The 57,671-nt window shown below is 37.9% G+C and carries 53 protein-coding genes and 1 other annotated feature (2 of these 54 only partly in view); of the genes, 3 read left to right on the forward strand and 50 right to left on the reverse strand.

Features of this window, described 5'->3' with window-relative positions:
- Positions 1–567, reverse strand: the 5' portion of a protein-coding gene (gene sdaAA, locus ACFOUV_RS05075; RefSeq protein ID WP_379495764.1) for an L-serine ammonia-lyase, iron-sulfur-dependent, subunit alpha. The gene continues 309 nt to the left of window position 1, outside the view; the window shows 567 of its 876 coding nt (coding positions 1–567); it begins with the start codon at positions 565–567; the stop codon falls past the left edge of the window.
- 20 nt (positions 568–587) lie between these two features.
- Entirely contained in the window at positions 588–1,250 is a 663-nt protein-coding gene (sdaAB, locus tag ACFOUV_RS05080) for an L-serine ammonia-lyase, iron-sulfur-dependent subunit beta (protein ID WP_379495666.1), read from the reverse strand.
- Positions 1,251–1,450: 200 nt separating this feature from the next.
- Here sdaAB and ACFOUV_RS05085 point away from each other — a divergent pair, with 200 nt between their 5' ends.
- Positions 1,451–2,722, forward strand: a complete 1,272-nt coding sequence (locus tag ACFOUV_RS05085; RefSeq protein ID WP_379495667.1) for an NCS2 family permease — start codon at positions 1,451–1,453, stop codon at positions 2,720–2,722.
- Positions 2,723–2,864: 142 nt separating this feature from the next.
- Here ACFOUV_RS05085 and ACFOUV_RS05090 read toward each other — a convergent pair whose 3' ends face one another.
- Complete coding sequence (locus tag ACFOUV_RS05090; RefSeq protein ID WP_379495668.1) at positions 2,865–4,526, reverse strand: DAK2 domain-containing protein; 1,662 nt, start codon at positions 4,524–4,526, stop codon at positions 2,865–2,867.
- Between the two features lie 28 nt (positions 4,527–4,554).
- Complete coding sequence (locus ACFOUV_RS05095; protein WP_379495669.1) at positions 4,555–4,917, reverse strand: Asp23/Gls24 family envelope stress response protein; 363 nt, start codon at positions 4,915–4,917, stop codon at positions 4,555–4,557.
- A 378-nt stretch (positions 4,918–5,295) separates the two neighbouring features.
- On the opposite strand from ACFOUV_RS05095, the gene rpmB reads away from it, so the two are divergent.
- A complete protein-coding gene (gene rpmB, locus ACFOUV_RS05100) occupies positions 5,296–5,484 on the forward strand; it encodes a 50S ribosomal protein L28 (RefSeq protein ID WP_010649390.1) in 189 nt (62 codons plus the stop codon).
- 709 nt (positions 5,485–6,193) lie between these two features.
- Here rpmB and spoVM read toward each other — a convergent pair.
- The 14 genes from spoVM to ACFOUV_RS05170 form a co-directional block, all read right to left on the reverse strand.
- Entirely contained in the window at positions 6,194–6,277 is an 84-nt protein-coding gene (gene spoVM / locus ACFOUV_RS05105; protein WP_010649391.1) for a stage V sporulation protein SpoVM, read from the reverse strand.
- Between the two features lie 38 nt (positions 6,278–6,315).
- Complete coding sequence (locus tag ACFOUV_RS05110; protein WP_379495670.1) at positions 6,316–6,966, reverse strand: thiamine diphosphokinase; 651 nt, start codon at positions 6,964–6,966, stop codon at positions 6,316–6,318.
- Between the two features lie 5 nt (positions 6,967–6,971).
- Positions 6,972–7,628 carry a ribulose-phosphate 3-epimerase gene (gene rpe, locus ACFOUV_RS05115; protein ID WP_379495671.1) on the reverse strand — a complete coding sequence of 219 codons (657 nt, stop codon included), beginning with the start codon at positions 7,626–7,628 and terminating at the stop codon, positions 6,972–6,974.
- A gap of 3 nt (positions 7,629–7,631) precedes the next feature.
- A complete protein-coding gene (rsgA, locus tag ACFOUV_RS05120) occupies positions 7,632–8,513 on the reverse strand; it encodes a ribosome small subunit-dependent GTPase A (RefSeq protein ID WP_379495672.1) in 882 nt (293 codons plus the stop codon).
- A 1-nt stretch (position 8,514) separates the two neighbouring features.
- Positions 8,515–10,593 carry a Stk1 family PASTA domain-containing Ser/Thr kinase gene (gene pknB, locus ACFOUV_RS05125; RefSeq protein WP_379495673.1) on the reverse strand — a complete coding sequence of 693 codons (2,079 nt, stop codon included), beginning with the start codon at positions 10,591–10,593 and terminating at the stop codon, positions 8,515–8,517.
- A complete protein-coding gene (locus tag ACFOUV_RS05130) occupies positions 10,590–11,348 on the reverse strand; it encodes a Stp1/IreP family PP2C-type Ser/Thr phosphatase (protein WP_379495674.1) in 759 nt (252 codons plus the stop codon). The genes pknB and ACFOUV_RS05130 overlap by 4 nt, the downstream gene beginning before the upstream one ends.
- A gap of 95 nt (positions 11,349–11,443) precedes the next feature.
- Positions 11,444–12,790: a 16S rRNA (cytosine(967)-C(5))-methyltransferase RsmB gene (rsmB, locus tag ACFOUV_RS05135; RefSeq protein ID WP_379495675.1), complete on the reverse strand. Its 1,347-nt coding sequence runs from the start codon at positions 12,788–12,790 to the stop codon at positions 11,444–11,446.
- 1 nt (position 12,791) lies between these two features.
- On the reverse strand, positions 12,792–13,736 hold the full coding sequence (gene fmt / locus ACFOUV_RS05140; protein WP_379495676.1) for a methionyl-tRNA formyltransferase: 945 nt from the start codon (positions 13,734–13,736) through the stop codon (positions 12,792–12,794).
- Between the two features lie 37 nt (positions 13,737–13,773).
- Positions 13,774–16,182: a primosomal protein N' gene (gene priA / locus ACFOUV_RS05145; protein WP_379495677.1), complete on the reverse strand. Its 2,409-nt coding sequence runs from the start codon at positions 16,180–16,182 to the stop codon at positions 13,774–13,776.
- Complete coding sequence (coaBC, locus tag ACFOUV_RS05150) at positions 16,179–17,387, reverse strand: bifunctional phosphopantothenoylcysteine decarboxylase/phosphopantothenate--cysteine ligase CoaBC (RefSeq protein WP_379495678.1); 1,209 nt, start codon at positions 17,385–17,387, stop codon at positions 16,179–16,181. The genes priA and coaBC overlap by 4 nt, the downstream gene beginning before the upstream one ends.
- 172 nt (positions 17,388–17,559) lie before the next feature.
- Positions 17,560–17,754 carry a DNA-directed RNA polymerase subunit omega gene (rpoZ, locus tag ACFOUV_RS05155; RefSeq protein WP_379495679.1) on the reverse strand — a complete coding sequence of 65 codons (195 nt, stop codon included), beginning with the start codon at positions 17,752–17,754 and terminating at the stop codon, positions 17,560–17,562.
- Positions 17,754–18,371, reverse strand: coding sequence for a guanylate kinase (gene gmk, locus ACFOUV_RS05160; RefSeq protein WP_379495680.1), 618 nt, complete (start codon positions 18,369–18,371; stop codon positions 17,754–17,756). Before gmk ends, rpoZ begins: the two co-directional genes overlap by 1 nt.
- A 32-nt stretch (positions 18,372–18,403) precedes the next feature.
- Complete coding sequence (remA, locus tag ACFOUV_RS05165; RefSeq protein ID WP_249869837.1) at positions 18,404–18,664, reverse strand: extracellular matrix/biofilm regulator RemA; 261 nt, start codon at positions 18,662–18,664, stop codon at positions 18,404–18,406.
- A 430-nt stretch (positions 18,665–19,094) separates the two neighbouring features.
- Complete coding sequence (locus tag ACFOUV_RS05170; RefSeq protein ID WP_379495681.1) at positions 19,095–21,749, reverse strand: cation-translocating P-type ATPase; 2,655 nt, start codon at positions 21,747–21,749, stop codon at positions 19,095–19,097.
- A 96-nt stretch (positions 21,750–21,845) separates the two neighbouring features.
- Here ACFOUV_RS05170 and ACFOUV_RS05175 point away from each other — a divergent pair, with 96 nt between their 5' ends.
- Positions 21,846–23,561 carry an Rqc2 family fibronectin-binding protein gene (locus ACFOUV_RS05175; protein WP_379495682.1) on the forward strand — a complete coding sequence of 572 codons (1,716 nt, stop codon included), beginning with the start codon at positions 21,846–21,848 and terminating at the stop codon, positions 23,559–23,561.
- 241 nt (positions 23,562–23,802) lie between these two features.
- Here the strand turns inward: ACFOUV_RS05175 and ACFOUV_RS05180 are convergent, their stop codons facing one another.
- The 32 genes from ACFOUV_RS05180 to ACFOUV_RS05335 form a co-directional block, all read right to left on the reverse strand.
- Positions 23,803–24,225: an organic hydroperoxide resistance protein gene (locus tag ACFOUV_RS05180; protein ID WP_379495683.1), complete on the reverse strand. Its 423-nt coding sequence runs from the start codon at positions 24,223–24,225 to the stop codon at positions 23,803–23,805.
- Between the two features lie 103 nt (positions 24,226–24,328).
- Positions 24,329–25,195 (reverse strand): LysR family transcriptional regulator, encoded by an 867-nt coding sequence (locus ACFOUV_RS05185; RefSeq protein ID WP_379495684.1) that lies wholly within the window; start codon positions 25,193–25,195, stop codon positions 24,329–24,331.
- Between the two features lie 883 nt (positions 25,196–26,078).
- Complete coding sequence (gene pyrE / locus ACFOUV_RS05190; RefSeq protein WP_379495685.1) at positions 26,079–26,693, reverse strand: orotate phosphoribosyltransferase; 615 nt, start codon at positions 26,691–26,693, stop codon at positions 26,079–26,081.
- The gene (gene pyrF, locus ACFOUV_RS05195) at positions 26,677–27,390 is read right to left on the reverse strand and encodes an orotidine-5'-phosphate decarboxylase (protein ID WP_379495686.1); all 714 of its coding nucleotides are present in this window, start codon (positions 27,388–27,390) and stop codon (positions 26,677–26,679) included. Before pyrF ends, pyrE begins: the two co-directional genes overlap by 17 nt.
- Positions 27,387–28,304: a dihydroorotate dehydrogenase gene (locus ACFOUV_RS05200; RefSeq protein WP_379495687.1), complete on the reverse strand. Its 918-nt coding sequence runs from the start codon at positions 28,302–28,304 to the stop codon at positions 27,387–27,389. Before ACFOUV_RS05200 ends, pyrF begins: the two co-directional genes overlap by 4 nt.
- A complete protein-coding gene (locus tag ACFOUV_RS05205) occupies positions 28,301–29,056 on the reverse strand; it encodes a dihydroorotate dehydrogenase electron transfer subunit (protein ID WP_379495688.1) in 756 nt (251 codons plus the stop codon). Before ACFOUV_RS05205 ends, ACFOUV_RS05200 begins: the two co-directional genes overlap by 4 nt.
- The gene (gene carB, locus ACFOUV_RS05210) at positions 29,053–32,256 is read right to left on the reverse strand and encodes a carbamoyl-phosphate synthase large subunit (RefSeq protein ID WP_379495689.1); all 3,204 of its coding nucleotides are present in this window, start codon (positions 32,254–32,256) and stop codon (positions 29,053–29,055) included. The genes ACFOUV_RS05205 and carB overlap by 4 nt, the downstream gene beginning before the upstream one ends.
- Complete coding sequence (locus tag ACFOUV_RS05215; RefSeq protein WP_379495690.1) at positions 32,249–33,349, reverse strand: carbamoyl phosphate synthase small subunit; 1,101 nt, start codon at positions 33,347–33,349, stop codon at positions 32,249–32,251. The genes carB and ACFOUV_RS05215 overlap by 8 nt, the downstream gene beginning before the upstream one ends.
- Positions 33,342–34,625 (reverse strand): dihydroorotase, encoded by a 1,284-nt coding sequence (locus ACFOUV_RS05220; RefSeq protein ID WP_379495691.1) that lies wholly within the window; start codon positions 34,623–34,625, stop codon positions 33,342–33,344. The genes ACFOUV_RS05215 and ACFOUV_RS05220 overlap by 8 nt, the downstream gene beginning before the upstream one ends.
- Positions 34,579–35,508 carry an aspartate carbamoyltransferase catalytic subunit gene (locus ACFOUV_RS05225; protein ID WP_379495692.1) on the reverse strand — a complete coding sequence of 310 codons (930 nt, stop codon included), beginning with the start codon at positions 35,506–35,508 and terminating at the stop codon, positions 34,579–34,581. Before ACFOUV_RS05225 ends, ACFOUV_RS05220 begins: the two co-directional genes overlap by 47 nt.
- A 147-nt stretch (positions 35,509–35,655) precedes the next feature.
- Positions 35,656–36,198 carry a bifunctional pyr operon transcriptional regulator/uracil phosphoribosyltransferase PyrR gene (gene pyrR, locus ACFOUV_RS05230; RefSeq protein WP_379495693.1) on the reverse strand — a complete coding sequence of 181 codons (543 nt, stop codon included), beginning with the start codon at positions 36,196–36,198 and terminating at the stop codon, positions 35,656–35,658.
- A 253-nt stretch (positions 36,199–36,451) separates the two neighbouring features.
- Positions 36,452–37,363, reverse strand: a complete 912-nt coding sequence (locus ACFOUV_RS05235) for an RluA family pseudouridine synthase (protein ID WP_379495694.1) — start codon at positions 37,361–37,363, stop codon at positions 36,452–36,454.
- Complete coding sequence (gene lspA / locus ACFOUV_RS05240; protein ID WP_379495695.1) at positions 37,360–37,836, reverse strand: signal peptidase II; 477 nt, start codon at positions 37,834–37,836, stop codon at positions 37,360–37,362. The genes ACFOUV_RS05235 and lspA overlap by 4 nt, the downstream gene beginning before the upstream one ends.
- 182 nt (positions 37,837–38,018) lie before the next feature.
- Entirely contained in the window at positions 38,019–40,775 is a 2,757-nt protein-coding gene (gene ileS / locus ACFOUV_RS05245; protein ID WP_379495696.1) for an isoleucine--tRNA ligase, read from the reverse strand.
- A gap of 150 nt (positions 40,776–40,925) precedes the next feature.
- Positions 40,926–41,142: a binding site (T-box leader), on the reverse strand.
- Between the two features lie 62 nt (positions 41,143–41,204).
- Complete coding sequence (locus tag ACFOUV_RS05250; RefSeq protein ID WP_379495697.1) at positions 41,205–41,708, reverse strand: DivIVA domain-containing protein; 504 nt, start codon at positions 41,706–41,708, stop codon at positions 41,205–41,207.
- Between the two features lie 95 nt (positions 41,709–41,803).
- A complete protein-coding gene (locus ACFOUV_RS05255; RefSeq protein WP_379495698.1) occupies positions 41,804–42,580 on the reverse strand; it encodes a YlmH family RNA-binding protein in 777 nt (258 codons plus the stop codon).
- Positions 42,581–42,597: 17 nt separating this feature from the next.
- Positions 42,598–42,864, reverse strand: a complete 267-nt coding sequence (locus ACFOUV_RS05260; protein ID WP_379495699.1) for a YggT family protein — start codon at positions 42,862–42,864, stop codon at positions 42,598–42,600.
- Between the two features lie 6 nt (positions 42,865–42,870).
- On the reverse strand, positions 42,871–43,302 hold the full coding sequence (locus ACFOUV_RS05265) for a cell division protein SepF (RefSeq protein WP_379495700.1): 432 nt from the start codon (positions 43,300–43,302) through the stop codon (positions 42,871–42,873).
- Positions 43,303–43,328: 26 nt separating this feature from the next.
- Positions 43,329–44,000: a YggS family pyridoxal phosphate-dependent enzyme gene (locus ACFOUV_RS05270; protein WP_379495701.1), complete on the reverse strand. Its 672-nt coding sequence runs from the start codon at positions 43,998–44,000 to the stop codon at positions 43,329–43,331.
- Positions 44,001–44,027: 27 nt separating this feature from the next.
- Positions 44,028–44,837, reverse strand: coding sequence for a peptidoglycan editing factor PgeF (gene pgeF / locus ACFOUV_RS05275; protein ID WP_379495702.1), 810 nt, complete (start codon positions 44,835–44,837; stop codon positions 44,028–44,030).
- Positions 44,838–44,910: 73 nt separating this feature from the next.
- Positions 44,911–45,174: a YlmC/YmxH family sporulation protein gene (locus ACFOUV_RS05280; RefSeq protein ID WP_379495703.1), complete on the reverse strand. Its 264-nt coding sequence runs from the start codon at positions 45,172–45,174 to the stop codon at positions 44,911–44,913.
- A gap of 165 nt (positions 45,175–45,339) precedes the next feature.
- Positions 45,340–46,122, reverse strand: a complete 783-nt coding sequence (gene sigG / locus ACFOUV_RS05285; protein ID WP_379495704.1) for an RNA polymerase sporulation sigma factor SigG — start codon at positions 46,120–46,122, stop codon at positions 45,340–45,342.
- Between the two features lie 122 nt (positions 46,123–46,244).
- Positions 46,245–46,949, reverse strand: coding sequence for an RNA polymerase sporulation sigma factor SigE (sigE, locus tag ACFOUV_RS05290; RefSeq protein ID WP_379495765.1), 705 nt, complete (start codon positions 46,947–46,949; stop codon positions 46,245–46,247).
- Between the two features lie 29 nt (positions 46,950–46,978).
- The gene (spoIIGA, locus tag ACFOUV_RS05295; RefSeq protein WP_379495705.1) at positions 46,979–47,899 is read right to left on the reverse strand and encodes a sigma-E processing peptidase SpoIIGA; all 921 of its coding nucleotides are present in this window, start codon (positions 47,897–47,899) and stop codon (positions 46,979–46,981) included.
- Between the two features lie 390 nt (positions 47,900–48,289).
- Positions 48,290–49,825 (reverse strand): BCCT family transporter, encoded by a 1,536-nt coding sequence (locus tag ACFOUV_RS05300; protein WP_379495706.1) that lies wholly within the window; start codon positions 49,823–49,825, stop codon positions 48,290–48,292.
- Between the two features lie 305 nt (positions 49,826–50,130).
- Entirely contained in the window at positions 50,131–51,309 is a 1,179-nt protein-coding gene (gene ftsZ, locus ACFOUV_RS05305; protein WP_379495707.1) for a cell division protein FtsZ, read from the reverse strand.
- A 72-nt stretch (positions 51,310–51,381) separates the two neighbouring features.
- Complete coding sequence (gene ftsA, locus ACFOUV_RS05310; RefSeq protein ID WP_379495708.1) at positions 51,382–52,662, reverse strand: cell division protein FtsA; 1,281 nt, start codon at positions 52,660–52,662, stop codon at positions 51,382–51,384.
- A 238-nt stretch (positions 52,663–52,900) separates the two neighbouring features.
- Positions 52,901–53,713 carry a cell division protein FtsQ/DivIB gene (locus ACFOUV_RS05315; protein WP_379495709.1) on the reverse strand — a complete coding sequence of 271 codons (813 nt, stop codon included), beginning with the start codon at positions 53,711–53,713 and terminating at the stop codon, positions 52,901–52,903.
- 188 nt (positions 53,714–53,901) lie between these two features.
- Positions 53,902–55,002, reverse strand: a complete 1,101-nt coding sequence (gene spoVE, locus ACFOUV_RS05320; protein ID WP_379495766.1) for a stage V sporulation protein E — start codon at positions 55,000–55,002, stop codon at positions 53,902–53,904.
- A 136-nt stretch (positions 55,003–55,138) separates the two neighbouring features.
- A complete protein-coding gene (gene murD, locus ACFOUV_RS05325; RefSeq protein ID WP_379495710.1) occupies positions 55,139–56,488 on the reverse strand; it encodes a UDP-N-acetylmuramoyl-L-alanine--D-glutamate ligase in 1,350 nt (449 codons plus the stop codon).
- Positions 56,488–57,471, reverse strand: a complete 984-nt coding sequence (gene mraY, locus ACFOUV_RS05330) for a phospho-N-acetylmuramoyl-pentapeptide-transferase (protein WP_379495711.1) — start codon at positions 57,469–57,471, stop codon at positions 56,488–56,490. The genes murD and mraY overlap by 1 nt, the downstream gene beginning before the upstream one ends.
- Positions 57,472–57,525: 54 nt before the next feature.
- On the reverse strand, positions 57,526–57,671 hold the end of the coding sequence (locus ACFOUV_RS05335; protein ID WP_379495712.1) for a UDP-N-acetylmuramoyl-tripeptide--D-alanyl-D-alanine ligase. The gene runs 1,222 nt beyond the window's last position; only the last 146 of its 1,368 coding nucleotides appear in the window; its start codon lies off the right edge, out of view; its stop codon occupies positions 57,526–57,528.

Consider the following 57,671-nt stretch of genomic DNA (forward strand, 5'->3'; position numbering starts at 1 on the left):
TGGTGTACCACCAGCCATCTCTACAATCGCTGCTGCAGCCATTGCGCCGGCAGATCCAATTTCAGCCTGACATCCACCTGCCGCCCCTGAAATAAATGCGTTATTTGCTACGACAAATCCAAACGCTCCTGCAGTAAATAAATAGCGGATCATTTGTTCACGAGTTGGATGAAGTTGTTCTTTTACAGCAAATAACGTTCCTGGAACACAGCCGGCACTTCCTGCAGTCGGAGTGGCACAGATAATGCCCATTGCTGCATTTACTTCATTCGTTCCCATTGCTTTACTCACTGCATCCATCATCAGGTGGCCAGATAATGGGGTTTTTTCTTTCATATATTTTTGAATACGTACAGCATCACCGCCAGTTAGTCCAGTTACCGACTGGACACCTTGCATCGCATCATCGATTGCCCTTTCCATAACTTGCAGATTCTTTTCCATTTCTTCATAAACTTCTTCACGTGTTTTTTCTTTAACATCCATTTCCTGACGAATCATTACTTCAGAAATTAATATATTTTCGTTCTCAGCTATTTCAACCAATTCGGCGACTGTTCGAAACATCATAAAACTCCTCTCCTTAATCAGCTGACAATTTTAGAAATCTGGATGATATGGTCAGCTCCCTCCAGCTCTTTTAAAATGGGATCCTCGACATTTTGATCGACTTCAATGACCATCAATGCTTCTTTACCAACATCTTTACGGTTTACTTCCATATGTCCAATGTTAACTTCATACTTGGCGAGAATCCTTGTTACAGACGCAATCGCACCGAACCGATCGTTATGCATGATTAGAATCGCGGGATGATTACCTGATAAACGAAGTTCGAAGCCATTAAGTTCCGTAATTTCAACTTTCCCTCCACCTATCGATATTCCTATAAGTTCGAGCTGGTCAGAATCATTCCCAATGATTAAACGAGCAGTATTGGGATGATCTACGGCAGCACTATCTTCAATAAATTCAATTTCAAGACCTTTCTCCTTAGCAATATCCAGTGCCTTACTCATTTGTGGATCATCTGTTTCAAAACCCAATAATCCACCTGCCAAAGCAAAATCTGTTCCATGTCCCCTATATGTTTTAGCAAAGGATTCATATAAATGAATTTTTGCCCATTTCGGTTGCTTTCCAAATAAGTTACGGGCAGCTTTACCTATACGTGCAGCTCCTGCCGTATGTGAGCTTGATGGGCCGACCATAACTGGACCGATAATATCAAATACTGAATTATATTTCACATGTATGCACCACCTATTTTATTTGTATAAATCTAGCTCTATTGTAAAGTATAACAAAAAAGACTATAATAATCATTTGTGGATTATAGAATTAGTGTATGTCTTGAGAATCTGTCCTATTTTATTAATTTGATAGATATAGGCTGCACTATTTTCGTTAATCGGGTGGGAGAGGGACGTAAGACATATGAGGAATTTTTATGAAACAATCATGTACTAAACAAACAGCACCTTTAAGAGATGAAATCATTGCTGGAATCATTGGCTATTTTACGACTGTGTATATCGTAATTGTCAATGGATCCATTTTAAGTGAAGCTGGGATTACCCTGGAAACTGGAATGATTGCTACTATTATAGCCAGTTTTGTTGGCACAATGGTAATGGGTATTTTTGGAAAGCTACCATTGATCCTAATTCCAGGAATGGGGATCAATGCATTATTTGCATATTCGATCATTGGGAATAATGGTTTTACATTTCAAGAAGGCTTGGCTGTCGTTCTTGTCGCAGGACTTATTTTCCTAATTACTGCATTCAGTAAGATTGGTGTAATATTGAAAGATGCCATTCCAAATTCACTTAAACACGGGATCACCGTGGGACTCGGTTTTTTCTTGATTCTAATAGGACTTGAAAAAAGCGGCCTTATTATAAGCGGTGAAAGTACAATAATTGAAATTGGTGACTTCACATCAACAACAGTGATCGTAAGTCTTATAACTCTATTCATCGCCATCTTTTTATTTGTAAAGAATATACCGGCAAACTTCTTACTTACAATGGTCGTCGGAACAATACTTGCAGCTCTCTTTGGTTTACCAAACACAGAAGTTAGTACTGTCAGCGTCAATATGAGCGAGCTTTTATTTATGCCCTCGTTTACGGCAGCTGGACATTTTTCTTTCTGGCTTGCTGTATTTCCATTAGCCTTGATTCTCATTTTTGAAAATATGGGGATTCTCAGCGGGCAGCTCGAAATGCTTCATCGAGAAAAAAGCTATAGCAGAGCATTTCGAATTACAGCATTCTCGGCAACAGCCTCCGCATTTTTCGGCACTTCACCAACTGTTTCGGGAGCTGAAAATGCAGCCGTAATTGCTTCAGGTGGTAAAACAGGCAAAGCAGCAATCACAGCAGGACTTTTATTCCTGGCTACCATTTTTATTATTCCATGGATCTCCATGGTTCCTAATTCTGCGATCAGTCCGATATTAATCATCGTTGGATTTTTAATGGCTCAAAACATCCGCCATTTGCCTTTAGACAACCTTTCAGAGAGTATTCCAGCAATGTTGATTGTCGTTATGATTCCATTCACATACAGCATCGGTGATGGGATGGCTTTTGGTTTTATTGCATACCCAATTGTTAAAGCTGCTTTAGGTAAACAGCAAGAACTAAGTAAGCCATTAATTGCCATATCAATATTATTTTCATTAAGTTTTATAATGAAAATCGTTGGACTTTAAAAGCATCGCCTCCTGTTCGGTTTGAACTGGAGGCGATTTTTCTCATATCTTTTCATTCGCCAAAACTTTTCGCGAGTACCATGCCTTCCTATCTGCCAAAAAAGGACTATACATTTATTTGTATAGTCCTTTAATACTTTATTTATTCCACGGAGAAAATATAGGAATATATAGGTTGATTACCGTTATGAACTTCAATTTCAACATCTTCATATGTTTCTTCAATGTAAGCCACAAGTTCCTTTACTTCTATATCATCTACATCCTCACCATATAAGATAGTTAGGATTTCATCATCATCCGAAATTATTTCCTTCAGTAATAATTTCGCTGCTTCTGATTTTTCTTTGTGTGTTGCAACGATTTTCCCTTCATCAATTCCCATGAAATTACCGTTTTCAATAGTAATACCCTCAATTTGGGTATCTCTGACAGCATATGTGATTTGGCCGGTTTTCACCTGTTTGCGGGCTTCATCCATTGCATCCCTGTTTTCATTAATATTCGAATCCGGGTGAAATGCAAGCATTGCACTAATCCCTTGTGGAATAGTTTTAGTAGGTACTACTTTCACATTCTCTTTTGCCAGATCAGCAGCCTGATCGGCAGCCATACGTATATTTTTGTTATTTGGCAAAATAAGTATGTTTTTAGCGTTCGCTTTTTTAATGGCATCGGTAATGTCCTGCGTACTTGGATTCATCGTTTGTCCACCTTCAATTACGACAGATGCTCCAAGACTTTCAAACAATGCTTTAAGTCCGCTTCCTATTGCCACTGTAACAATCGCATATTCACTCTTTTCTTTAGGAATGGATTTTTTTTCCTGATCTCCTACAAGAGCCGTATGTTGTTCACGCATATTTTCTATCTTCATATTGATTAGACTACCAAACCGCTGCCCTAATGTCATACATGTTCCAGGAGTCTCTGAATGCACATGGACTTTTATAATATCTTCATCCGAAACAACCAATAGAGAATCACCCAATTCACTAAGTTCATTACGGAATTCCTCTTCACTGAATGGATTTTCTGCCAGCTTTTCATCTTCAAATTTCACCATGAATTCTGTGCAGTATCCAAATACGATATCTGAAGTGTCCATAAAGTCCTGTGTCACTTTATGATGTTCTGCATTAACCATTTCTTCCATTTTAACTTCTGTAGTATCCTCTGGAAGTTCTTCACCTTTTAAGGCAGCTAAAAATCCTTCATAAATTGTCACAAGGCCTTGTCCACCTGAATCCACTACACCGACTTCTTTTAAAACCGGCAGTAAATCAGGAGTTCTTTGAAGGGAAGCTTTAGCTTCAGCCAGTACTTTTTCCATAAATACAATAATATCTGTTTCTTTTTCAGACTCACTAACAGCTTTCTTTCCAGCATCTTTTGCTACTGTTAAGATTGTACCTTCTACAGGCTTCATTACAGCTTTGTATGCGGTAGCAACACCCGCATCAAAAGCCCCGGCAAGATCTGGTACGGTTAGTTCTTCTTTTTTACCCATTCCTCTTGCAAAACCACGAAATATTTGAGACAAAATTACACCTGAGTTCCCTCTGGCTCCCATTAATAAACCCTTTGCAAAAGCATTTGCTACTTCAGAAACGTTGTTCGTGGTCAGTTTTCTGACTTCATTCGCTCCTGATGTCATTGATAAATTCATATTTGTACCGGTATCACCATCTGGTACCGGAAATACATTTAATGCATCAATTTTATTGGCATTGTTCGTTAAATGGTGTGCTCCAGAGAGTACCATTTGTGTTAAAGTAACGCCATCTAACTTTTCAACCGTCACTATGCTTCCTCCTCCAAACTGTAACAATTTAATCTTTTGCTACACGCACTCCTTGAATATATATATTTACTGAGTCAATTGCTAAACCTAATGATTGACTTAATGTATATTTCACTTGTGATTGCACATTGTTAGCTACTTCAGATATTTTTGTACCATAGCTTACGATAATATACATATCAATATGAAGTTTCTCCTCTTCCTGGCGAACTACAATCCCACGCGAGTAATTCTCTTTTCTCAGGATTTCGGCAATACCGTCTCTTATTTGGCTTTTAGATGCCATTCCTACAATACCATAACATTCTACTGCTGTCCCACCTGCAATGGTAGCAATAACTTCATTTGTAATTGTTACCTGACCATCATTTGTATTAAGTTCAATGGACATAAGAATCCTCCTTAAAAGTACATGTCAAAAAAATAGCTACGTATAGAGCTATCATTCCTTTTTCTGCTAAAACACCAAAACATAATATAAGAAAATTATACTATAGCCTGTATGTATTTAAAAGCAACTACTAATATAATATGATAAAATTATTATGCAAAAAAATCCTCTTTTAACAATGGATGATTTCACATTATCTGTCAAGTGTTTTATCTTTATCCTCTATTCAAAGAAAAAACGCCTGTATATCAGTACATAGACCTCAATGAACAAGTAGTTAAAATGTATTATTGATAAAAGATTGATTGCATTATCAGCTTACTTATGATAAATTGTATAAGTATTAAATGACACATGATAGAGTAAGGAGGGATTAACATGGCTAGAAAATGTGTTGTAACTGGACGTCAAACTCGCAGTGGAAACCAACGCTCTCACGCTATGAATTCCAACAAGCGTAATTGGAAAGCTAATGTGCAAAAAGTACGTATTATGGTAGACGGAAAACCTAAAAAAGTTTACGTTTCTGCACGTGCCCTGAAATCAGGTAAAGTAGAGCGCGTATAACATACGATAACTACATTAGTTGATAAAACAAAAAACACCCGATGTGCATGCATTAGGTGTTTTTTTTATGCCTTTTTTCAGGCTCTTTGATTAATCTTTGTTAATTTATAACCATCGCACCCCGAGATAAAATACGAACTAACTTATATCTTTATTGGATCCTAACCACAAAGCGACGTAATTTCTGGGTAGTATTCTAAGATGTATGCTATTGCTGTCGTCCGGGATTACTCTGGGCGGATGCTTTCCGCGGGCACGGCCTCAGCCTCCTCGAGAAACCCACTCTGCGGGTCTTCGGACACGTGCTTTTCCTGCAGGAGTCACCGCCCAGAGCAATCCCGGACTGGTGGAGCTGTGTGATGAGATTTTTATAACAATCACTAATGCAGTTAATCGTTTGTAAACTTCTAACCAGCTCTGGGAAATATACGAAGACTCCTGCGGGAGGAAAGGCATAGGTGAGACTCTGAAATGCGTTAGCATGAAGAGGCTCACCAGCCGCCTGCGGAAAGCGAAGTATATTTCCCAGAAGCGGTCGCCGAAGTTTCTACATACTGATAGAAGTCAACTGCGCAGTTTATAGATTTTGTGGCAAAAAGCAAATTTTTTTTGGTTGGACGAGTAAACACAGTCCCAATCTTCTAGCAAAAGGGCTTTATTAAAAAAAGAAAGCTTTTATCAAACAAATTGACAAAAGCTGGTTCATCCGTTATTTTTCTTTCTTGAACATCCCAATAACAATCTTGACAAATCCACCAACAAACCTTGGAAGTTTAATCGTATAAAATTTCATAAGCAGGGACCCCTCCTGTTCTACAATCCAAACTGCTGCTAAATTGTATCACAACTCTTTACTAGTAATAGTATGCCTTTTTCAAACGAAAAAGTACCACTTTTTGAAAGAAGCTTGTTCGAGATACAGCGAGTCGATCCCCAGGAGATAGTTGTATTTGTTAGCGGATAGTAAAATCCAGAAAGATTAATACCTTCCACAACTTTTGTATAAGGAACAAAAGAAATATACGGATACGTAACATCCTGGCTGACCGTATACTTCCCCGGAAAGGTCATTTCAAGACAGTTTGACTTATCCACGATATAACCGTTGATCCCTTTATTTTCAATTTGATAAAGCAACTGGATGTTTATTAGCTCATGATCGAGTCTCCCACCCGTTACTCCAAATAGATGTATATGACCGGGATTCAGTTCGAAACTTTTCTTTAAAGCAATTTCAATATCTGTTTCGTCTTTTTCCGATGGGTACTGTTCCATGTACTTTGTATGTTGCTTTATAAAGGCCTTCTCACTGGCATTAATTGAGTCAAAATCACCAACCGCGTATTCCACAGGGATATCATGTTCAGCCAGAACATATGCCCCACGATCAGCTCCTATCCAAATATCTATTTTATCCTTGTAAAGGTACAGATCTGGAAGCAAGTCTACTGGACCATTCCCCACAATTCCTACTGCTACCATACATATTACCCTTTTGCCGCTTGCAGAATATCTTTTATTGCCTGATGACGATTTGATTGATTAAAAACAGCACTACCAGCAACAAGTACATCTGCTCCTGCATCTGTACAAAGTTTTGCAGTTTCCGTATTGACTCCTCCATCGACTTCAATTTCAAATGTCAGATTTAATTCTTTTCTCCATGTAAAAATCTGTTCAATCTTCTTCAATGTTTCATGGATAAATGACTGCCCACCGAATCCAGGATTGACGGTCATAATTAAAACAAGATCTACCTCAGACAAGATTGGCTTGATCATTTCAACTGGTGTTGCAGGATTTATAACTACTCCTGCTTTCGTTCCGTTTGCCTTAATTAACTGAATCGTACGATGTAAATGCGGAGATGCTTCTTGATGGACTGTAATTATAGATGCTCCAGCTTTAGCAAAATCAGCAATATACGTGTCCGGATTTTCGATCATCAAATGCACATCTAAAGGTAGCGATGTTACTGGTTTTATTGCTTCTACAATCAAAGGTCCAATCGTAATGTTTGGTACAAAATGTCCATCCATTACATCTACATGAATATAATCCGCACCTCCATTTTCTACATCCTTTATCTCTTCTCCCAATTTCGAGAAATCTGCTGATAATATTGATGGTGCTATTTTTGTCATAACTTAATACCTCGGCTTTCTTGTTTGTATTTCTTCCAGGAAGCTCAAATAATGCTCGTACCGGAATTTTGGAATTTCTTCATTGTCTACTGCTGTCTTAACGGCGCATTTCGGTTCTTTATGGTGCATACAGCCACGGAATTTACAATTTTCTCTTATAGCTCTCATCTCAGGAAAACAATTTGTTAGCTCTTCCGCTTCGATTTCATTAAATTCAAGAATACTAAAACCCGGTGTGTCTGCGACAAGCCCGTGATTAACCTGCATAAGCTCCACATGTCTTGTCGTATGCTTTCCTCTACCAAGACTCTTGGATATTTCAGCTGTCTTAAGCAGTAGGGATGGCTTTAACACATTTAGAAGCGTAGACTTCCCTACGCCGGATTGGCCAGCAAATACGGATACTTTATCCGCAAAATAATGCTCCAGTACCGGAACGTTATCCGGTTGCTTTGATGATAACATTTCTACGGAATAGCCAATTTTCTCGTATATTTCTTTATAAGAATTCATGTTCATTCGCTCTTTATCAGATATTAAATCAATTTTAGTAATAAAAATCAAAGGGTTAATATTTTTTGATTCAATCAACACAAGAAAACGATCTAGCAATAACGTGCTGAAATCAGGGGAAACAGCAGAGCTTACGATAATGGCTTGATTGATATTTGCTATAGGCGGCCGGACAAGTTCATTTGACCTTTTCTCTATTTCCATGATATATCCTTCTCCGGGATTACTTTCCTCAAATTGAACAAAATCCCCCACAAGAGGGGTTATTTTTCTGTTGCGAAAAACACCCCGACCTTTACATGAGTAGATTTTATCCCCTGATTGTACGTAATAAAATCCGCTTAAAGCTTTTACAATTCTGCCTTCTGCCATTTTAGTCACCCTCTTGCCCTTCATAAGTTACTGTTTTACTTCTAATGACTTCATCATCTCTTTTTATTATATACTCCGCTTCGCCACCTGGAGGAATGGTTAAAGTAAAAGTAAACTCTTCGTCCTCTGTAATTGCTTTCTCATCATAGACATTTGTTATTTCATTATCCAAATCACCAATATAAATACTGACAATCTGTTCGACTGGTTCCTCTTGTACCCCTTCCTCTTCCTGCCCCTCTTCTTCAGTGCCTTCGTCAGGTAAGGGATCAGGACTATAAGGTACCAAATACGTTATGGTATGCGAACGAGGAGGTAATGCTTCTGGTCCTGAAGATATATAAACATTTACCGTAGAACGTTCTTCCAGTTCAGTACCAGAACTTGGTTCCTGCCTAATAACTGCACCTTCAGGAACGGTTTCTGAAGTCGCTTCAACTTTATTCATTACTAAGTTATTGCTTTCCAAATAAGATCTTGCATCCTGTTCGCTCATATCCGCAAGATTGTTTAAACTGACTAATTCAGGCCCCATACTGATTTCAAAGATTACCCTCTCTTCACTTGGCACTACTTCACTACCTGGTGCTGGTTGAATTTGAGTTATAACTTCTCCAACTGGACGGTCTGAATGTTCTTTATAGGTTTTTATATCTGTAAAGCCTGCTTCTTCAAGAAGTCTTTCAACTTGTCCTATATCGCGTCCGACATAATCACTGAATTCTACTTTTTCTTTACCTTGACTAACGGATAGCGTTATGGTTGAATCTTCTTTTGCAGTTCTTCCTGCTCTTGGGTCAGATCTTACAACAAGACCTTCCTCTAATTCCTCGGAAAAAACATCTTCCTGCTCGACAACTAAATTAAGTGATTCCAGAAGCTCCCTTGCTTCTTCACTTTCCATCTCTGTAACATCTGGTATGTTAACATCTTTCGGTTGCATGTAGTAATATGCAGCTACTCCTCCAGCAAGCAGTAAAAATAGAACAATTAAAATAATTAGCCATTTTTTCTTACCCTTTTTTTCTTTAACTGGTTTTGTAGTCTTCTTTTTTTTGTTTTGATTCTTTTTAGTCTTTTTTGATGAGGTTTTCTTTACTTCCTTTTCCTCAGGGAAATTTTTAGTACCCTCATTCACTTGATGGACCAATGTAGACTGTTCCATATCCTCTTCTATTTGTTGGTCCGTTATTATCGGAATTGCCTTTGTTTCTTCTCCCGCTTCAATTGGTGGAGCGAAAGGTAACTCATTAAGTTTATCCGGGTGTAGTGCTGTTTCAATAACCTCTTCCAAGTCATGTATGTTTTCATACCTATGAAATGGATCTTTAGCTGTCGCTTTTAATACAATATTTTCAACACTTTGTGGAATCGCTTGATTAAATCTCCTTACAGAAGGTGTATTACTTTGCAAATGCTTTAATGCAATGGAAACTGGCGACTGTCCGGAGAAAGGAAGACGTCCTGTAAGCAGCTCAAACAGCACAATACCCATTGAATATATATCCGATTTTTTAGTGGCCATTCCACCTCTTGCCTGTTCAGGAGACAAATAGTGTACTGATCCTAGGATCGAGTTCGTCTGTGTCAATGAAGTTGCACTCAATGCGATCGCTATGCCGAAGTCAGTTACTTTTACTTGTCCGAAATTGTTAACGAGTATATTTTGAGGCTTAATATCACGATGTACAATATCATTTGCATGGGCAAGAGCAATAGCGGAACTGATTTGTTTCATAATGTCTAATGCTTCTTGGACATCAATCGGCCCATAGTGCTGTATGTATTCTTTTAATGTCATCCCTTCGACATACTCCATAACCATATAAAGTACTTCATCTTCTTCGCCTACATCATATATACTCACAATATTAGGATGGGATAAACTTGAAGCCGACTGCGCTTCTCTGTCAAAGCGTGCGATAAATTCTTGATCATTGATATATTCCATTCGTAAAGCTTTTACAGCAACATCACGCTCGAGAATAATATCTCTGGCCAGATACACATTGGCCATCCCGCCCCCACCAATTTTTTCTTTGATTTTATAGCGTTCGTTTAGAAGGTGACCTCCATTCATCCAATTTCACCCTCTCCCGAAGAAGATTCATACTGTATAAGAATGAGGGTAATATTGTCTTCTCCCCCCCGATCATTTGCAAGATTTATCATTTCTGATCCGATCTCTTTCAAGTGATTGGGTTTCTGTGTAAATGCAGCAAGTTCGGTATCATTCAATTTATTTGACAACCCATCCGAACATAGGAGTAGCCTGTTTCCCTCGCCCCATTCAACAGTCAATATATCTTCTGTTACCTGTTGTTCCGTCCCAATAGCCTTCAACAAAATATTCTTTCTTGGATGCTGTTCTGCATCATCTTTAGAAATTTGTCCGGAGCGTACCAGCTCATTAACAAGGGAATGATCTTGGGTAATTTGTTTAAAGCCCGTATCATTCAAAAGATAACACCTGCTATCACCAACATGCGCTATCGTTATAAACTCTTTTGTGCATACGACAACAACAATAGTTGTCCCCATGCCCTCATATTCCTTATTAACCAACGAATGTTTATAAATGGATTGGTTAATATCTGTAATCGTCGCTGACAACCATGCTTCTATTTCCCCTGGCGTTTTTAAATCAGAGGTTGACTTCCATTTATCCCTGACCAGTTCCGTTGCAAGCTTACTAGCTACATCACCAGCCTGATGGCCACCCATACCGTCAGCAATGACAGCTATTAATTGTTGATCCGTATTAAAAAATATTCCACCCGCATCTTCGTTATGGCTTCTAACTTGACCACGGTCAGTCAGAAAATGACCTTCCATGTTTCTCCCCCCTCACTCCTGAGCAAGTTTTACTTTTGAATTAAATTAGTACTATGAATAAAGTATTGCACAATTATCCCAATAAAAGAACTAAATTATCCATTTTTTTTAAGACGTGTTAAAAAGAAGCCATCTGTCTGATAATCTTGCGGGAATAATTGAATCCCATTTTCCGTTATTCCTGGGGACTCTTTTAAATCTGAAGGTAACGTCTCAAAAAATTCCTCATCTACTTGAAAATCAAGATGATTAGCTAAGAATCGTTTTACGACATTTTCGTTTTCTTCGACATCCACCGTACATGTACTATAAATCAATAATCCATTACTTTTTAATAATGGAGCAACATTTTCAAGGATATCCATTTGTATTTCGGATAGTCGTTGTATATCTTCTTCTTTTTTGTCGTATTTAATTTCAGGTTTCCCTCTGATTACACCTAAGCCGGAACATGGCGCATCGATTAATATTCGATCAAAACTTTCCTTTTCATGCAGTTTACCAAGTTCTCTTGCATCGCCCGGATTGGCATCAATAATGGACAGGTTAAGCAATGCTGCTTTATCATCAACTTGTTTTATTTTCTTTGAATGTAGATCATAGGCGTGAATCATTCCTTCATCCTGCATTTTTTCAGCTATATGCGTGACTTTCCCACCAGGGGCACTGCAGCCATCGAGAATATGCATTCCTGGTTTTGCATCAAGCATTTCTCCCACAAGCATAGAGCTCTGATCCTGAATGGTTACATATCCGTCACGAAACAACGCTGTATTTAAAATATTTCCTTTATCAACAATTATTCCTTGTAATGAAAATGCAGACTTTCTTACTTCAAAACCTTGTTCGGTTAATAGTTGAATCGCATTTTCACGTGTGATTTTCATTGGTTGAACCCTGATGGAACTAAGTTTTCTTGTTATGTTCGCTTCACACATTGCTTTTGCAGTTTCATAGCCATAGTTGGAAATCCAACGATTGACAAGCCACTCTGGGTGACTTGTTTCAACAGAAAGTCGCTTTGCCGGGTTTTCGATGATCGCTGTGTCTGGAACGCCACTACGTTGCGCACTCCGAAGAACACCATTAACAAGTGATGATATTCCTTTATGACCACGTTGTTTTGCTATTTCAACTGCTTCATGAATAATCGCATGATCTGGTACTTTATCGAGGTATATCATCTGATATAGAGACATCCTTAAAAGCATTCTTACCCATTGATCCATTTTTTTATTATTTTTCACGAAACGATCCAAATAATAATCCAGTGTCATTTTTCGTTGTAATGTTCCGTAAACAATTTCAGTCATTAAGCCCTCATCTTTTTCGTGTATTCGCTTTGACTTTATCTCGTTATTTATTAATAAATGACTGAATCCACTATCTTTCTCTATGCGTAGCAGCATATCAAGAATCGTATTACGTAGTTGATATTTCATATTATTCACCTAATATTTTCCCAGTTTTTATACGAAGCTGTGATCCTTGTAAGTATTCTTTTACTGTCATCCGCTTTTTTCCAGCAGGTTGAATTTCTGTTACTTTTATACCTTTTTGATTTCCGCAGACAACAATGAATGCGTGATTATCCTCAATTTGTACAATTTCACCTGGAGATTTACCAGCGTATTCAGTATCTTCCGGCTCACCCCACCAAATTTTCATCACCTTTTCTTCATAAGTAGTAAAAGCGACCGGCCATGGGTGCAGCCCGCGAATTTTATTATAAATCTCAGTATTGCTTTTATTCCAGTCTATCTTTTCCTGTTCTCTCTTTATATTGGAAGCAAAGGTTGCTTGTAATTCATCCTGTTTTTCTGGGGTCAGTTCATTTGAAAAAATCTTTGGCAATGTTTTTGTTAATAGATCCGCTCCTGCTTCAGAAAGTTTCTCATGCATCGTTCCCACATGGTCCTTTGTGTCAATTGGCACAGACTGTTGGGTTAAAATATCTCCAGCATCCAATTTTTCGACCATATACATAATCGTAATTCCTGTTTCCTTTTTCCCTTCCATGATAGCGTAATGAATTGGTGCTCCTCCACGTAGTTCTGGAAGGAGCGAAGCATGTACATTTATACATCCGAATTCAGGTGTTTCAAGGATTTCATTTGGTAGCAGTTGTCCATATGCCGCTGTAACAATTAAATCCGGTTCATACGATAATATTTCCATGTAATCATTCTTTAGTTTTTCTGGTTGGAATACAGGTATATTATTTTTTTCTGCTTCTACTTTGACTGGTGGAGGTGTGATCACTCGTTTTCTTCCTTTTGGTCGATCCGGCTGTGTTACCACAAGTACTACTTCATATTCAGAATTAACCAGCGTTTGTAAAACAGGTACTGAAAATTCTGGTGTCCCCATAAAAACAATTCGTTTCATTTGTTTAACCCTCTTTCATTACTGCAATATCATGTAGCTACATCATATGATATGGCTGCATATCAACTGTAATCAGTAAGTCATTTTTCCGTACTTCATCAGCAAAAACACTTTTTATTTTATTAATATATTTTCGCAAATGAGGCTCATCTCTATATTTTATCATGCATTGATAGCGATATCTATCTTTGATACGTGGTATTGCCGATGGTGTAGGTCCTAACACCACCGTATTTCCCCCAACAGCTTTCAAAAGCAGCTGTGCAATTTGCTGGGTAGATTGGATTGCTTTTACATTATTCTCATGGGAAACCGTAATAAGTGCTAAGTAAAAGTAAGGAGGATATTGAAAAGCTTTGCGCATGCTCATTTCGTGTTTATAAAATTCATTAAAATTATAATGACTTGCCAGTTCAATACTGTAATGATCCGGTGTATATGTTTGTACAACAACTTCACCAGGAAGTTCATGTCTTCCAGCACGTCCACTAACCTGTGTCAATAATTGAAACGTCTTTTCGGATGAACGGAAATCAGGGAGATGCAACATGGAGTCTGCTGTCAGTACACCAACAAGGGTAACATTTTCAAAATCCAATCCTTTTGCAATCATCTGTGTGCCCAACAGAATATCCGCTTTACCTTCTGCAAATTGGCTCAACAACTTCTCATGAGAACCTTTTCTCCTTGTCGTATCGACATCCATTCGAATAACTCTCGCCTCTGGAATAAGTTTAGTCAGTGATTCTTCCACTTTCTGAGTTCCAGTACCGAAATAACGAATTAAATCACTTTCACACTCCGGACACACTTCCGGTACGCTTTCTTCATACGAACAATAATGACATTTCAGTTGATTACTGTTTTTATGAAAGGTTAAAGCTATGTCACAATGTGGACATTCTTTAACATGTCCACAATCTCTGCACATAACAAAAGTAGAGTAGCCTCTTCTGTTCAACATAAGTACAATCTGTTCACCTTTCTCAAGGCATTTATCAATTTTATCCTTCAGTGCTCTTGAAAACATCGTACGATTACCAGCATGCAGTTCATTTCTCATATCTATTATTTCTACTTCAGGCATCGCTTTTTTATTTGTACGTTCACTCAAAGTTGAAAGCTTATAAACACCTTTGCTTGCACGTGCGTAGGATTCCAATGCTGGTGTAGCACTACCTAAGATTACAGGACAGTGATTACTTTCTCCTCTGTGAATCGCAACATCCCGTGCATGGTAACGCGGTTGGTCTTCCTGTTTATAAGTAGTCTCGTGTTCCTCATCGATAATAATAATGCCCAGGTTTTCAAAGGGGGCAAATACTGCAGACCTTGCGCCTACAACCACCTTCACTTCTTTTCGAAGGATTCTTCGCCATTCATCATATTTTTCTCCAGCAGAAAGAGCACTGTGCATAACAGCAACATTTGATCCAAATCTTCCTTTAAAACGTTTGACCATTTGAGGTGTCAGTGAAATTTCCGGTACTAGGACGATTGCTTCCTTATCTTTATTTAATACATTTTGAATTGCCTGCAAATATATTTCTGTTTTACCACTACCGGTGACCCCATGGATTAGAAAAACATCATGTTTATTCGCTTCAATCGTTTCGTTGATTGGTTGAATAGCTTCTCTTTGCTCTGTAGTTAATTCCAATGGGGTTGTTCGAGCAAAGTCATCATCATTATAAGGGTTTCGCAACACTTCTTTTTGATAAGTCTCTAAAAGGCCTTTTTCTACCAAAGCCTTTACGGTACCTGTTGTAGTTTGCACTTTTTTAAGCAAAACTTGCTGTTCCATCTCGTGCACATATTCAATAAAGAATAATAACAGTTGCTTCTGTTTCTTTGCTGATTTAGATAAATCCTCCACTGCCTCTTCCAATAGGAAAATATCCTTTGCTGGTTTAACCATTGTTACTTGTTTCTTTGTGATTCTGGATTTAACCAAATAATCAATCGAGATATCACCTGTCTCAATTAGTTTCTGAAGCTGATAGTAACTTATGGAGGATGATTCAAATTCTTCAAATGGTATGTAATCTCTTCCAGCAAACAGATGTTCAATATCCTCTGGAAGCTCTTCATCTGTCATTCTCACTAACTCTTTTTTATACTGTGATTTTAAGACCTGTGGCAGCATTGCCTGCAGCGCAGTAATGGATAAACTTAATGTTTCATTGGCAACCCACTTTCCCAGTTCAAGCAGTTCTGCAGTTAATACAGGAGTCAAATCCAAAACATCTATTATATCTTTTAATTTATTAAAGCTTGATTCAGAAGTAAAATCCACGACAAACCCCATAATTTTCCTTGGACCAAATGGAACAATGACACGCATGCCGACTGTAAGCATGTCCATGAATTTTTCTGGAACAAAGTAATCAAATGTCTGATTGGTGGAACTCGCCGGTACATCAACAATTACTTTAGCTATTTTCAACGTATTTCATCCTTCATATCCTGATCGATAAATTTCAGGATTTTTTCTGCTACTTCTCTCTTTGAAGCTAATGCTATTTCTTCCTGTTTCAATAATTTGTTTACGTACGTTACCATGTTTGTGTCGCCCCCAAAGCCTGCTCCTTCAGAAGATACATCATTAATCACGATCGCATCCAAATTCTTTTTCACGAGCTTTTTCTTACCGTATTCTAGCGGATTTGTAGTTTCAGCTGCAAATCCCACTAAATACTGGGTTGATTTAACTTCACCTAATGATTGAAGAATATCTTTTGTTCGCTCCATTTCGATATGCCATTCCCCGTCTTGCTTTTTCATTTTTTCTTCATATACTAGTTTCGGTCTGTAATCTGCAACTGCAGCAGACTTTATAACAATATCCTGTTCCTCGAAGTGAACGTGCATGGCCTCATACATTTCCTCGGCTGTCATTACATTAATTCGTTGAATTCGGGGGTGCGTAGTTTTCTCTGCTACTGGACCACATACAAGTGTTACATCTGCTCCAAATTCTGCAGCTGCCTCTGCAAGCGCAAAGCCCATTTTTCCTGTTGAATGATTCGTAAAAAATCGAATTGGATCAATTTTTTCCCTTGTTGGTCCAGCTGAAATCAGCACCTTTCTACCAGTTAAAAAAGGTTCCTGGTGTTGATGTGTTTCAATTGCTTCTATAATACTTTCTGGCTCTTCCAAACGTCCCTTCCCCACATAACCACAAGCCAGATAACCTGCACCAGGTTCAATGAAATGATATCCCCATTCCTCTAACTGTTTCATATTCTTAATCACTGCCGGATGAGCATACATATGTACATTCATTGCTGGAGCTACATAAACATCGGCCTGTGTCGCGAGTAGGGTAGTTGTAAGCATATCGTCTGCAATACCATTTGCAAGCTTTCCAATTATATTTGCTGTAGCTGGAGCAATGATTGCAATATCTGCCCAATCTGCCAAATCAATGTGTGCAATTTTTTCTGGATGTTTTTCGTCAAACGTATCTATATAAACGGGGTTTCTCGATAATGCCTGAAAAGTTAGAGGTGTTACAAATTCAGCAGCACTTTCCGTCATCATGACTTTAACATTGGCGCCTTTTTGCGTTAATTTACTTGCAAGTGCACATGCTTTGTATACTGCTATTCCACCAGAGACTCCTAAGAGTATATTCTTTTGATTAACCATTTTTCTAACCCCTTTCCAAACCGTTTCGAAATTTCATTAAGTCATTTATAACATATAAATAACACATATATCTTCTAAAAAGGTTGCAACAAAAGCATATTTGCTTTAAACCTTATTCAGTAAAAATAAACCCCCCGCTTTATTTTGCGGAGGGCTTTGAATTTATAATGGGTTAATCTTCTATATATAATTTTCCAGCTTCAATCTCTTCCAGGGCCATACCTACATATTTAACTGATTTTGGATTATCAACCATTACATTCTTTGAATCACTTAATTGTCTCGCACGTCTTGAAGATAGCGTTACAAGTGTATATTTAGATTTTATTTTGTCCTGCAAAGCATCAATTGATGGTTCTAACATCATTATAGTTCATCCTCCAATATTTTTTTGTATTGCTTCGCGACCCGTTCACGTTTTAAATGTTCACTTTGAATAATGGATTTCACCTTGTCCACAGCATGTTCAACCTGATCATTTACAACTACATAATCATAGGCATCCATCATTTCAATCTCTTTGCGGGCTTCTTTTAAACGGTTAAGAACCAGTTCCTGTGATTCCGTACCACGATTAACAATGCGGTTTTTCAATTCTTCTAGGCTTGGTGGGAAAAGAAAAATAAATACTCCTTCAGGGAAGTTCTCTTTTACCTGTAAAGCGCCCTGCACTTCTATCTCCAAAAAGACATCCTGCCCTTTTTCCAATGTCTCTTCCACATAAGTGCGAGGTGTCCCATAATAATTACTGACATATTTTGCATATTCAAGTAGTTGATTTTGTTCAATCAGATTTTCAAATTCTTCAACTGATTTGTAAAAATAATCAACCCCATCCATTTCACCCGGCCGCATATTTCTCGTTGTCATCGAAATGGAATATTGCAATTCAGTTGCTTCTTCAAAAAGTTTTTTTCTTACTGTTCCTTTTCCGACTCCGGACGGTCCAGAAAGAATAAATAAAATACCTTTCTCTTCAATCAACATATTTCCTCCTAAAGCTCCACTATTATGATCTATTCGTCTGAAATCTCTTCGTGACTGATTACCCGTTGTCCGACAGTTTCAGGCTGAACAGCAGATAGAACGACATGGTCACTGTCTGTTATAATCACAGCTCGTGTACGTCTTCCATATGTAGCATCCACCAATTTATTATTTTCTCTGGCTACGGTTATAATTCGTTTTATCGGTGCTGATTCCGGTGAAACAATCGAAATAATACGATTAGCGGAAACAACATTTCCAAAACCGATATTTATCAAACTTAAACTCAACTTACTTCCCCCTTGAACGAAAACGATATTCAGTCTAATATTTGTGTAATAGTATCATTATACTTTATTTAAGCAAAAATTTATACCATTAAATATAACTCTACGTAAGAGATGCCTTCAACTACTCGATATTGTTCACCTGTTCCTTCACTTTTTCAATCTCACTCTTAAGTAGAATAGTCCACTCGCTGAAACCTTCTATTTTCAATCGCAATTATCATATTTCCCTTACGTAATAGCTCTTTTCAACACAATCTTTCTATTTAATTCCATTTTTCTTACATCCATTTTCATTATACGTTATTCATACCGATTCTAAACCTACTATACCAATCATAACACTAACAGAAAAATAATCTATCAACATGGATAATCTCTAAAAAAAACCGAAAGCGCTCATTGCATAGCATTCTCGGTTTTGGATCTTGTATTATTTTTTAGTGAAACCGAATAAAACTGTTGGGATAGCTGCTAAGGCAACAATCAGCATCCAGTCTCTAAAGGCAAGACTAACGGTGTGGAAAATTGGCTGCAACGGTGGCCAGTAAATAACAACGAGTAGGAGCAACAAGGAAGAAAGCACAGCAAAAATCAGATAGATATTTTCAAATGGATTTCTTGAGAATATAGAATGCTCGCTTCTGCAGTCAAACACATGGATCAATTGAGCCAGTACAAGGGTTGTGAAAGCTGTTGTCTGGGCGAAAATTAAATTATCGGGATTATTTTGGTACGTGACTACAAAACCAATTAATGTCACCAAACCAATTAAAATCCCTCTGCTAATAATCTTGTAGCCTAATCCTCTTGAAAAAATGCCTTCACGAGGATTCCTTGGAGACCGTTTCATCACATCCCCCTCCGCTTTATCAAGCCCAAGTGCCATAGCAGGGAGTCCATCCGTAACAAGATTCACCCACAAGATTTGCACCGGTATAAGGGGAAGAGGCAAAGCTAGTAGCATAGCAAAAAGCATGACAAGTATTTCACCTACATTGGAAGCAAGCAAATATCTGATAAATTTACGAATATTTTCATAGATATTTCTTCCTTCCTGAATGGCTGATTTTATCGTTGCAAAATTATCATCCATTAATATTAAAGAAGAGGCTTCCTTTGTTACATCTGTACCGCTTATTCCCATACTAATTCCAATATCGCTTGCTTTAATTGCGGGGGCATCATTTACTCCATCACCTGTCATTGCTACAATGTGACCTTTTTCCTGAAATGCCTTTACGATCTTCAGTTTATGTTCTGGTGTTACACGAGCGAATACGTACGTATCATCGATAATATTACCCAGATCCTCTGATGTCATATTGTTTAATTGATGACCTTCAAGTACAAGACCATTTTCAGGAAGCAAATTCAGGTTCTTAGCAATTGCACGTGCAGTGTTAACATGATCACCTGTAATCATAACCGTTTTTATTCCAGCTTCCCTGCATTCTCTAATAGCGGTCTTTACTTCTTTTCTTGGAGGATCCATTAACCCATACAATCCGATAAACGTCAGTTCATCTTCCAGCAATGTCGAATCAAGTGATGTATTAGCAGAAATGGATTTCATACTGATGGCAATTGTTCGTAATGCTTTGCCTGCCATTTCATTGATGGCATTTTCAATTTGAACTTTATTTTGGTTTTTCAGTAGTTTCCTGCCATCCTTGTCCAAGTAGTAGGATGACCGTGGCAACAGCACATCAGGAGCACCTTTCGTAATCAAAAAGCGCATTTGATTTTTATCTTCAACAACCACACTCATTCGTTTTCTGTCTGAATCAAATGGAAATTCCTTGACAATACGGTACGCATCACCAAAGTCGACTGTTAATCCCATTTTCCTTGCAGCAACAAGTAATGCGCCATCGGTAGGGTCGCCATCGATATAATTCTTCCCTTTTTTTACATTTAAAATTGCATTATTACATAACATGCCATTTAAAAGCATATTTTCAAGGTTGGGATATGACCGATCGACTTTTTTTCGATCGAGGAAGTAATCACCCTGAATCTGGTACCCATCACCTGAAACATACAGATAATCACCGTTGAGATAAATTTCTTTAACTGTCATTTGATTTTCAGTCATTGTTCCCGTTTTGTCGGAACATATTACGGAAGCGCAGCCAAGTGTTTCGACAGCGGAAAGCTTCCGAACGATTGCCTTCTTCCTGATCATTCGTTGCACACCTAGAGAAAGAGCTACGGTTACAATAGCGGGTAGACCTTCTGGAATGGCAGCAACAGCTAAAGAAACACCAGCAAGAAACATCTCATACATTGGATGGCCTTGAATAATGCCAAGTCCTGCGACCAATACGGTCAGAAGTAACGCGACAACAATTAAAATTTTCCCAAGTTCAGCCAGCTTCATTTCAAGTGGTGTAACCATCTTTTTTGTATTGGCCATTAGTGAAGCTATTTGTCCCATAACTGTATTCATACCAGTCCCCACAACAATACCAACACCGGACCCTCTCGTTACAAGCGTGCCCATAAAACCCATATTTGCCTGATCCTGCACATCGAGGTTGTCCTTTTTGATTTCTGTAGCATGCTTGCTTACTGGCAATGATTCACCTGTAAGTGTTGACTCTTCCGTCTCCATACTATTTGATTTAACGATTCGAATATCAGCAGGGATACGATCACCACTATTTATTTTAACAATATCCCCTACTACAACATCTCGGGAGGTAATCTTCTCCCATTTCTCATTCCTAAGAACATTTGCTATCGGTGCAGACAGTTCCTTTAATTTCTCCAAAGAATTTTCTGCTTTTTGTTCCTGAAAAAACCCAATAAATCCATTGATAAATACAATAATCATAATCGCAATGGCATCAATAAATTCTCCAAGCAATCCTGCTATCAAGGTAGCAGCCAATAATACAATAACCATGAAATCTTGGAACTGTTTTAGAAAAATAAGCCATTTGGAAGTATTCTTCTTAGCCTCCAAGATATTTTCACCATATTGTTTCCGCCGCTCCTCTGCCTGTTTAGCGGTCAGCCCCCTATTTGCTGTGACAAGTAACTTCTGTTCAACTTTTTCTGCATCCAACTGATACCAATTCATCTGCATTCCTCCGCGCATTTAGATAGTACAAGCTATTAGTCCATATCTATGCATAACTCTCTAAAAAAATGCTATAATTGCGCATGAGGTGATTTTATGCCATTTGATGGTATCGTAACAAGAGCAGTTACAAAGGAATTAAAAGATAAATTGATATCCGGTAAAATTAATAAAATATATCAACCTACTTCCACCGAACTTGTTTTTACAATCAGAAGCCAAGGAAAGAACCATACCTTGCTGTTTTCCGTCCATCCGACCTATGCCAGGTTTCATTTAACGGAAGATACATATACAAATCCAAAGGAACCACCAATGTTTTGTATGGTATTAAGAAAACATCTATCCGGGGCCATTTTGGAAGATATTGAGCAATATGGAATGGAACGTATTGTCACCTTTTCCATCAAGACAAGGAATGAGCTTGGTGATATCAGCCATAAATTACTTGTTGCAGAATTAATGGGGAAACATAGTAATGTGATGATCGTTGACAAGGAAAAGGGTCATATTATTGACAGCATTAAACATATCTCAATGGCACAAAACCGATACCGGACCATCTTACCTGGTCAAGAATATAAACTGCCACCTTCACAAAATAAACTAAATCCCCTAGAGATAGACGGGGAACAGCTAGTTCGCAAATTGGATTTCAACGCTGGTAAAATCGATAAGCAAATGGTAGGCATCCTGGATGGCTTTTCGCCCTTAATTACAAGCGAAATCATAAGTCGTGCCAATTTTGGTTCCAATGACGTGTATATGGAAAAGTTTACAGAAGTTCAGCAGCAGCTTATTCATCATACTTATACTCCTGCAATTTACACAGGTGGTAGTAAAGAAGATTTTCATGTATTGCCCATCACTTCTTATCAAGGTGAAATGGCGGAATTTGAAAGCGCCAATACAATGCTGGATACATTTTATTCTGGAAAAGCTGAACGTGACCGCGTCAAACAAAAAGCGAAAGATTTATATCGCTTTATAAAAAATGAAAAGAATAAAAATGAACGGAAATTAAAAAAACATCTTCAGACAATTAAAAAAGCGGAAAAAGCGGAATACTACCAGAAAATGGGTGAATTGCTCACTGCACATATGCATTTAGTAAAACAGGGTACCACTAAGCTAACTGTTACTGATTATTACGATCCGAATCAGGCAGAAATAACCGTTGAATTAAATCCGAACAAAACACCAAGCGAAAACGCACAGAGCTTCTTTAAAACCTATCAGAAACTTAAAACATCAAAACAGGTCGTAGAAACCGAAATACTTCGTACAAACGAGGAAATAGACTATCTTAATCTATTGTTGCAACAGATAGACGTTGCTGCTGTAGAAGATATTGATGAAATTCGTGAAGAACTAAGTGAAGAAGGTTATATGAAAAAGCAAAGAACAAAAGGAAAGAAGAAAAACAAACCTATAAAACCTGCTCCTGAAGAATATGTTGCTACTGATGGCACAATGATTCTTGTAGGAAAAAATAATAAACAAAATGAATATGCAACAACAAAGCTAGCTCATCGAGATGATACGTGGTTGCATACAAAGGATATTCCTGGTTCACATGTCATCATCCGTTCAAGGGAAGTGAGTAATCAAACACTTTTGGAAGCTGCTGAGCTTGCAGCTTATTTCAGTAAATCACAAAATTCATCCTCGGTTCCTGTTGATTATACAACGATCCGGAATGTCAAAAAACCAAATGGCGCAAAGCCTGGGTATGTCACGTATGATAATCAAAAAACACTTTATGTAACTCCAACAAAAGAAACCGTCGATAAACTCAAAAAAAGGGGATGATTCCACTGATGGAATCATCCTTCTTTTCATCGTTTAGGAAATTATAAAATCGGCATTTTGTGGAAAACGTAAATACACAGAAACAGCCACGTCCAGCTCCATCGCCCAACGACTATTGGACTTCCCTCACCTCCGTACGATAAGTCAACATCGGTTCGCTTACGCTCACCGTGTTTCCTTTATCTCCTGCGGCTCAGTCCAGTCCATACGTCGCTAACCGGGCGCTTTCGCTTTTGTTCTTTTAAACTGGCTGTGGATTTAATTTTACGTCAATATTTCCTCTTGTCGCTTTTGAATATGGGCATGCCTGATGGGCTGCATCAGCTAACTCTTTTGCCTCTTCAGGGTTTACCCCTTCTATTTTTATATTTAACGTTACACCAATCTTATACCCACCATCTTCTGCATCTTTCATAAAACTAACATCTGCCGTTGTTTCAGAATCAATCTTCTTCTTTTGCATGGAAGCCACCGAATTTAATGCACCGTCATAACAAGCAGCATAACCTGCAGCAAATAATTGCTCCGGATTGGAACCTTTTTTATCTGAATTACCTTTTGCCGGATTTACTAAATCTAAATCTATCAGTCCATCATTCGATTTTACATGACCATCCCTACCATTTTTTGCTGTTGCACTTGATGTGAAAATTATTTCGCTCATCTCATCCACTCCTTATTAAGTACTACTTGTAAGTATTGTTCCTCTAATAAGGGCATGTTAAACATCTTGTAAAAAAGGTGCCAACTTTATAAAGAAATGTTGTTTATTGTGGAAGAAACTGTGTACTCGTAAGTGTCCTTATGAAGTGGTCCACTTGCGGCAGTTTACGGATCCCCTCCTGATAGCAAACCCATGTATCTCTTGTCACCCTTTTCCCTTCCACTTCAAGTGCAATATGTGGGTAGCTATCCATCATTGAATCTGAAACACTTTCCGGCAATACAGCCATACCTATTCCCTGTTTCATAAATTGTTTACAAGTTTCAATTTGATCGACGGTCATTGTTTTCAGTGGTTTTATTTTGTCCTGATGATGGTAAAGCCAGTTATCTACAAGCTCATGCATACTATCATCACTTTTAAAGGAAATCAGCGGTCGCTCTTTCAGTCTATCATCCGGAAAGGCTTCGGTATCAAATATATATAAAGGATCATCAAATAGGAGGATGGATGTTGTCTCTTTCAATTTTTCACCTCTTATGATGCAAACATGGTATTTTTTATGGTCTCTCTTTATATCCTCACTGATTCCTGTAACGAGATCGATCGCAACTTTTGGATAAGCGGCAGTGAATTCTCCAAGTATTGCAGGCAGAAAACGTTGGCTTATTAAGGATGAGCAGGCTATCGATAGTGTCCCTTGTATCTCTTTTCCGGATTCGGCAAGTCTATTTTTCAGCTCCCGCTCATGATCAATCACAAGTTTTGCATGCTTAATAATTATTTCCCCGCTCGGTGTAGGTATTAATCTTTTTGGTGTTCGAATAAATATAACCTCACCAAAATATTCTTCAATATATTTCAGTCTCTGTGTCACTGCTGGCTGTGAAATCAAAATGACCTTTGCCGTCCCCCTAATAGTACCGACTTCATTAAGCTTGATGAGGAGTACATAATCTTCAATTTTCATGTAAAACTCCCTTCCGATAATAAATACTTATTACTTTAATTATGTATTAGTATTTTTACTTATTACATTATAAATCATATGATAAATATATGTAAATGTCATTAAATAAGATTGTTATTAATGCCACAAATCTATAAACTACAAAGTAACTTCTTGTTGATTTCTATAAGTATGTGCTTTTGTCGCCGTCCGGGATCGCTCTGGGCGGATGCTTTCCGCGGGCACGGCCTCAGCCTCCTCGAGAAGACCACTCTGCGGGGTCTTCGGACACGTGCTTTTCCCGCAGGAGTCACCGCCCGCCGCTCACCCGGACTGGTGAAACTGTATGTTGCTATTTTAGCTATACAAGTATAGTAATTATTAGCAACCTTCTAGCCAGCTCTGGGAAATAAACGGAGACTCCTACGGGATGAGAGGCATAGGTGAGACACTGAAATGCGTTAGCATGAAGGGGCTCACCAGCCGCCCGTGGAAAGCGCAGTGTATTTCCCAGAGCGGTCGCCGAAGTTCCCATACTAGTTCGTAGTTTATCTCAACCCTGTGATATTAAAATGCACATTATAAAAAATTAGCCTTAAATTTAGAATGAAGGTTTCAAATATGAATGAAAAAGTCATAGGAGCAATGGGGATTTAAAAGTGGAAAGAAATATAAGATAACGTTACCAAGGAAATTTCCACCAGAAAGAAAACTCTCCATCTATACAGAATGGGATAACCTTACACTGGATAATGATAAGGCTATCGAAAAAGTACAACAAAATCTTCTTGATACAACAATGATTTAAAGGATTATTACAGCATAAAGGTTAATCAAAAAAATTATAACTTTTTCAATCAATTAATATGTAAAAACCAATGGCCACATATTGTGGCCATTGGTTTTATAAACTGTCTCTCCAGCTTAATAATTCAACTTTTTCGTTAGTAGTCAGTTTTCCATCCTCAACTAAGGCTTCCACTAATTCATCAAAATTAGTGATTGTCTCGAATTGGATATTTGTCTGTGCAAACTGCCTGCTAGCTTTCTTTAGTCCATAAGTAAATATGGCGAAGACGCTTAATACATCAGCACCTTCAGCCTGCAGCGCTTTCGCAGAATCGATGGAAGAACCACCTGTAGAGATTAGATCCTCAATAACCAAAACTTTTTGTCCCTTTGTAATATTTCCCTCAATCTGGTTTCCTTTACCATGTCCTTTTGGTTTTGAGCGAACATAAACCATAGGCAGGTTCAATTGGTCTGCAAGCCATGCAGCATGCGGAATACCTGCAGTTGCGCAACCTGCAATCACATCCGGCTTTTCTTCCATTCCAGCTACTTTTTCAGCAAATGCCTCACTAATTTTCTTTCGAATTTCCGGATAAGACATTGTTAATCGATTATCACAATATATTGGTGATTTGATGCCGGAAGTCCATGTGAAATAATTGTCCGGATTAATTTGTACTGCTTTAATCTCAAGTAAGTCTCTTGCAAGTTCATCCTTTAATGCCATTGTTCCATTCCTCCACTGCTTGTTGATATGCTTCATACGGATTATCTGCCTTTGTTACACTACGGCCAATAACAATGTAATCCGACCCATTATCCTTGGCAAATCCTGGCGAAGCAATTCTCTTTTGATCATTACTGTCTGAATTCTTTAAACGAATACCAGGAGTTACTGTGAGATAAGAATTCCCACATATCTGTTTTATTCGTTCAGCTTCATAAACCGAACACACCACACCATCTGCTCCACTTTTTTGAGCAAACTCAGCAAAATAAGCGGCATTATCCTCTAAATTACCTGGGATCCGCAATTGTGTATGAAGTGAATCTTCATCCATTGAAGTTAACACTGTCACTGCAATTAGTTTTGTGTCATGATTTTCACTACCCGAAATAAGTCCTTCTTTAGCAAATTTAATCATTTCACTACCACCAAGAGCATGTACATTCGTAAGATCGACTCCCAACTTACCAATGTTTTTCATCGCACGCATCACCGTTGTCGGAATATCATGCAATTTTAAATCAAGAAAGATTGGATGGTTATCTGTTTTTAGTTTCTCAATAACGGAAGGTCCCTCTTTGTAAAATAACTCCATGCCTACTTTTACCGGAACGCCTTGAAAATTATAATCGTCGATAAACCGTTTCGTCTCTTCCCAATCCGGAAAATCCAGTGCAAGATAAATATTCTTATTCATACTTGTACAATCCCCTTTCCGATGGCGTCTTCAACGGAATCAAACCCATATCTTTTCAGTGTATCTGGAAGCGCATCAATAATCTCTGGACAAGCATATGGATTATTAAAATTCGCCGTACCAACTGCAACAGCACTTGCTCCTGCAAGTAAAAATTCAAGTACATCTTCTGCGCTGCTGACACCACCCATACCAATAATTGGAATCGATACATGCTGTTTCACTTCATAGATCATACGAATTGCAATCGGTTTGATTGCGGGACCTGATAGTCCCCCTGTTTTATTTGCTATTAATGGTTTTTTTGAAGGTAAGTGGATTTGCATACCTGTTAATGTGTTAATCATAGAAAGTCCGTCTGCCCCCGCTGTTTCCACTGCTTTTGCCATTTCAACTATATTCGTTACGTTAGGTGACAATTTCACATAGACCGGCAATTGACTTGCTTTCTTAACGACTTCCGTTACCTTTGCTGCCATACGCGGGTCTGTACCAAATTGAATACCGCCTTCTTTCACATTGGGACAGGATATGTTTAACTCAAGTGCATGTACATGGTCCGTCTGATTGAAGGCTGCAGCCACTTTTTCGTACTCTTCCAGTGTACTTCCTGCAATATTAGCAATGATCTGCGTGTTGTAGTTTGCGAGAAACGGAACTTCTTTTTCAATAATCTTTTCCACTCCCGGATTTTGCAATCCAATAGCATTCAGCATTCCAGAAGCAGTTTCAGCAACTCGCGGAGTCGGATTGCCAAATCTTTCCGTCCCTGTTGCAGCTTTCATAATCACTGCACCAAGCTTGCTTAGATCATAAAATTTACTATATTCTCTTCCAAAGGCGAAACACCCTGAAGCAGGCATAATTGGATTTTTCAGTTTCAGTCCAGGTAAATTTACTGCTAGATTAGTCATAGAGATACCTCCTGCACATGAAAGACTGGCCCATCACTGCAAATTTTCTTATATCCACCTTTTTCATCCGTTGGTATAACACATGCCATGCATGCTCCTACACCACATCCCATTCGCTCTTCCAGAGAGATCATCCCAGGTTTATCCTTCAGTTTTGCAGTAATGGCTTTTAACATTGGCAATGGTCCACAGGAATAATAGCTATCAAAATCTCCTGCCTTCTCTATAATATCTGTAACAAATCCCTCTTCTCCATATGTCCCATCATTAGTTACAATATACGTTTTTCCCAATTTGCTGAACTTCTCTTCGTAAAATACATTTACCTCTGTTTGAAAACCTAGAATCGAGATAATCTCTGTATTTTTTTCTGCTAGTTTTTTTCCAAGATAATAGAGAGGAGGAACACCGATTCCTCCACCTATTAATAGAATTGTTGATTTTTGATTACCTTCTATCTGAAATCCATTGCCACTTGGACCTAGTACGTCAAATGACATACCAGGACTTAAAGTAGCAAGTTTAGCCGTACCTGCCCCTACAATTTTAAAGAGAATCGTTATTGTATTATTTTCGCTGTTTATATCTGCAATCGATATCGGTCTTCTTAGCGTATATCCTTCCACAGATACATGGAGGAATTGACCTGGAGTCGCTGTTTGACTAATATAGGGATTTTCTACAACCATTTCAATTGTATCCAGTGCTATTCTTTCAACAGCGTTTATGAGCATTATCTCTTTTCTCATCATTTAACAACAACCTTTTTTTGATCCATTGGTTTTGCACTGAAAGTTGTTGAATCAATCACATTCAGAATTGCATTCGCTGTATCCATGTTTGTTAAACAAGCAATTCCATGTTCCACTGCTTCTCTTCGAATTAAGAATCCGTCAGATCTCGGTTTTTTACCAGAATTAAGTGTATTAATAACAAATTGTACTTGAGCCTTTTCGATGATAGAGAGTACATTTGGTTCCGTCGCACCAATTTTTGCTACTTCAACAACTGGAATTCCTCCAGCATTTCGTACATATTCTGCAGTTCCTTTCGTTGCATAAAGCAGGAAACCAAGTTGATGGAAACGATCCGCAATCTCAAGCATCTCTTCTTTGTCTTTATCTGCCACAGTCAGAAGAACCCCACCTTCTTGTGGAACAGTCAGTCCTGCTGCAATTAAACCTTTATACAGTGCTTTTTCCAATGTTTTATCATAACCAATTGCTTCACCAGTTGATTTCATTTCCGGCCCTAGAATTGTATCCACACTGCGTAGTTTTTCAAAAGAAAACACCGGTATTTTAACGGATACCTGTTTTTGTTCAGGTAGGATTCCAGTTTCATAACCTAAGTCTTTCAGTTTAGTTCCTAAAATACATTTTGTTGCCAGATTTGCCATTGTAACGCCTGTTATTTTACTCAAGAAAGGAATCGTTCTGCTTGCTCGTGGGTTTACTTCCAGGACGTAAACATCTTCTCCACGAATAATAAATTGGATATTAATCAATCCTTTAACATGAAGCGCATTAGAAATCTTTTGGGCAGCATCCATACATTTTTCTTTTACTGCCGGACTGAGACGTTGTGGTGGATAAACGGCCATGGAATCCCCTGAATGGACGCCTGCACGTTCAATATGTTCCATAATCCCTGGTACAATTGTAGTTTTTCCATCACTGATTGCATCCACTTCCGCTTCAATTCCTGTTAGGTATTTGTCAATCAGGATAGGATGTTCAGGGTCGATATTATCTGATTTGGCAAGATATGTGTGTAATTCAGTATCGTCATACACAATTTCCATTCTGCTGCCACCTATTACATAGGAAGGTCTTACAAGAACCGGATAACCAATTGTATTGGCTACTTCAATTGCCTGATCCAACTTGCGTACCGCTTTTCCGTTTGGTCTCAAAAGATTCAATTCATCTAATAATATCTCAAATTTATCACGATCTTCAGCGCGGTCAATTGCTTCTAAATTTGTTCCTAAAATTTCTACTCCTCGGCGTTCCAAACCTGCTGCCAGATTGATTGCTGTCTGGCCACCAAACTGTACGATAACCCCTTCTGGCTTTTCCAATTCCACAACATGCATCACATCTTCCAATGTTAGTGGTTCAAAGTAGAGCTTACCGGAAATACTAAAGTCAGTGGATACCGTTTCGGGATTATTATTCATAATAATTGCTTCATAGCCCAGCTCTTTGATTGCCAGTACAGAATGAACCGTTGCATAATCAAACTCTATTCCTTGTCCGATCCGAATTGGGCCTGAACCAAGTACAAGAATCTTTTTACGGTCGGAAGCAATAGACTCATTTTCATCCTCATACGTACTGTAGAAATAAGGTGTTTCCGATTCAAATTCTGCTGCACATGTATCTACCATTTTGTAAACAGGTTTAATATCAAGGGACATCCGCTGGAAATAAACCTCGTCTAGTGTCGTATTCCAAATCCTAGCAATTTGTGCATCTGCAATACCTAATTTTTTTGCTTTTTCCAAAACTTGATCAGAAAATGGGTTTACTGCCAATTCTTGTTCGAACTGAATCATTCTTTCCAGTTTAACTAGGAAGAATGTATCTATTTTAGTAAGTTGGAAAATCTTTTCTACGGTAAATCCTCTACGGAAAGCTTCTGCTATGACAAAGATTCGTTCGTCATCAGCCTTTTTCAAACGTTTTTCCAGAATTTCCTCAGACACATCGATTAGTGACTTCAACCAAAGCTCTTCTGTACCAAGCTCAAGAGAACGGATACCTTTTAAAAGAGATTCTTCAAACGTACGACCAATCGCCATAATTTCACCAGTTGCCTTCATTTGTGTACCAAGTCTACGGTCACCAGTTGTAAATTTATCAAATGGGAATCTTGGGAATTTGGTTACCACATAATCCAATGAAGGCTCAAACAATGCATATGTTTTTCCCGTAATTGGATTTATAATTTCATCCAGCGTGTAGCCTACAGCAATTTTTGCAGCCACTTTTGCAATCGGATACCCTGTTGCTTTTGAGGCAAGTGCTGATGACCGACTGACCCGTGGATTTACCTCAATAATGAAATAATCAAAGCTGTTCGGATCAAGAGCAAGCTGAACATTACAGCCACCTTCTATTTCCAAGGAACGTATAATTTTCAACGAAGCATTTCGTAACATATGGTATTCCCTGTCACTTAATGTTTGGGATGGTGCCACTACTATCGAATCCCCAGTATGAATGCCGACTGGGTCCACATTTTCCATATTACAGACAACAATAGCCTGGTCATTTTTATCACGCATTACTTCATACTCAATTTCCTTAAATCCTGCGATATTTCTTTCAATCAGACATTGATGAACAGGGGACAATGCAAGCCCATTTTTTGTAACTTCTTTTAATTCCTGTTCACTGTAGCACATTCCCCCGCCAGTTCCACCAAGCGTATATGCAGGCCGTACAATAAGGGGATAGCCGATTTCTGCTGCAAAATCAAGTGCTTGATCAACTGTTGTGACAATACTGCTTTCAGGAACTGGCTCATTCAATTCCTGCATCAAATCTCTAAACTTCTCACGATCTTCCGCCTTTTGAATTGCTTCGAGTGTTGTACCTAGCAATTGAACATTGTATTTGGAAAGAATTCCTTTTTCTTCTAACGCAATTGCCAGATTCAAACCGGTTTGTCCCCCCAGCGTCGGCAATAATGCATCTGGTTGTTCTTTTCGAATGATTTTAGTTAGAAATTCTACATTTAAAGGCTCCATATAAACTTTATCTGCAACTGTGTTATCTGTCATGATTGTTGCAGGATTTGAATTGGCAAGAATGACGGTATAACCTTCTTCCATCAATGCCTGACATGCTTGTGTACCGGAATAATCGAATTCTGCTGCCTGGCCAATAACAATTGGGCCGGAACCAATAACTAAAATCTTCTGGATGTTTGTATTCTTAGGCATATGATTCCTCCTCATGCTTTACTTGATTGTTTTTAATCATTTTTAAAAAGTCATCAAACAGGTAATTTGTATCTTCTGGACCTGGGGAAGCTTCCGGGTGGTACTGTACAGAAAATGCCGGATACAGTTTATGTTGAATCCCTTCAACCGTATTATCATTCAATGCAATTTGGGTAAGTTCAAGTGCAGTATGATCAAGTGATGCTTCTCTTACCGCATAGCTGTGATTTTGTGATGTTAGATAGGACTTGGATTTTTTTAAGTCTTTAACCGGATGGTTTGCACCACGATGACCGAACTTCATCTTCTCTGTATCAGCTCCGCAAGCAAGTGCTAGTAGTTGATGACCTAAGCAAATACCGAAAATCGGAACTTTTCCTAAAACCTGCTTAATCATCTCAATTGCTTCGGGTACGTCCTTCGGATCCCCAGGACCATTTGTCAGCATAATTCCATCAGGCTTCAAACGCAAAATAGCTTCTGCACTATAATCATGTGGAACAACTGTTATATGACAATTTCTTTTTGTTAATTCGCGAAGAATACCATGTTTTGCACCAAAATCAACCATTACAATGCGCTGACCACGACCTGGAACGACGTAAGGCTTGATTGTAGACGTTCTTTTAACCTGGTCCGTTGGCAGAACAAGATTTCTAACCTCTTCTGCTAGCCCCTCGGCGGATGGTTCAAGATCGGTAATGATTGCTTTCATCGTTCCGTATTTTCGGATAATTTTTGTCAATTTTCTTGTATCAATCCCCTGAATGCCCGGAATATCATGCGCTTTTAAAAAGTGATCCAGGTTTTCCTCATTACGGAAATTGGAAGGTGCGTCACTTACTTCCTTCACAACAAAACCGTGAATAAACGGGGTAACAGTTTCAAAGTCGTCCCGGTTAATTCCATAGTTTCCAACAAGCGGGTAAGTCATCGTAACAATCTGTCCACAATAGGATGGATCAGATATAACTTCCTGATAGCCTGTCATACCTGTATTGAATACAACTTCTCCGCTTGTCACTCGCTCACTACCAAATCCTTCGCCAATAAATACTGTACCGTCCTCTAGAACCAATTGTCTTTTAGCCATGAATATCCTCCTTATAAACAATATTACCTTCTGCGATCGTTAAGACTGGTATTCCTTTAACCTTCCAGTCCTGAAATGGTGTATTCTTCCCTTTTGAATAAAAACTACTTTTATCTATAACGGATACTTTCTCAAGATCTACTACTGTAATATCTGCAATACTTCCTTCTTCCAGTGTTCCATAAGGAAGATTGAAAACTTGTGCAGGTTTATTTGTCATCCAAGCAACTAACTGTTGAAGCGTAATTTTTCCAGTTTCAACCAAATTTGTATAAAGAAGTGAGAAAGCTGTTTCAAGACCAACAATACCAAATGGTGCTTTCAGAAAACCTTGTGCTTTTTCATCTGCTGCATGTGGTGCATGGTCGGTTGCGATAAAATCAATCGTCCCATCCAACAATCCTTCCAGTAAAGCTTGTTGATCTTCTTTCGAGCGTAAAGGAGGATTCATTTTATAATCCGCATCATTTTCATGAATATCTTGTTCAGTCATCAATAAATGATGTGGTGTAACCTCTGCAGTGACTTTAATTCCAGCTCTTTTTGCATCGCGAATCACACGTACAGATTCCTTTGTGCTAACGTGACAAACGTGATAGTGACAGCCTGCTTTCTCAGCAAGCAGGACATCTCTGGCAATTTGAACCGATTCAGTTATGGAAGGGATTCCAGGCAGATTCAGTCTCTCGCTTACTTCCCCATCATGAACAACACCGCCATAAACGATTGAGTTGTCTTCACAATGAGCAACGATTGCAGTACCACATTCCGCAGCATCCTTCATAGCACGAAGCATTTGATCTGCTGTCTGAATCCCAACACCGTCATCCGTGAAGGCAAATGCGCCGATTTCGCTTAATTCTTTAATATTTGTTCGTTCTTCGCCCTTTAATCCTTTTGTGATTGCTGCATATGGAAGAACACGAACCAAAGCGTCCGTTTTTATTTTTTCTAAAATTGCTGTTAGAGATTCTTTACTGTCAGGAACTGGATTTGTGTTCGGCATCGCACAGACGGTTGTATATCCGCCTCGTGCTGCTGCTTCTGTACCAGTAATGATCGTCTCTTTATGCTCTCCACCTGGTTCACGGAGATGAATGTGGACATCAATAAAGCCTGGTAAAATGAGTTTTCCTTTAAGATCGATAATTTTGTCTGCTTCTTCTGATATTACAGTATCTAATTTATCGATTCGATTACCGTTTATTAAGATTTCACAGGCTTCCATTTCATTTGATGAAAGCAAGCGCTTTGCGTTTTTTAAAATTGTTTTCATTAGTGATAATCCCCCATTCATTTAATACATTCATCATAATCGCCATTCTCACAAAAACACCATTTTCCATTTGCTTAAAAATTCGTGATCGACCGCATTCAACCAAGTCAGTATCTATCTCAACACCTCGGTTAATCGGTGCAGGGTGCATAATAATTGCCTGTTCTTTCATCTTTCTTTCCCGTTCTTTTGTTAATCCATAGAGTTCAAGGTAATCCGAAGTTTCTGCTTTATGAAGATGCCTCTCATGCTGTATGCGGAGAAGCATGACAACATCACAGGTCTCTACTGCTTCATCTATTGAAATATAAGGAAAATCAAGTTCATCATCTTCAAATCCAGGGGCAGCACTTAAATATACAATCGCACCAAGCTTGCGAAGCGCAAAAGCATTGGAACGTGCCACCCGGCTATGTTTGATATCTCCGACAATCACGACCTTTAGTCCTTTAATACAGCCATATTCCTGATAGATAGTCAGCAAGTCCAACATGCATTGTGTTGGATGTTCCTCTTTCCCTGCACCTGCATTAATTATCGGAACCGAAACCCTATCGTCAAGCTCTTCAAACCAGCTGTCCGATTGATGTCGAACAATAAGGAGATCGGATCCAATGGATTCAAAAGTCTTTGCTGTGTCATAAAGAGACTCTCCTTTGATTACACTGGATGAATCGGAATGAAAATCAAGAATCTCCAAACCTAATTTCTTCTGTGCCACGACAAAGCTCATTTTCGTCCTTGTACTCGGTTCAAAAAATAAATTAGCTACAAATAATTGTTTATTTAATTTGACCTCATGAGTCCGATAGTTTTCTGCTGTTTCCAATATGGAGTAAATATCTTCTACAGTAAGCTGATTAACGGATATAAAATGTCTCAAAAGTCTTTCCTCCTTATAATGAATAACTTAATCTTTCCCATAAAAAAACTCTTTGCAGATGGCTGCAAAGAGTTATACGTGTAGTTACTACACGTTATCTTGGGCAACCTTTCAAACCTCTCTGGATTTGATTAAAAGTTGAATTATTTATTTTTCATAAATGGAAACTTGGTCACTATTATCAATTTCATTTAACTGAACAACAATAATTTCTTTATCTGATGTCGGGATATTTTTTCCTACATAATCAGCCCGGATCGGCAGCTCACGATGTCCTCGGTCAACCAATACTCCCAGTTGAATTTGGGATGGTCTTCCAATATCCATTACTGCGTCCATTGCTGCTCTAACTGTTCTTCCTGTAAATAATACATCATCTATGAGAATAACATTCTTTCCGGTTAGCTCAACATCGATGGTTGCTGAATTAATTTCAGGTTCGTTACTGATATTTACTTTTTTCAGATCATCACGGTACATCGTAATGTCAAGTTCACCAAATGGAACTTCTATTGCTTCAATTTGTTTTATTTTTTCTTGAATTCGTTTTGCTAGTGGTACACCTCTGGTTTTCACACCAATCAGAACAAGGTCTTCGCCGCCTTTATTTTTTTCCAATATTTCATGGGACATTCGTGTCAATGCTCTGTTCACGGCAGCTGTATCTAATATTTCCGTCTTCTTCTTCACTGAAACACACCTCAATTCTTAGAAAACTTGGCGTTCGCCAAGCCTTTAGGCGAATGCTCAAAGCCCGCACTTATGCAGTAAGAAAGTATTTATACTTTCTTAACTACCATATAAAAACCCTTTTCTCCTGATAGGAAAAAAGGGTTTGAGAATACATAATCATACTTTTACCGCTCCCTTTTCAGCCTCACAGGACTAATGTTTAAAGGTCATCTATTCATTTAGTTTATTATTACAAACTCCGCACGAGATGTCAATACATTTTTCTAATCGTTTCAAGCACTTCCTGAAACACCACTGGAGCATCTATTTCAAATTCAAGCCATTCTTCTGTTCTCGGATGTACAAACGCAAGCGATTTCGCATGTAATGCCTGTCCGTCTGCATCGAGTGTTTTTCTCTGGCCATATTTAGGGTCACCAACTAATGGAAATCCAATGTAACGCATATGAACACGAATCTGGTGGGTACGTCCGGTTTCCAACTGGCATTCCACATGGGTAAAGTCAGGAAAATGTTTGAGTACTTTAAAATGGGTAATAGCAGGTTTTCCATTATCCACAATTCCCATTTTTTGCCTGTCTTTCGGATCTCTTCCGATAGGTGCATCAATCATTCCTGTTTCATGCGTAATTTCTCCGTGCACAATAGCCTCATATTTACGCTTTATTTCTTTATTGGAAAGCTGTTCCGACAAATGGACATGTGTATGGTCATTTTTGGCAACAACGAGTAGTCCGCTTGTATCTTTATCGATTCGATGTACAATCCCTGGTCTTTCAACTCCATTTATTCCGGACAAATCCTTACAATGATAAAGCAGTGCATTCACAAGGGTTCCATTCTGATGTCCCGCAGAAGGATGAACAACCATTCCTTTTGGCTTGTTAACAACGAGTAGATCACTATCCTCATAAACAATAGATAAAGGAATATCCTCTGCTTTAATATCCAATGGCTCTACTTCCGGTATAGACCATGTGATTTCATCACCTGTTTGACATTTGTGGTTTGCTTTCGCAGGCTCGCCATTCACTAAAACATGATTCTTACTGATCCATGTTTGAATTTGAGAACGGGAGCGCTCCGGATTAATTTCAGCCAGAACCTTATCTAATCTTGTTTTATTTTGTTCCTCTGTTACATTATGTTTAAAATAGGTCATTTTTTCGGCTTTTCCTTTCTTTGTTTCATTTCATCGATTATAGTAGCAATAATCACTAATATGACACCAATTGTTAAAGCTGAATCGGCCACATTAAAGATTGGAAAATCATAATTAAAAATGATGAAATCTGCAAAATCAACGACTTCTTTACGAAATATGCGATCAATAAAGTTTCCGATTGCACCGCCAAGTATTAAGCTCAATCCAATTGCAAGAAGTTTATCGTGTTTTGCATAACTTTGCATGTAATAAATAATTCCAATCACAACGATGACAGTAACAATATAAAAGAATATCATCTGCCCCTCTAAAATACCCCAGGCAGCACCAGAATTACGATGTGATGTAAGATAAAAAAAGTTCTCAATCACAGTTATTTGTTCACCGATCTCCATGGATTTAACGACAATCCATTTTGTCAGCTGGTCAATACCAATGATGATGAGTGCGAAGACATAATACCAGTGCATGCGATTTCCCCCGATTTCCATTTCTATGTCCCTATAATCTTATACTTTAACTACTTTGTTTTCAAGAGCAAACACAAGTAGACCGATCACTGGAACGGATAAGCAAAAAACTAGACAACTGCAAGCTTAAGAAACATAAAATATCCCTCTATGAAGAGGGATATTTTATCAGTTATCTGCAATTAAGCTGTATAGTGTTCTTTAACTACAGTAGCACAACGTGTACATAATTCCGGATGGTCATGATTTCCTCCAACTGTTTCGGAAGCAACCCAGCATCGTTCACATTTTTCACCAGGATGTTTCTCCACCAATACATTTACAAATTTATATTCTTTTGCATCGGAATTGCTTTCACTTATAACAGCATCCGATACAATTAGAAATTGATGTAAATGTTCCATGGATGATAAAACTTCTTTCGTCTCTTTATCTTTTGGAACAATGGTAATTTTTGCTTCAAGTGATTTCCCGATGACTTTTTCACTTCTTGCTTCTTCTAAAGCTTTTAGGATATCATCGCGAACTTCCATAAAGTGATTCCATTTCGTTTCCAGATTTTCAATTCCAGCAATATTACGCGCTTCTGGAATATCTGTCAATTGGACACTTTCCTCTTCTACACCAGGGATATACTCCCAAACCTCGTCCATGGTATGTGGAATGATTGGAGTCAATAATTTAACCAGTGTTGTCAGGATTTCATAATAACCTGTTTGAATACTGCGACGACGTTTGTTGTCAGCAGCTTCGATATATAAAACATCTTTTGCAAAGTCCAAATAGAATGAACTCAAATCAACCGCACAGAAATTATGGATTTGGTGGAAAGTTGGTGAAAACTCATACTTCTCATAGTTTTCACGTACATCTGATACCAATTGCTGTAATCGGTGAAGCATATAGCGGTCCACTTCTTCCAATTCCTGATCAGGTATCGTATCAGTTGCTGGATTGAAGTCAGCCAAATTAGCCAATAAGAAACGGAACGTATTTCTTATTTTACGATATGCTTCAGAAGTCTGTTTTAAAATGTCATCTGAAATACGCACGTCGGCTTGATAATCCACACTTGCAACCCACAAACGCAATATATCTGATCCGAGCTGTTTTTGTACTTTTGAAGGAAGGATGACGTTCCCAAGTGATTTACTCATCTTTCTGCCATTACCATCTAATACGAAACCATGGCTAATAATCGTTTTATATGGCGATTTACCTGTCACAGCTACACTTGTTGACAAGGAAGAGTTAAACCATCCTCTATACTGGTCACTTCCTTCCAGATAGATATCGGCAGGTCTTCTATGATCTTTTCGATTCTCAAGAACTCCTTCATGAGAAGAACCGGAATCAAACCAAACATCCATGATATCTGTCTCTTTGGTGAATGTACCGTTTGGACTGTGTTCGGATGTGAATCCTTCCGGTAGTAATTCTTTTGCTTCTTTTTCAAACCAGATATTTGACCCATGCTCTCTAAACAAATTGGATACATGGTCAACCGTTTCATTTGTAATAATTGGAGTACCATTTTCTCCGTAGAATACCGGAATCGGAACACCCCATGCACGTTGACGGGAAATACACCAGTCTTCACGATCTCGGACCATATTATATAATCTTGTTTCTCCCCAATTCGGATACCAATTCACTTCTTTGATTTCATCCAGAATTTCTTGACGGAAATCTTTAATGGAGGCAAACCATTGTGCTGTTGCACGGAAAATTGTCGGTTTCTTCGTACGCCAGTCATGTGGGTAGGAGTGCGTAATGAAGCTCAATTTCAATAATGCACCGACTTCTTCCAATTTATCAGTAATTACTTTATTTGCTTTATCATAAAATAACCCCTCAAAACCAGGTGCTTCTTGTGTAAATACCCCTTTATCATCTACAGGACAGAATGCATCAATGCCATAGCTTCTTGATACATAGAAATCGTCTTCTCCATGTCCTGGTGCTGTATGAACACAGCCAGTACCAGCATCTGTTGTGACATGATCACCAAGCATAACTAGTGAGTCACGATCGTAGAATGGATGTTTTGCAACAACACGATCAGCTTCTTGGCCTTTAAAGCTTTTGACTACATTTACGTTTTTCCAGCCTAGTTCTTCTGATACAGCCTCAAGTAATGCATGTGCCACAACAAATTTTTCCCCATTTACTTCTGCCACAACATATTCAAGATCAGGATGCAGGCTGATTCCAAGATTTGCTGGAATCGTCCATGGCGTTGTTGTCCAGATGATAATTTTCTCACCACCATCAAATACATCTTTACCATCTGTAACTTCAAAAGCAACGTAGATAGAAGCAGAACGCTTATCCTGGTATTCAATCTCAGCTTCTGCAAGGGCAGATTCAGAAGATGGAGACCAATAAACAGGTTTCAATCCTTTATAGATATATCCTTTTTTTGCCATTTCACCAAATACTTTAATCTGTGCTGCTTCATAATCTTTTGTTAACGTAATGTATGGATTATCCCAATCACCACGGACACCCAGTTGTCTAAACTGAGTACGTTGGCTGTTCACTTGCCCAAGTGCGTATTCAGCACAAAGTTTTCGGAACTCTGCTACGCTCATCTCTTTGCGTTTTACTTTTTTGTTTTTTGTTAATGCTGTTTCGATTGGTAAACCATGTGTATCCCATCCAGGTACATAGGGTGCATGATAACCAGTCATTGATTTATAACGAACAATAAAATCTTTTAAGACTTTATTAAGCGCGTGACCGATATGAAGATCTCCGTTTGCATAAGGAGGGCCATCGTGCAATACAAATGATGGTCTCCCTTTCGTACGTTCCAAACTCTTTTCATAAATATTTATTTCGTCCCAATGTTCCTGTCTCTTCGGTTCTTTATTTGGTAAATTTCCTCGCATTGGAAATTCTGTTTTTGGCATGAGCAATGTGTCTTTATAATCCATCTGTGTGCTTCCTCCTTTAAATATACCTCATTAAACTTGTCAATATGTCTATAGTCAATTCCACTCCATACGTCGCTAACATGGTGCTTGCTCTATTGTATCGGCTAGCTCCAACACCAACTTTGGTATACAAAAAAGCCTTCTTATCCCAAAAGGGACGAGAAGACTCGCGGTACCACCCTTATAAATTTAAAATAATCCTTTTAAATTCACTCGAAATCCATAACGGGGATAACCGCCCACTATTACTTAATTCATAATGGATACTCAAGAGTGATTTTCTAAAAGCGTACTGGCCGGGCTTACACCATTTCCCGGCTCGCTGAACAGCAAGAAACTTTTATACTTTCTCTATCAATGTATTTGTTATTTAAATAATGACCTTATCTGTATATGAATTATATGTAAAATTCCAGTAAACGTCAAGGTCTATGATTCGTTGTCAACTAGCTCAAGCTCTTCACCAATCTCTGATTCAAATAAATCTTCCCAATCATCGGTACCCAGCATCTCAAGCTGAGCCTGCACAAGCATTCTTAATCTTGTACGGAAAACCTTCGCTTGTTTCTTAAGTTCTTCTGTATCCATTGAAATACGACGAGATTTACTCAATGCTTCGTTAATAATTCGATCAGCATTTTTCTCTGCTTCTTTTATAATCAACTTTGATTCCTTCGTTGCATTTCCTCTAACTTCTTCGGCTGTCTCCTGTGCAACAAGAATTGACTTATTCAAAGTCTCTTCAATATTTGTGAAATGACCCAGTCTTTCTGTTAACTGAGTAACTTTCTCAGTGAGCTCTTTATTTTCTCTTATAACTAATTCATAATCTTTAATAACCTGATCCAAAAATTCATTTACTTCGTCTTCATCATAACCGCGAAAGCCTCTCGTAAATTCTTTATTATGAATATCAAGTGGTGTTAATGGCACAACGGCCACCTCCTTAAGGAATTTATGTAGTTAAAATATGATTTAATCATTAATATTTAACTAATTCGACAAAAAAACGGTAAATCCTTCAATGATCATTTTAATATTGCAATCGTTATTCTAACTTTATCTTTTTTCGACAATCCCTTAATTTCAGTAAGCTTACTTCTTCCTTTGCCGCGTAAGGAGATTAAATCACCTTCCTGCAGCTGAAATTTACTGTCCTCGACAACTTTATAATTCACCTTAACTTGAAGTTTTTGAATAAAAGAAGCCGCATCTTTTCTGGAAACGTGATAGATTTCCTTTAATACTGCATCAAGTCTTAACGAAGAAACTGTCTTTTCCGATTCCACCCATTTCTCATTTTCTTGTTTCAAATACGCTAGAGGTTTCTCTTCGAACGTTACATTCGCATTCTTAATGGATGTTAAATTCATTGTAATATAAGAAGCTATTTCTTCAGCCAGGACAATTTGAATGATACCATCACCAACCACTATATCACCAAGCTTTTTCCTTTTGACTCCTAGTGACATGAAAGCTCCCATTACATCCCTATGTTCAAGTGTAATAAATTTGTGTTGATAAGTTGCCTCCAAGAGAGTCAACTGAAACAAATGATCAGACATTTCTTCATAAAATGGTGCAATCACAATACGCTTTCTTTCAGCTTCGGTTCCACCACCGTTTTTATACAGCTTTAATTCTTCATTGTTAGAACCGATTAGCATTTCAACGATCTGTTGCTCTCTTGGATCAAGAAAGTCCGTTAACTTAACTTGAAATGTTAGTTCTACTTGTTCTTTCCAGGATAAAACTTGATCTATAAATGGCTGTTCTTCTTTTCTAAAGTGCTGATATATATCCATATTAAATCATGCTTCCTTTAAAATAAAAACATCCGGAAAAATTCACCAAGTCCCGCTCGAGCCAATTGTAAAACAAGAATTCCAACGATTGGCGATAAATCAATCATACCAAGTGGTGGAATAAATTTGCGGAATTGTTCCAGGTAAGGTTCACATATTTTTGTTAAGAACTGACCAAATGATGATTCACGAGCTCCTGGAAACCATGACATAAAAATGTAAACGATAAGTGCATAGCCATAGAACACTAATGCATAATGCAATATTGTATATAATTCAACCATTTAATGCTACCATCCTTTTTCAAATTCATTCTGCTCTGTATATGCTTCCGATATCGTTCCGGATACTTCCACATTATCAGGTGTACATAAAAATGTTTCTGAACCAAGTTTTTGAATATCTCCATTTACGGCATACACGGTTCCACTTAAAAAATCTACGATGCGTTTTGCCTGTTGATGCTCCACTCGTTGAAGATTAATCACTACCGCACGTCTATTTACGATATTATCGGCTATTTCCTGAGCTTCATTATAGTTTCGTGGTTCACACAAAACCACCTTGGATGACGACTGTTGTACGCTTTTCAGGCTAACAATATTTTGTGACTTTTGATTTGCATTTTTCTCGTTTTCTTGTACGTTTTCTTCATCAACATATTCATACTCATATTCGTCATCCATGGTGAAATAATTTTTTAACTTATTTTTTATGCTCATTTGCTCACCTCTTTAATTAATATCTATCAGCTGCCTACGAGTTTGGAACCGATTCGGATATGGGTTGCACCCTCTTCAATAGCAATCTCATAATCATTACTCATTCCCATTGACAAGTATTCACATGGCGCATGACTAAATTTCTTCTCTTTAATACGATCCCTTAGTTCTGCCAGACTTCTGAACACTTTCCTAATTCGATCTGGATCATCAATATGCGGAGCCATCGTCATTAAACCTATCACATGGATGTGATGATACTTTTCTAGTTTTTCAATGAAAGGGAGTACTTCTTCCGGCTCAATGCCATGCTTTGATTCTTCTCCGCTTACATTTATCTGTACAAAACAATCCATTGGTGCAGCCGTCCGTTTATTTATTTCCTTAGCAAGAGACATTCTGTCCAACGAATGAAGAACGTTTATTTTGTCGATAACATCTTTTACTTTTCTCGACTGAAGAGTCCCTATGAAATGCCATTTTGCTTGATTTCCAAAATGGTTGTACTTTTCAAGGAAACCTTCGTTACGATTTTCACCAAGATTCTCTATCCCTGAATCGATTGCTTCCTTGGTTCGCTCTATTGTAACATATTTTGTAACTCCAATTACTGTAATATCTTCCGGCTTACGCCCGCTTCTTTCACAAGCATGTCCAATATTCTCCTGAATAGTTTTTAGATTTCCTGCCACTTCCATAAATCTTTTAATTCCTCCATTAAATTATCATATTAAGAATCCAAGGAATCCTAACATTCTCCCTGTTTTGCCAAAATCTCTTCTATGTGAAAAGAATAAGTTCTCATCACGATAAGTGCAATATTTTGTTACCTCTATATTATGACTGATTACACCAGATTGTAAAAGGATTTCTACATTTAATTGTTTTAAATCCAATAAAAAGTGATTATTATGCAATGGAGTAACTGTTTTTTCCCTGTTTTCTTTACTGATGGAAGAAATAACATGACCATCCACTTCATAATACTCCTTTGAAATGGATGGACCGATTGCAACAAGAAGGTTTTCAGGTTGTGCTCCCATTTCCTTAAATGCCTCCACCATTTTCTCTGCGATCCGACCCACAGTACCTTTCCATCCAGCGTGGGCAATTCCTATAGATTGAGTCACCGGATCAAAGAAATATAACGGAACACAATCTGCAAAAAATGCTGTGCAAAGAAGTCCCTTATTTTTTGTAATTATTCCATCTGTTCCCTTAATTGAGCTATCATAAGAAATAGATCCTTTACCTTTATCAGCTACTGTTATACTTTTAACAGAAGTACCGTGTACCTGTTCTCCAGATACCCAGTTTTCAACAGGTATACTCAATTTATCAGCCAACCTTCTTCTGTTTGCCAATACATCGTTGTGCCGATCTGGTATATGGAGTCCTAAATTGAAAGTGTGATAAGGTTCTCTGCTTACTCCTCCATTTCTAGTTGTGAAACCAGCGACGAGATTTGGAGTTATCTGCTGCCATTTTTCAATATGTAAATAGGACCCACCCTTTTCCTTAAATGGTTCATTCATTACTGTTCCTCCTGGAAATAGACTTGTCTTATTTTATCATATTTTGACATGTATGAATTGGCTAATTACTAAATTAAGCTCCGCGATACAAATCTGGCCCTTGAACTTCCTTTACAAGAATAACATCAGATCCGATTCGAACAATTTGATCCCAGGAAATCATTAACTCATCAGCTTTGGAAAACATACCGCCACTTTTCTTCTCTCTTGCATCAACCACAATAGCAATAATTTTACCTGAGTTACCGTTGATTTCCAAATCGGTAATATGACCAAGTCTTCTTCCATCATCAATAACGATAATTTCCTTTAATTGCAATTCGGATAATTTTACCATTATGCTCACCTGCCCTCTATTTAAATATATGCTGGCAGGTAAGATTATTTCTTAATTCCGCAAAAAACCAGAAAAAACAGTAATAACCTGTTCTTTCTGGTCTATTTCAACCTTTATTTAATTGTATAGTTGGATACTTATCGTGTTTAAACTCCTCTTATAAACTTATTCAAACATCTGCTTATTCATCTGACTTATTGCTGCTTTCTCCAAGCGAGAGACCTGTGCCTGCGAAATCCCAATCTCATCTGCAACTTCCATTTGAGTCTTTCCTTGAAAAAAGCGCTTGTTTAAGATCATCTTTTCTCTTTCATTCAATTGATGCATGCCTTCTTTAAGAGACAGTTTGTCTACCCAGGAGGAATCCTTGTCCTTATCATCGCTGATTTGATCCATTACAAAAATAGGATCTCCTCCATCATTATAAATTGGTTCAAATAAAGATACCGGGTCTTGAATTGCATCGAGTGCAAACACGATTTCAGAGTGCGGTATCCCCATTTCCTCTGCAATTTCTGCAGGTGTTGGCTCTTTTGAAGTTTTGCTTATCAGTTTCTCTCTTACTGTTAATGCTTTATATGCAATATCACGTAAGGACCTGGAAACTCGTATCGGATTGTTGTCACGAAGGTATCTTCTAATCTCTCCAATAATCATAGGAACAGCATACGTGGAGAATCTTACATTATGGGATAGATCAAAATTATCAATTGATTTCATTAATCCAATACAACCAACCTGAAACAAATCATCTACATATTCTCCGCGATTATTAAATCTTTGGATTACACTTAATACTAGCCTTAAATTTCCGTTCACAAGCTCTTCACGTGCAGATATATCGCCTTCCTGCTGAATTCTTATAAAGAGTTTTTTCATTTCGTCATTTTTAAGTACAGGCAGTTTAGATGTATCAACACCACATATCTCAACTTTATGTCTAGTCATTCTGTCAACCCTCCCAGTCGGTGATGCTGTTCAAGGACAGTATCTCCCCACTGGAGGGTTTTTATGCAAATGCAAAATTCAATTTAAGGGCCTATATCAAGTCAAAACCTTATGATGTCTGCCTAAACCATTTTATTAAATTCTTTTTGCAACCTACGTATGATTTTCTTTTCAAGTCTTGAAATATAGGACTGAGAAATTCCGAGCATATCAGCTACATCTTTCTGGGTTTTCTCCTCTTCGCCAATAAGTCCAAACCGCAGTTCCATAATTTGTTTCTCTCGTGCATTCAATGTCTCCAGTGCGCTTTTAAGTAGTGTCTTATCTACACTCGATTCCAGGTTTTTCGTTATTATATCTTCTTCAGTTCCAAGAACATCAGATAACAATAATTCATTTCCGTCCCAATCAATATTTAACGGTTCATCAAAGGAAATTTCTGATTTCAATTTATTGTTCCTGCGAAGATACATTAAGATTTCATTCTCGATACATCTGGATGCATACGTAGCAAGTTTAATCTTTTTCTCAGGGTTAAATGTATTAACTGCTTTTATAAGTCCTATCGTACCTATACTAATCAAATCCTCAATATTGATTCCTGTATTTTCAAATTTACGTGCAATATATACAACAAGACGCAAATTCCGTTCAATAAGCATTGCTCTTGCTCCTTTATCTCCTTTTGGCAATAATATAAGTAACTCCTGTTCTTCTTGTTTGGAAAGGGGAGGTGGTAGTGCCTCACTACCTCCAATATAATATATTTCTGAAGACTTAAATCCTAATTTAATTAATAATTTGTACCAACCTAGTTTAAACTTCATATTCCAAAGACTCACGTTCCTCCACTCCCTTATGCAGATTGAATTGTAGCTAATTTAATAATTTGCGGATGCAATAAACAATGATAGCTTTGATCCTTAACCAGTGATGCAAACTGAATACCAATTAGAACATTGCTTGTTATCAAGTTTTGATTCTCATAATCAACCATTACCTGATCAGGCCTGATTGCCAGCAGAAACATGCTTTTCCCCTCAACCCCTTGGTACGGAATAACCTGAACTTTATTCCCCCATTCTTCTGGAATTCGATCGAGAGCCAACTGATCATTTGCTTCCCTCAATTGCTGCCATTCTTCCTCTGAAAACCAATTCTTTAAAAATACTTCATCACATATGACTACTGGTTTTTTGGTCAGTGGGTCAATAAGTTGATTTCCACTGTCAATATAGCCCATTGTTGAAAAAGATTTATTATTAATTTGGATGCTCACCTGGCAAAGCTGGTCATACCTAATTTTTTCGCCTGCATGCTCGTCCATTCGTGATTTAGTAAAGTACCATACAATCGGAAATCCTATAAGTATAAACAGCCAACTAATCGGATCTCCATATCCCTTGTTAAATGTTAAAATTCCATTCTCGGTAACCGAAACAGGATTGGTAAGCAAAAAATAAATTCCTGTTAATCCACCCCCAACTGCAAATGATGTAAAATAAAATAATAATAATAATTTCATCATTCGATAGAAACCCTTAAAACCAAACGTGCATAGAATAATAAAACATGAGTACAACACTTTCCCTAGTAACCCGTTAATAAAGGAACCAGGAAAATAAAGGCTAATTGGCACAATTAGAGAAGCAATAAATGCTCCAAAAAGCAACCTGACTTTCCCTACATTATCCCTGGCTAAAGCTTTTGTAAGCATTAAAAGCATTAAATCGAGAAAAAAATTTAATGCCCAGACGGCATCAAGATAAATGGTCAATTTTTCTCTTCCTTCCTCCAAATACCTTTCGGAAAACGCTGAGAGATATTACATAGATATATATGGAATTACTCAAAATTATAGATGACTTCGGAAGCAAAGTCTGTCACTTCTTGTATGCATAATAAAGCTAATTTTCACTATTCCTAGGTAACCCTGTCGGGGATCAAAACCATAATGACCCGGGTGGCGTATGAGATGTACGTAACTACAAAAGATAACTGAAACACGGTAAGTAAGGATATAGAGTAAATGATGTGAAGTGGGTCGACATACGAAGTGATCCATGTGAAATGACGATTTCAGTCGAAATTACTAATCATAAAAAAAACGAAGTTGTCCCAAATTTGAGACAGCCCCGTTTTTCTATCCAGGAAGAATGAAAAAATCCTACCAATCTTCTTGTTCCTTCTCTACTTTATTCTTATCTTCCCCTTCTTTTCTGAGTGAACGGGTGATAGCTATCATCATCAAAATCATAATCACTCCAAAGGGTAATGCTGTTATTGTTGCAATTGCCTGAAGCCCATCAAGCCCGCCACTCAACAGTAGCACGGTGGCGATTGAGGAAATAAGCAACCCCCAGGTTACAAGTATTTTATTTCCAGGATTCAGATTACCGGAAGAGGAAAACACACCAAGAACATAAGTCGCCGAATTGGCAGATGTTATGAAAAAGATGCCAATCAGGATTAGGGATGCTATGCTTAAGAACAAACCTAATGGCAACTTTTCCAGCACTTGGAACAGACCAATCTCCGGTGTCTCATTGATTTCGGAAGCAAAATCTGCTTGACCGGTCAGTTCCATATGGAGACCGGTTCCCCCGAATACAACAAACCACAAAATGGTTACAAGTGTTGGAACGATGAGAACCCCTAACATAAATTCTCCAAGTTTACGCCCCTTAGAGACTCGAGCAATAAACGTACCAACAAACGGACTCCAGGAGATGATCCACGCCCAATAGAATAGTGTCCATGTACTCATCCATTCATTTTCTCCGTTGTAAGGGGTTGTATTAAATGATAGTTCAAAAAAGCTGCCCCCATACTGACCGATTGTTTTAAAAATATGTTCAATCAAAAATACGGTTGGCCCTACAATAAATACGATTAGTAGGAGAATACCTGCTAGTCCCAGATTAGAAATACTGAGATATTTCATTCCCTTATCCAGTCCCGACACGACAGAAATCAGGAATATAATAGTTACTGACCCAACGATAATCAACTGCATCCACATATTATTCGGTAAGCCAAAAACTTCTGACAAACCGCTGCCAACCTGCATGGTACTTAATCCAAATGAAGTTGCAATCCCAACTGTTGTTGACACGATTGCTATAATATTAATTAGTTTACCTGGCCATTTATGGATATTGTCACCAATCAAAGGATAGAAGGACGAACTGATCAAGCCAGGGAGATTTTTGCGAAACTTTGCAAAGGCAATCCCAAGAGCCACAATCGCATAAATAGCCCATGGTTGGATTCCCCAATGAAAAACACTAAGAACCAATCCTTTTTCAGCTGCTTCCTGAGTTTCTGCTTCTATTCCTGCTGGTGGATCAGCAAAATGGGAAAGTGGTTCGCCAACCCCCCAGAAGACAAGTCCTACACCCATTCCAGCTGCAAATAGCATACCAATCCAGGCAAAGTAGGAATATTCCGGCTTAGAGTCTTTCTCCCCAAGTTTCATATGTCTGTACGGCCCTAGACCTAAATAAATACAAAAGCTAATGAATAATATAGTGGCCAAAACATAGAACCAGCCAAGATTTTGGGTCATCTTATTCATTAACATGGTCGTAGTCTCATTCATCAATTCGGGGGAAATAAGTCCCCAAATAACGATACCTAATATCAATATGGTCGATATAATAAATACAGTGTGTGCTTTTAATTTTTCAGAAATATATTTCATTTCTTTATCACCTACCTATGATTACTTTCATATACAAAACTAACTTCCACTATGTAACAGAAGGTAAACATCACGTAGGTGGATGACTATTTTCACGAGATTGATGCCTTAGTGAAAGAAAATTAAATTCGGAATACGATTTCGTTTGACTCTAGAAATAGATATAAAATCAGTGTCAGAAATTATGAAAAAGAGTCTGCTCTAGTAAAAGGATTTTTATATTAACCAAAACAAATAAAGGCTGCCCCAAAAGGAAGAAATCATTCCCTTTGAGACAGCCTCTTAAAATCACTATAATGAATTAATTATCGGTTTCGATTGCGATTTCTTAAAAATGTCGGTATATCAAGCTCTTCATCCTCTTGTCTTACTCGAGGTTGTTGTTGTGTTGGTTGTTGTGTTTGTTGTTGCTCCCGTTGTTGCTCCCGTTCCCGCTGAATAGGTTGTTCCTCAGTCGCTTTGGTAGCAGCATGCTGATTATGATTAATCATTGAACGAGGTTGTTTTTGTTTACTATCTGCTCTTTGAATTGTCTCATCAAAACCAGTTGCAATAACAGTAACAACAATCTCATCATTTAAATTCTCATTGATTACGGAACCGAAAATAACATTAACTTCTTTATCTGCAGCAGATGTTACAAGATCTGCTGCTTCCTGTACTTCATAAAGGCTAAGATTTGTACCACCCGTTATGTTCATTAATATTCCGTGTGCGCCATCAATGGAAGTCTCAAGCAATGGAGAAGAAATTGCTTTCTTGGCTGCCTCCGTTGCACGTGTTTCACCAGTTGCTATACCTATACCCATCAATGCTGACCCTTTATCGAACATGATTGTTTTAACATCAGCAAAGTCAACATTAATCAAACCTGGTTTTGCAATTAAATCAGAGATTCCCTGTACACCCTGTCTTAATACATTATCTGCTTCTCGGAATGCTTCAAGCATTGGTGTATTTTTATCAACAATCTCAAGTAATCTGTCGTTCGGTATTACGATTAAAGTATCTACACTTCCTTTAAGTGTATCAATACCAGTAATTGCCTGCGTGGATCGTCTTTTACCTTCAAAAGAGAAAGGACGAGTTACAACCCCAACAGTTAATGCGCCTAAATCTTTTGCTACTTGCGCAATAACAGGAGCTGCACCAGTACCGGTACCGCCACCCATTCCGGCAGTTACAAAAACCATGTCGGCTCCTTGTAGTACTTCTTCCAATTGCTCTTTACTTTCTTCAGCAGCCTTTTTACCTACTTCCGGATTGGCACCTGCACCCAACCCGCGAGTCAATTTACCACCAATTTGAATTTTCGAATCTGCTTTTGATAGATTTAATGCCTGTGCATCAGTATTAACCGCGATGAAATCAACACCCTCTACACCGTGCTCAATCATTCGGTTTACAGCGTTGTTACCGCCGCCGCCAACGCCGATTACTTTAATTGTAGCTAATTCCTCCATATTTGTATCAAAATCCAACATATATCTTTCCTCCTAATGTACTAATGTACAAGATTACAAGAAATCCAGTATCTAATCTATAAGGTTTAATCCTTAATCAAAAAAGTACTTAAACAAATTAGCAAAACCAGATTCTTTTTTCTTATTTTCGTTTGATTCATTCTTTACCTTTGATTGTTTCATTTGTCTTTTAGGTTTCGGTTCATCTGTACTTATTGCCACCGACGGAAATAATTCTTTCCCTTGTATTTTCGCATTACGATAAGCAAACTGCAATATCCCGACTCCTGCTGTATATTGCGGTTCTCTGACACCTATGTAATCTGGGATAGCTACGCGAACATTGGATTGAAAAAGGTCTTGAGCAAGTTCTAGACTGCCTGGCATCGAAATTGTACCACCAGTTAGTACATAGCCACCAGGTAGTTCCTGACCCATTTTCCTAATTTCTCTTTCCACGTATGCGTAGACTTCTTCCAATCTTGCCTCAATCATATCAGAAATCTGCAACTGGTTATAGGTTTGCCTTTTGTTACTGCCGATAGTCGAAACTTCAAAAGTCTCTTCTTCCTGTGCATCATCATAAAAAGCATGCCCATAGTTAAGTTTAACATCTTCTGCTTCTTCCGTTGATGTCCGAAGTCCAATTGACAAATCTTTTGTAATATTATCTCCACCCAAACTGACAACACTTGTCGTTACAAGATGGTCATTTTCAAATATAGAAACAGTTGTACATCCACCACCGACATCGATAAGTGCTACCCCCATATTTTTTTCATCTTTGGAAAGAGCAATTGTACCCGAAGCAAGCGGCTGTAAACAAATGTCTGATACTTGCAAATTAGCACGTTCCACACATTTGAGAATGTTATGTAATACAGTTTTGGAACATGTAATTATAGTACCTTCCATTTCTAGCCGAACACCAATCATTCCACGTGGATCGGTTATTTCATCCAAACCATCAACAATAAACTGCTTTGGAATAACATCGATAATTTCACGTTCCGGTGGAATGGAAATTACTTGTGCGCCTTCGATAACTCTCGTAACATCTTCATCTCCGATTTCCCTGTTTTCACTTTGTACTGCTACAACACCATGACAGGGCTGTAATTGAATATGGTTTCCATTAATTCCAACAACGACTCTTTCTATATGCATTCCTACCATACGTTCAGCTTGTTCGACAGCACTTCTGATAGATTGCACTGTTTGATCGATATCAACTATTGCACCTTTTTTCATACCATTTGATTTTGCAGTTCCAACACCGATTATATTTAATGAATCGTTCAGAACTTCTCCAATGATCACTTTGATTGTAGTTGTACCTATATCAAGACTTACTAATATTTCACTATTGTTCAATGAAAGGCACCTCCCGATTAAGAAACATCTATAATTTCTTAATTATGTTTCTATTAACTGCTTTGTTTTATTGTATAATTTACTATTTTAGAGGAAAAGATTAAAAAAATAAAATATATATAGGTTATTCCACATAGAATGGTCATATACCTTTTCATTTTCTTAAAAAAATAAATTTCCTTACTATATCCTTCGATAAGAACTTAAATTATATGACTTTTAATCATTCAATAACCTGTTATTGGTCGGAATCATGTATTTCAACTTCTTCTTCAAAATCAACATCAATTTCCGTCTCTTCCTCTTCGTTATTGAAAGATTCAAAATAAACTCCCACGCCAATATGGATAATTCCTTTATCGTCGGAATCGAGCTGGGACACAATCGACGGATAAACTTTCATCCTTTCCGCAAAATCACGAATTGTGCCTTTAACAATATAACCATCATTCATATATAATTGAATGTTATTATTGTTATCTTCTGTTGGTTCCCAGTAAATTTCAGAAATTAAATTCAGAATGCTTCCAGGTAACTTTTTTAATTCCTCAGCCATTCGATTCAAATATTCTCCGTCATTAAACCCATTGATTAATGGTGCGTCACCACGGTATGTATCTCCTGACACTTTTAAAATCTCGCCATTACCCATAACGGGACTATAATTTCTACCCTCTTGTACATACCCGACAATCTGCTCTTCCGAAACATGTATATTTACCGTCCATGGTAATCTTCTTTCTACTGATACAGATTCGACAATAGGATCTTTACTTATTAACCTCTCAATCTCAGATTGATTGATTGTCCAAATATTGGTACCTGATGTTAAATTGCTGTATTCAATAATCTCCTCATCCACTATATATGAATTCCCATCAACATTAATTGTCTTTACATGACTCAATGGTGATTGTAAATAGACAATGACTGCTATTAAAGAGAAAAAGATGGAAAGATAAAATATTAGACGTCGGTTTGCTTTTTTCTTACGGGCTTGTTTCAATTTTGGAATTCGATCTTCGATTGAAACAATATTTTTTTTGCTCATCTCCATTTCTTCCTTTTTACCATATTAAAAGAATAAACGGCAACACATGAGCCGCTTCTATCTATTTAAATGAATTATATCATAAAACAGAGCGGAAGATGTATTGTACTTACTATAGTTTATCAAGTTTTTTGCCCATTAATAAAGTATAAATATCTTCCAATTGTACGATTAAAGAAATAATGTGATTAAATTTTAGAATAAATGCTAATATTTAACAATATTCCTACAGAACATAATGTTAAAGTCAGTGAGGAACCACCATAACTTAAAAACGGTAAGGTTATACCTGTTACTGGAATAAGCCCAATCACAACACTAATATTTATCATCGCCTGTACGGCGAGCATAGCAGCAATTCCAAGAGATAAAAAACGTCCAAATAAATCTGGTGCTTCCAGAGATATTTTTATTCCTCTCCACAAAAGCAATAAAAATAAAAGAATCACTGCTGTCCCACCGATGAATCCGAGTTCCTCTCCCAATATAGCAAAAATGAAATCTGTTTGCGGCTCAGGCAAATAAAAGTATTTTTGCAGACTGTTTCCCAAGCCTAACCCCATTAATCCACCAGGTCCAATTGCATAAAGAGATTGGATGATTTGAAAACCATCTCCCAATGGATCTTCCCATGGATTCAGAAAAGCAGTTATTCGATTTATTCGATATGGTGCCGAAGCGATTAATCCAACAAATCCGAGCATACCAAGTGCTGCTAATCCGAAAAAATGTGTTAGCCTCGCTCCCGCTGTATAAACCATAATCATACACGTCAAAACAAGGACCATTCCAGTACCAAGATCCGGTTGGAGCATAATTAACCCAAATGCAGTGAAAATTAACAGGATACATGGAAAGAAACCTTTTTTGAAAGATGTAATATATTTTTGGTTAGCCGATAGGATTGCTGCCAAGAAAATAATTAAACCCAACTTCATAAACTCGGAAGGCTGGATACTGAATGCTCCCACTCCTATCCAGCTTTGTGCCCCACCTCTGACTAAACCTACTCCTGGTATTAATACGAGTAATAATAGTGCAAAGCATATGATTAGAATAATATTCGCATACTTTTTCCAGGTGTAATAAGGAATCACCATAAAAAAGAACATGGCAACTACCCCAGCACCTGCAAATAGAAGCTGTCTTTTTAAATAGTAAAATGCATCATCATATTTGTATTCAGACCACACATAGGAAGAACTGTAGACCATAACAATTCCAGCAGTCAATAGAATTAATATAACAAAAAGCAAAGTTAAATCTGGTTTTCTTTGCTCCTTAAACAGTTTATTAAACAAAAAAACACCCCTTTTTTCCAATATAGGATCAGGGGCGTTCGATGTAGTTATTATAATATTGTAATGCTGTAGATAAATTAGTTACCTAAACAGCCACGCCTAGCTTTAAGCTTTTGCATTGCCCCTACTTTAGTTTATGCACGGCTTGTACAAACATGTCTCCTCTTTCTTCAAACGTTCGATATTGATCCCAGCTGGCACATGCCGGTGACAAGAGGATCACATCATTCTCCTCGGAAATGGAATAAGCATGTTCGGTTGCTTTCGCCACATCCTCAGATTGCAGAATGGTTTTAATACCTGCTTCCAAACTTAATTGCTTTAGTTTTTCGGAAGTCTCACCAAACACAACCATCGCTTTTACATTTCCAAGAAATGGCAACAAGTCTGTAAATTCATTTCCTCGATCAAGTCCACCAGCGAGCAGAATGGTGGGCTGTGTAAATGCACGTAAAGCTTTTTGAGTTGCCAACATATTTGTTGCTTTTGAATCATTGTAAAATAACCGTCCATTTATATTTCCTACAAACTGAAGACGATGTTTCACTCCAGTAAAGGTCGTTAATACGGTACGAATACCATCGTTGGTAGCACCATTCAGTTTTGCGGCAGCAATTGCTGCTAATATATTTTCAAGATTATGCTCTCCAACTAAAACAATATTCTGCCTCGATATCACTTTATCGTCTGCAAAATAGATGTATTCTGAATCCGCCCATGCGCCAGTCTTTACTTTGCTTTTAACAGTGAATGGAACAAGGTTTGATTTTGCCTTTCTTACTTCATCAGCAATTGATTTATCATCTGCGTTGTATACAAGATAATCAGCTTCTGTTTGATTCTTAAAGATATTGAATTTGGCTCGTTTATAATTATCCAGCGTTTTATGATAATCCAAATGTGCTTCAAATATATTAAGTAAAATAGCAGTGGTCGGTTTAAATTTTTCGATACCCTGCAATTGAAAGGATGATAATTCAAGTACAAGTGTTTCTTTTTCACTCATTGAATGGACAGCTTCTGTAGCTACGATCCCGATATTACCAGCTACCTTGACTTGCTGTTTACTTTCCTTAAGCATTTCTGTTACCAATGTAGTAGTTGTCGTTTTCCCATTGGATCCAGTAACCCCGATAATCGGTCCATCTGTTAAGTGATACGCTAGCTCAATTTCAGTAATTACAGGTATCCCTATGTTTACAGCTTCCACCACTATCGGATTTTCATAGGGAATCCCAGGATTTTTCACAAGAAGTTCGATTCCATTCAAAATAGAAATAGGATGGGAGCCAACGATCACATCGGCACCCATCTTTTTCAAATTTACTACAGTTTCATCATTTTCAGTTGCTTTCATATCATTAACAATAACTTTTTTGTCATTTGCAAGTAACGTTTCAGCAGCAGCTGTACCGCTCTTAGCCAGACCGAGCACGAGTATGTTTGTATAAGGGAAATTCGTAAACTTCTTCATTATAAGCCCACCTCAATATAGATGCCGAGTGCAGCAAATAAGAGTCCTACAAGCCAAAATGTTGTAACTACACGCCACTCAGACCAGCCAAGTAATTCATAATGATGGTGTAAGGGACTCATTTTAAACACTCTTTTTCCTGTTGTCTTAAAAGAGATAACCTGGATAATTACAGAAAGGGTTTCAATAACGAATACTCCGCCGATAATCACCAATAATATTTCCATTTTCATTAAAATTGCAAGCGCTGCGATGGCTCCCCCAAGTGCTAAGGAACCCGTGTCTCCCATAAATACTTTAGCTGGGTGTGCGTTGAATACCAAGAATCCAAGCAACGCACCAACTACTGCAAGTGCAAAGATTGCTTCTTCCGTTTGTGGGGTGCCATACCAGGCGAGAACAGCAAAAGCACCAAATGCAATGGCTGCTGTTCCAGCCAATAGACCATCCAAGCCATCCGTTAAGTTGACGGCATTTGAGGCACCAACCATCATAAATATAATCAATAATGCATAAGCCCAGCCGATATCCCATTGAATATCAGTACCCGGGATATGTACTGCTGTTGAAAATTCCTGGCTTCTTAAAATAAAGAAAAACACAAGTGCAATAATAATTTGGCCAATCAGTTTTTGCTTCGATGTAAGTCCAAGATTTCGTTTCAGAACAACTTTAATAAAGTCATCCAGAAACCCGAGTAGTCCATAGCCAAATAATACAAATATTAACAGCCAAAGTTCATAACCGATACCCGTATCACCTACTCTACTGGCCATAATAATAGAGGTAATGATAACACTGAAGATAATCATAAGACCGCCCATTGTGGGAGTGCCCGTTTTTTTCATATGTGATTTTGGTCCTTCTTCTCTAATGCTTTGCCCAAACTTTAATCTTCTTAAAAATGGAATAAATATTGGAGATAGAAGAACGGTAATGAGAAATGCTATAGCTATTGTTACTAATAGTACAGTTATATTCACTTCGTTTCCTCCTCATACATAACCGTCCAACTAAGATTGGATTGATATTTTTCTTTATTCGCTTTTCTGTAAACCTTCTATAATTGTTTCAAACTTCAATCCTCGTGAAGCCTTGAATAATAATAGCGCATCTTTTGTTAAGTACGTATGCAATGCTTTAGCCATTTCTTCTTTGGATACAAAATGCATGCATTCAATGG

It is taken from the genome of Oceanobacillus longus, from assembly GCF_042650085.1.
Classification (GTDB): domain Bacteria; phylum Bacillota; class Bacilli; order Bacillales; family Amphibacillaceae; genus Oceanobacillus; species Oceanobacillus longus.

Excerpts from the sequence above, each read along its gene's own strand:
- ACFOUV_RS05260 (WP_379495699.1), bottom strand. The coding sequence starts at position 42,864 with ATGGTTGAATTATATACAATATTGCATTATGCATTAGTGTTCTATGGC.
- ACFOUV_RS05220 (WP_379495691.1), bottom strand. The coding sequence starts at position 34,625 with ATGAAAACAATTTTAAAAAACGCAAAGCGCTTGCTTTCATCAAATGAA.
- ACFOUV_RS05110 (WP_379495670.1), bottom strand. The coding sequence starts at position 6,966 with ATGGTAGCAGTAGGAATTGTGGGGAATGGTCCAGTAGACTTGCTTCCA.
- lspA (WP_379495695.1), bottom strand. The coding sequence starts at position 37,836 with ATGCACTGGTATTATGTCTTCGCACTCATCATCATTGGTATTGACCAG.
- ACFOUV_RS05280 (WP_379495703.1), bottom strand. The coding sequence starts at position 45,174 with ATGGTAAAATTATCCGAATTGCAATTAAAGGAAATTATCGTTATTGAT.
- coaBC (WP_379495678.1), bottom strand. The coding sequence starts at position 17,387 with ATGGTTAATCAAAAGAATATACTCTTAGGAGTCTCTGGTGGAATAGCA.
- ACFOUV_RS05265 (WP_379495700.1), bottom strand. The coding sequence starts at position 43,302 with ATGAGCATAAAAAATAAGTTAAAAAATTATTTCACCATGGATGACGAA.
- spoVM (WP_010649391.1), bottom strand. The coding sequence starts at position 6,277 with ATGAAATTTTATACGATTAAACTTCCAAGGTTTGTTGGTGGATTTGTC.
- ACFOUV_RS05300 (WP_379495706.1), bottom strand. The coding sequence starts at position 49,825 with ATGAAATATATTTCTGAAAAATTAAAAGCACACACTGTATTTATTATA.
- rsmB (WP_379495675.1), bottom strand. The coding sequence starts at position 12,790 with ATGAAATATCAACTACGTAATACGATTCTTGATATGCTGCTACGCATA.
- pgeF (WP_379495702.1), bottom strand. The coding sequence starts at position 44,837 with ATGAATGAACCATTTAAGGAAAAGGGTGGGTCCTATTTACATATTGAA.
- sigE (WP_379495765.1), bottom strand. The coding sequence starts at position 46,949 with ATGAAGTTTAAACTAGGTTGGTACAAATTATTAATTAAATTAGGATTT.
- rsgA (WP_379495672.1), bottom strand. The coding sequence starts at position 8,513 with ATGGCAGAAGGCAGAATTGTAAAAGCTTTAAGCGGATTTTATTACGTA.
- rpe (WP_379495671.1), bottom strand. The coding sequence starts at position 7,628 with ATGACAAAAATAGCACCATCAATATTATCAGCAGATTTCTCGAAATTG.
- ACFOUV_RS05205 (WP_379495688.1), bottom strand. The coding sequence starts at position 29,056 with ATGATGAGAAAAGAGATAATGCTCATAAACGCTGTTGAAAGAATAGCA.
- pknB (WP_379495673.1), bottom strand. The coding sequence starts at position 10,593 with ATGAATGGAGGTCACCTTCTAAACGAACGCTATAAAATCAAAGAAAAA.
- rpoZ (WP_379495679.1), bottom strand. The coding sequence starts at position 17,754 with ATGATGTTAGAACCATCAATTGATGCTTTGCAGGACAAAATAAAATCT.
- ACFOUV_RS05215 (WP_379495690.1), bottom strand. The coding sequence starts at position 33,349 with ATGGCTAAAAGACAATTGGTTCTAGAGGACGGTACAGTATTTATTGGC.
- ACFOUV_RS05255 (WP_379495698.1), bottom strand. The coding sequence starts at position 42,580 with ATGGATATATATCAGCACTTTAGAAAAGAAGAACAGCCATTTATAGAT.
- ileS (WP_379495696.1), bottom strand. The coding sequence starts at position 40,775 with ATGGATTATAAAGACACATTGCTCATGCCAAAAACAGAATTTCCAATG.
- rpmB (WP_010649390.1), top strand. The coding sequence starts at position 5,296 with ATGGCTAGAAAATGTGTTGTAACTGGACGTCAAACTCGCAGTGGAAAC.
- ftsZ (WP_379495707.1), bottom strand. The coding sequence starts at position 51,309 with ATGTTGGATTTTGATACAAATATGGAGGAATTAGCTACAATTAAAGTA.
- pyrF (WP_379495686.1), bottom strand. The coding sequence starts at position 27,390 with ATGAATAAGAATATTTATCTTGCACTGGATTTTCCGGATTGGGAAGAG.
- ACFOUV_RS05235 (WP_379495694.1), bottom strand. The coding sequence starts at position 37,363 with ATGACCTATTTTAAACATAATGTAACAGAGGAACAAAATAAAACAAGA.
- ACFOUV_RS05085 (WP_379495667.1), top strand. The coding sequence starts at position 1,451 with ATGAAACAATCATGTACTAAACAAACAGCACCTTTAAGAGATGAAATC.
- sigG (WP_379495704.1), bottom strand. The coding sequence starts at position 46,122 with ATGACTAGACATAAAGTTGAGATATGTGGTGTTGATACATCTAAACTG.
- pyrE (WP_379495685.1), bottom strand. The coding sequence starts at position 26,693 with ATGGCATTAAAGGATGAACTTGCAAGAGACTTACTTGAGATTAAAGCA.
- ACFOUV_RS05175 (WP_379495682.1), top strand. The coding sequence starts at position 21,846 with ATGCCATTTGATGGTATCGTAACAAGAGCAGTTACAAAGGAATTAAAA.
- murD (WP_379495710.1), bottom strand. The coding sequence starts at position 56,488 with ATGAAGAAGTTTACGAATTTCCCTTATACAAACATACTCGTGCTCGGT.
- ACFOUV_RS05170 (WP_379495681.1), bottom strand. The coding sequence starts at position 21,749 with ATGAATTGGTATCAGTTGGATGCAGAAAAAGTTGAACAGAAGTTACTT.
- ACFOUV_RS05095 (WP_379495669.1), bottom strand. The coding sequence starts at position 4,917 with ATGTCCATTGAACTTAATACAAATGATGGTCAGGTAACAATTACAAAT.
- carB (WP_379495689.1), bottom strand. The coding sequence starts at position 32,256 with ATGCCTAAGAATACAAACATCCAGAAGATTTTAGTTATTGGTTCCGGC.
- ACFOUV_RS05185 (WP_379495684.1), bottom strand. The coding sequence starts at position 25,195 with ATGAAAATTGAAGATTATGTACTCCTCATCAAGCTTAATGAAGTCGGT.
- ACFOUV_RS05200 (WP_379495687.1), bottom strand. The coding sequence starts at position 28,304 with ATGACTAATCTAGCAGTAAATTTACCTGGACTGAAACTGAAAAATCCA.
- ACFOUV_RS05130 (WP_379495674.1), bottom strand. The coding sequence starts at position 11,348 with ATGGAAGGTCATTTTCTGACTGACCGTGGTCAAGTTAGAAGCCATAAC.
- ACFOUV_RS05180 (WP_379495683.1), bottom strand. The coding sequence starts at position 24,225 with ATGAGCGAAATAATTTTCACATCAAGTGCAACAGCAAAAAATGGTAGG.
- fmt (WP_379495676.1), bottom strand. The coding sequence starts at position 13,736 with ATGAAACGAATTGTTTTTATGGGGACACCAGAATTTTCAGTACCTGTT.
- ACFOUV_RS05270 (WP_379495701.1), bottom strand. The coding sequence starts at position 44,000 with ATGGAAGTGGCAGGAAATCTAAAAACTATTCAGGAGAATATTGGACAT.
- ACFOUV_RS05315 (WP_379495709.1), bottom strand. The coding sequence starts at position 53,713 with ATGAGCAAAAAAAATATTGTTTCAATCGAAGATCGAATTCCAAAATTG.